50 protein-coding genes and 2 pseudogenes (2 of these 52 only partly in view) are annotated in these 56,911 nt (G+C 62.5%); 25 read left to right on the forward strand and 27 right to left on the reverse strand.

The window, feature by feature from the left end; genetic code table 11:
* The 6 genes from WBP07_RS28660 to WBP07_RS28685 form a co-directional block, all read right to left on the reverse strand.
* Positions 1-520, reverse strand: partial view of a TSUP family transporter gene (locus WBP07_RS28660; RefSeq protein ID WP_395396635.1) — the 5' portion only. It extends 257 nt beyond the left edge of the window; only the first 520 of its 777 coding nucleotides appear in the window; the start codon lies at positions 518-520; its stop codon lies beyond the left edge, outside the window.
* 209 nt (positions 521-729) lie between these two features.
* Complete coding sequence (locus WBP07_RS28665; RefSeq protein ID WP_395396636.1) at positions 730-1,689, reverse strand: Dyp-type peroxidase; 960 nt, start codon at positions 1,687-1,689, stop codon at positions 730-732.
* Positions 1,690-1,779: 90 nt separating this feature from the next.
* Entirely contained in the window at positions 1,780-2,202 is a 423-nt protein-coding gene (locus WBP07_RS28670) for a DUF1810 family protein (protein WP_395396637.1), read from the reverse strand.
* 24 nt (positions 2,203-2,226) lie between these two features.
* Positions 2,227-2,511 (reverse strand): GNAT family N-acetyltransferase, encoded by a 285-nt coding sequence (locus WBP07_RS28675; protein WP_395396638.1) that lies wholly within the window; start codon positions 2,509-2,511, stop codon positions 2,227-2,229.
* Positions 2,492-3,232, reverse strand: a complete 741-nt coding sequence (locus tag WBP07_RS28680; RefSeq protein ID WP_395396639.1) for an FMN-dependent NADH-azoreductase — start codon at positions 3,230-3,232, stop codon at positions 2,492-2,494. Before WBP07_RS28680 ends, WBP07_RS28675 begins: the two co-directional genes overlap by 20 nt.
* 3 nt (positions 3,233-3,235) lie before the next feature.
* On the reverse strand, positions 3,236-4,705 hold the full coding sequence (locus tag WBP07_RS28685; RefSeq protein ID WP_395396640.1) for a PLP-dependent aminotransferase family protein: 1,470 nt from the start codon (positions 4,703-4,705) through the stop codon (positions 3,236-3,238).
* 220 nt (positions 4,706-4,925) lie between these two features.
* Between WBP07_RS28685 and WBP07_RS28690 the strand changes: the two genes are divergently transcribed.
* The 6 genes from WBP07_RS28690 (at position 4,926) to WBP07_RS28715 (ending at position 11,143) form a co-directional block, all read left to right on the forward strand.
* Entirely contained in the window at positions 4,926-6,941 is a 2,016-nt protein-coding gene (locus WBP07_RS28690; protein WP_395396641.1) for a ferritin-like domain-containing protein, read from the forward strand.
* A gap of 26 nt (positions 6,942-6,967) precedes the next feature.
* The gene (locus WBP07_RS28695) at positions 6,968-7,717 is read left to right on the forward strand and encodes a glucose 1-dehydrogenase (RefSeq protein ID WP_395396642.1); all 750 of its coding nucleotides are present in this window, start codon (positions 6,968-6,970) and stop codon (positions 7,715-7,717) included.
* 99 nt (positions 7,718-7,816) lie between these two features.
* On the forward strand, positions 7,817-8,341 hold the full coding sequence (locus WBP07_RS28700; protein ID WP_395396643.1) for an RrF2 family transcriptional regulator: 525 nt from the start codon (positions 7,817-7,819) through the stop codon (positions 8,339-8,341).
* Complete coding sequence (locus WBP07_RS28705) at positions 8,341-8,988, forward strand: response regulator transcription factor (protein WP_395398264.1); 648 nt, start codon at positions 8,341-8,343, stop codon at positions 8,986-8,988. Before WBP07_RS28700 ends, WBP07_RS28705 begins: the two co-directional genes overlap by 1 nt.
* 81 nt (positions 8,989-9,069) lie before the next feature.
* Positions 9,070-9,477 carry a response regulator transcription factor gene (locus WBP07_RS28710; RefSeq protein WP_395396644.1) on the forward strand — a complete coding sequence of 136 codons (408 nt, stop codon included), beginning with the start codon at positions 9,070-9,072 and terminating at the stop codon, positions 9,475-9,477.
* Position 9,478: 1 nt separating this feature from the next.
* Positions 9,479-11,143 carry an ATP-binding protein gene (locus WBP07_RS28715; RefSeq protein WP_395396645.1) on the forward strand — a complete coding sequence of 555 codons (1,665 nt, stop codon included), beginning with the start codon at positions 9,479-9,481 and terminating at the stop codon, positions 11,141-11,143.
* Positions 11,144-11,268: 125 nt separating this feature from the next.
* Here WBP07_RS28715 and WBP07_RS28720 read toward each other — a convergent pair whose 3' ends face one another.
* Complete coding sequence (locus tag WBP07_RS28720; protein ID WP_395396646.1) at positions 11,269-12,087, reverse strand: sensor histidine kinase; 819 nt, start codon at positions 12,085-12,087, stop codon at positions 11,269-11,271.
* A 418-nt stretch (positions 12,088-12,505) separates the two neighbouring features.
* On the opposite strand from WBP07_RS28720, the gene WBP07_RS28725 reads away from it, so the two are divergent.
* From WBP07_RS28725 to WBP07_RS28755, 7 genes are all read left to right on the forward strand, one after another.
* A complete protein-coding gene (locus tag WBP07_RS28725) occupies positions 12,506-13,267 on the forward strand; it encodes an SDR family oxidoreductase (RefSeq protein WP_395396647.1) in 762 nt (253 codons plus the stop codon).
* Between the two features lie 74 nt (positions 13,268-13,341).
* Positions 13,342-13,758: a hypothetical protein gene (locus WBP07_RS28730; RefSeq protein ID WP_395396648.1), complete on the forward strand. Its 417-nt coding sequence runs from the start codon at positions 13,342-13,344 to the stop codon at positions 13,756-13,758.
* Positions 13,755-14,213, forward strand: coding sequence for a carboxymuconolactone decarboxylase family protein (locus tag WBP07_RS28735; RefSeq protein ID WP_395396649.1), 459 nt, complete (start codon positions 13,755-13,757; stop codon positions 14,211-14,213). The genes WBP07_RS28730 and WBP07_RS28735 overlap by 4 nt, the downstream gene beginning before the upstream one ends.
* Positions 14,214-14,316: 103 nt before the next feature.
* Positions 14,317-14,928, forward strand: coding sequence for a glutathione binding-like protein (locus WBP07_RS28740; RefSeq protein WP_395396650.1), 612 nt, complete (start codon positions 14,317-14,319; stop codon positions 14,926-14,928).
* Between the two features lie 49 nt (positions 14,929-14,977).
* Positions 14,978-16,159, forward strand: coding sequence for an alpha/beta fold hydrolase (locus tag WBP07_RS28745; protein ID WP_395396651.1), 1,182 nt, complete (start codon positions 14,978-14,980; stop codon positions 16,157-16,159).
* A 118-nt stretch (positions 16,160-16,277) separates the two neighbouring features.
* Complete coding sequence (locus tag WBP07_RS28750; protein ID WP_395396652.1) at positions 16,278-17,030, forward strand: SDR family oxidoreductase; 753 nt, start codon at positions 16,278-16,280, stop codon at positions 17,028-17,030.
* Positions 17,031-17,230: 200 nt separating this feature from the next.
* A complete protein-coding gene (locus tag WBP07_RS28755; RefSeq protein ID WP_395398265.1) occupies positions 17,231-18,061 on the forward strand; it encodes an alpha/beta fold hydrolase in 831 nt (276 codons plus the stop codon).
* 396 nt (positions 18,062-18,457) lie between these two features.
* Here the strand turns inward: WBP07_RS28755 and WBP07_RS28760 are convergent, their stop codons facing one another.
* Positions 18,458-19,048 carry an OsmC family protein gene (locus WBP07_RS28760; RefSeq protein ID WP_395396653.1) on the reverse strand — a complete coding sequence of 197 codons (591 nt, stop codon included), beginning with the start codon at positions 19,046-19,048 and terminating at the stop codon, positions 18,458-18,460.
* 27 nt (positions 19,049-19,075) lie between these two features.
* Positions 19,076-19,981, reverse strand: a complete 906-nt coding sequence (locus tag WBP07_RS28765; protein ID WP_395396654.1) for a hypothetical protein — start codon at positions 19,979-19,981, stop codon at positions 19,076-19,078.
* A gap of 329 nt (positions 19,982-20,310) precedes the next feature.
* On the opposite strand from WBP07_RS28765, the gene WBP07_RS28770 reads away from it, so the two are divergent.
* The 3 genes from WBP07_RS28770 (at position 20,311) to WBP07_RS28780 (ending at position 25,507) form a co-directional block, all read left to right on the forward strand.
* The gene (locus WBP07_RS28770) at positions 20,311-21,909 is read left to right on the forward strand and encodes an alpha/beta fold hydrolase (protein ID WP_395396655.1); all 1,599 of its coding nucleotides are present in this window, start codon (positions 20,311-20,313) and stop codon (positions 21,907-21,909) included.
* A gap of 205 nt (positions 21,910-22,114) precedes the next feature.
* Complete coding sequence (gene chrA / locus WBP07_RS28775; protein WP_395396656.1) at positions 22,115-23,434, forward strand: chromate efflux transporter; 1,320 nt, start codon at positions 22,115-22,117, stop codon at positions 23,432-23,434.
* A 612-nt stretch (positions 23,435-24,046) separates the two neighbouring features.
* Positions 24,047-25,507 carry a hypothetical protein gene (locus WBP07_RS28780; protein ID WP_395396657.1) on the forward strand — a complete coding sequence of 487 codons (1,461 nt, stop codon included), beginning with the start codon at positions 24,047-24,049 and terminating at the stop codon, positions 25,505-25,507.
* Positions 25,508-25,626: 119 nt separating this feature from the next.
* On the opposite strand, the gene WBP07_RS28785 is transcribed toward WBP07_RS28780, so the two are convergent.
* The 5 genes from WBP07_RS28785 to WBP07_RS28805 form a co-directional block, all read right to left on the reverse strand.
* Positions 25,627-26,556 (reverse strand): response regulator, encoded by a 930-nt coding sequence (locus WBP07_RS28785; RefSeq protein ID WP_395396658.1) that lies wholly within the window; start codon positions 26,554-26,556, stop codon positions 25,627-25,629.
* Complete coding sequence (locus tag WBP07_RS28790) at positions 26,540-27,946, reverse strand: hybrid sensor histidine kinase/response regulator (RefSeq protein WP_395396659.1); 1,407 nt, start codon at positions 27,944-27,946, stop codon at positions 26,540-26,542. The genes WBP07_RS28785 and WBP07_RS28790 overlap by 17 nt, the downstream gene beginning before the upstream one ends.
* Positions 27,947-28,263: 317 nt before the next feature.
* Entirely contained in the window at positions 28,264-28,605 is a 342-nt protein-coding gene (locus tag WBP07_RS28795; protein WP_395396660.1) for a 2Fe-2S iron-sulfur cluster-binding protein, read from the reverse strand.
* On the reverse strand, positions 28,602-29,135 hold the full coding sequence (locus tag WBP07_RS28800; protein ID WP_395398266.1) for a CopG family ribbon-helix-helix protein: 534 nt from the start codon (positions 29,133-29,135) through the stop codon (positions 28,602-28,604). Before WBP07_RS28800 ends, WBP07_RS28795 begins: the two co-directional genes overlap by 4 nt.
* Positions 29,136-29,476: 341 nt before the next feature.
* The gene (locus tag WBP07_RS28805) at positions 29,477-31,957 is read right to left on the reverse strand and encodes a TonB-dependent receptor (RefSeq protein ID WP_395396661.1); all 2,481 of its coding nucleotides are present in this window, start codon (positions 31,955-31,957) and stop codon (positions 29,477-29,479) included.
* A 325-nt stretch (positions 31,958-32,282) separates the two neighbouring features.
* Here WBP07_RS28805 and WBP07_RS28810 point away from each other — a divergent pair, with 325 nt between their 5' ends.
* Positions 32,283-33,284, forward strand: a complete 1,002-nt coding sequence (locus WBP07_RS28810; protein ID WP_395396662.1) for a sterol desaturase family protein — start codon at positions 32,283-32,285, stop codon at positions 33,282-33,284.
* Positions 33,285-33,342: 58 nt separating this feature from the next.
* Positions 33,343-34,023: a hypothetical protein gene (locus WBP07_RS28815; RefSeq protein ID WP_395396663.1), complete on the forward strand. Its 681-nt coding sequence runs from the start codon at positions 33,343-33,345 to the stop codon at positions 34,021-34,023.
* A 571-nt stretch (positions 34,024-34,594) separates the two neighbouring features.
* On the opposite strand, the gene WBP07_RS28820 is transcribed toward WBP07_RS28815, so the two are convergent.
* The gene (locus WBP07_RS28820; RefSeq protein ID WP_395396664.1) at positions 34,595-35,356 is read right to left on the reverse strand and encodes an MBL fold metallo-hydrolase; all 762 of its coding nucleotides are present in this window, start codon (positions 35,354-35,356) and stop codon (positions 34,595-34,597) included.
* Positions 35,357-35,544: 188 nt separating this feature from the next.
* Positions 35,545-36,600 (reverse strand): hypothetical protein, encoded by a 1,056-nt coding sequence (locus WBP07_RS28825; RefSeq protein WP_395396665.1) that lies wholly within the window; start codon positions 36,598-36,600, stop codon positions 35,545-35,547.
* A gap of 331 nt (positions 36,601-36,931) precedes the next feature.
* Here WBP07_RS28825 and WBP07_RS28830 point away from each other — a divergent pair, with 331 nt between their 5' ends.
* A complete protein-coding gene (locus tag WBP07_RS28830; RefSeq protein WP_395396666.1) occupies positions 36,932-37,270 on the forward strand; it encodes a UrcA family protein in 339 nt (112 codons plus the stop codon).
* A 429-nt stretch (positions 37,271-37,699) separates the two neighbouring features.
* A complete protein-coding gene (locus WBP07_RS28835; protein ID WP_395396667.1) occupies positions 37,700-38,635 on the forward strand; it encodes an alpha/beta hydrolase in 936 nt (311 codons plus the stop codon).
* Between the two features lie 510 nt (positions 38,636-39,145).
* Here WBP07_RS28835 and WBP07_RS28840 read toward each other — a convergent pair.
* Positions 39,146-41,620: an AMP-binding protein gene (locus tag WBP07_RS28840; protein ID WP_395396668.1), complete on the reverse strand. Its 2,475-nt coding sequence runs from the start codon at positions 41,618-41,620 to the stop codon at positions 39,146-39,148.
* A gap of 897 nt (positions 41,621-42,517) precedes the next feature.
* On the opposite strand from WBP07_RS28840, the pseudogene WBP07_RS28845 reads away from it, so the two are divergent.
* A pseudogene (locus tag WBP07_RS28845) lies at positions 42,518-42,838 on the forward strand (IS5 family transposase); the annotation flags it as partial.
* 247 nt (positions 42,839-43,085) lie between these two features.
* Here WBP07_RS28845 and WBP07_RS28850 read toward each other — a convergent pair.
* Entirely contained in the window at positions 43,086-44,111 is a 1,026-nt protein-coding gene (locus WBP07_RS28850; protein ID WP_395396669.1) for an IS110 family transposase, read from the reverse strand.
* Positions 44,112-44,184: 73 nt separating this feature from the next.
* On the opposite strand from WBP07_RS28850, the pseudogene WBP07_RS28855 reads away from it, so the two are divergent.
* Positions 44,185-44,634 (forward strand): annotated as a pseudogene (locus WBP07_RS28855) (IS5 family transposase); the annotation flags it as partial.
* Between the two features lie 312 nt (positions 44,635-44,946).
* Here WBP07_RS28855 and WBP07_RS28860 read toward each other — a convergent pair.
* The 3 genes from WBP07_RS28860 to WBP07_RS28870 all read right to left on the reverse strand — a co-directional run bounded on the left by WBP07_RS28860 (position 44,947) and on the right by WBP07_RS28870 (position 47,674).
* Positions 44,947-45,177 (reverse strand): hypothetical protein, encoded by a 231-nt coding sequence (locus WBP07_RS28860; protein ID WP_395396670.1) that lies wholly within the window; start codon positions 45,175-45,177, stop codon positions 44,947-44,949.
* A gap of 276 nt (positions 45,178-45,453) precedes the next feature.
* Positions 45,454-46,299 carry a hypothetical protein gene (locus tag WBP07_RS28865; RefSeq protein WP_395396671.1) on the reverse strand — a complete coding sequence of 282 codons (846 nt, stop codon included), beginning with the start codon at positions 46,297-46,299 and terminating at the stop codon, positions 45,454-45,456.
* Positions 46,300-46,429: 130 nt separating this feature from the next.
* A complete protein-coding gene (locus WBP07_RS28870; RefSeq protein ID WP_395396672.1) occupies positions 46,430-47,674 on the reverse strand; it encodes a S8 family serine peptidase in 1,245 nt (414 codons plus the stop codon).
* 104 nt (positions 47,675-47,778) lie between these two features.
* Between WBP07_RS28870 and WBP07_RS28875 the strand changes: the two genes are divergently transcribed.
* Entirely contained in the window at positions 47,779-48,276 is a 498-nt protein-coding gene (locus tag WBP07_RS28875) for an RNA polymerase sigma factor (RefSeq protein ID WP_395396673.1), read from the forward strand.
* On the forward strand, positions 48,273-49,061 hold the full coding sequence (locus tag WBP07_RS28880) for a hypothetical protein (protein ID WP_395396674.1): 789 nt from the start codon (positions 48,273-48,275) through the stop codon (positions 49,059-49,061). Before WBP07_RS28875 ends, WBP07_RS28880 begins: the two co-directional genes overlap by 4 nt.
* A gap of 55 nt (positions 49,062-49,116) precedes the next feature.
* Here WBP07_RS28880 and WBP07_RS28885 read toward each other — a convergent pair whose 3' ends face one another.
* Genes WBP07_RS28885 through WBP07_RS28905 form a run of 5 tightly spaced genes read right to left on the reverse strand, consistent with a single transcriptional unit; the run spans position 49,117 to position 55,366 of the window.
* Complete coding sequence (locus WBP07_RS28885; protein ID WP_395396675.1) at positions 49,117-49,515, reverse strand: DoxX family protein; 399 nt, start codon at positions 49,513-49,515, stop codon at positions 49,117-49,119.
* Positions 49,516-49,572: 57 nt separating this feature from the next.
* Positions 49,573-51,009 carry an efflux transporter outer membrane subunit gene (locus WBP07_RS28890; protein ID WP_395396676.1) on the reverse strand — a complete coding sequence of 479 codons (1,437 nt, stop codon included), beginning with the start codon at positions 51,007-51,009 and terminating at the stop codon, positions 49,573-49,575.
* The gene (locus WBP07_RS28895) at positions 51,002-54,085 is read right to left on the reverse strand and encodes an efflux RND transporter permease subunit (RefSeq protein ID WP_395396677.1); all 3,084 of its coding nucleotides are present in this window, start codon (positions 54,083-54,085) and stop codon (positions 51,002-51,004) included. Before WBP07_RS28895 ends, WBP07_RS28890 begins: the two co-directional genes overlap by 8 nt.
* Position 54,086: 1 nt before the next feature.
* Positions 54,087-55,211, reverse strand: a complete 1,125-nt coding sequence (locus WBP07_RS28900) for an efflux RND transporter periplasmic adaptor subunit (protein ID WP_395396678.1) — start codon at positions 55,209-55,211, stop codon at positions 54,087-54,089.
* Positions 55,211-55,366 (reverse strand): hypothetical protein, encoded by a 156-nt coding sequence (locus WBP07_RS28905; protein WP_395396679.1) that lies wholly within the window; start codon positions 55,364-55,366, stop codon positions 55,211-55,213. Before WBP07_RS28905 ends, WBP07_RS28900 begins: the two co-directional genes overlap by 1 nt.
* A 191-nt stretch (positions 55,367-55,557) precedes the next feature.
* Here WBP07_RS28905 and soxR point away from each other — a divergent pair, with 191 nt between their 5' ends.
* Positions 55,558-56,010 (forward strand): redox-sensitive transcriptional activator SoxR, encoded by a 453-nt coding sequence (gene soxR / locus WBP07_RS28910; RefSeq protein WP_132266394.1) that lies wholly within the window; start codon positions 55,558-55,560, stop codon positions 56,008-56,010.
* 28 nt (positions 56,011-56,038) lie between these two features.
* Here soxR and WBP07_RS28915 read toward each other — a convergent pair whose 3' ends face one another.
* Positions 56,039-56,911: the 3' portion of a DUF2264 domain-containing protein gene (locus WBP07_RS28915; RefSeq protein WP_395396680.1), read on the reverse strand. The gene runs 420 nt beyond the window's last position; only the last 873 of its 1,293 coding nucleotides appear in the window; its start codon lies beyond the right edge, outside the window; it ends in the stop codon at positions 56,039-56,041.

Genomic DNA, 56,911 nt, shown 5'->3' on the forward strand with positions numbered 1-56,911 from the left:
CGCGGACGAGACCGAGACCACCGAGTGCAACAAGCGCGGTTGTCAGAAACGATCCGGTTCCAGGACCAAAGAAGCCGTCATAGAAACCAATCACCGAGCAAACGACCGTCATCCCCACATGACCCAATCTGGCGTGACGATCCTCGTCGCTCATTTTGGGTGCCAGCAGGAAATAGAAGCCCATCGCAATCAGTAGAACCGGGACGAAAGCTGCCAGAAAACTCGGATTGACGTGCTGGACAGCGGTGGCGCCTAGGACAGAGCCAGCGAAGGCACACGCCGCCGGGATCGCGAATGCTCTCATGTCGATCCGGCCAGCGCGTAGGAAGGTCAGTACCGCAGATCCTGTGCCAATCGTGCTTTGCAGCTTATTGGTTGCCAAGGCCGCCACAGGAGGCACCCCCGCAGCCATCAACGCTGGAATCGTGAGAAGACCGCCTCCACCCGCCAAGGCGTCGATACTTCCCGCCATAAGCGCGATGAGAACCAAGAACGAAAAGGCTTCGGCAGTCAGGTGCATGCGGCTCCGTTAGTCGCCTCAGCCGCGTCAAGCAAACTGGGAATATACGAAGGCTGGTCCAATATGGGGTGCTGGCTGAAGCGCAGACCACAGCTGTTGGGCCCGGCGTTTTTCGGCGACACGCACGGCCTTCACTCAGCGCAGCGATCGGGGAATATCTTGGCTTCAGTTTACGGCCTAAATCACCGACCGCGCGCCAGCGCGTTCCTTCAGTTTCCGCAGAGCCGTGTTAGGACGCGCCGGGAAGGGGCAAAAAACGTCGTACCTGTCTTCGGCGTCGAAAAGTCCAGGAGGCGGTCGTAGCTGCCGGGCGGATCACCGATAAACATCCGCTCGAGCATTTTCTCGATGACCCACAGCCGCCGCGAATATCCAATGAAATATGTGCCGAATTCGCCGCGTGCAGGGCTGCCAAACGGCATGTTGTCTCGCAAGATATCGTGCTCTATGCCCTGTTCATCGACAATTGTTGCCAGCGATTTATGCGATTTGCGCGGAGCATCATCATCGTCGATTTCGACATTGTCGACAATGGTTCGACCGATGATGGTTTGCTGTTCGGTGGGGCCGATCGCGCCCCACGCCTTTAAGTCGTGCAAGTATTTCTGTACGACAACGTAGCTCCCGCCCGCGAAATCGGGATCTTCGTTGCCGACAAGCGCTGCTTCGGGAATGTCGCTTCCTACCGGATTTGCTGTGCCATCGACAAAACCCAATAGATCGCGGGCATCGAAGTAACGAAAACCCGAAACCGCGTCGATTACGTTCACAGCGTCATCCAACGCGGACAGCAGCAGCCGTTCAAACTCGAAGCAAAGGTCAATGCGCTCAGCCCGGATGTGGAACAGGATGTCTCCTGGCGTTGCAGGCGCGTGATGGACGGGCCCGTCGACCGGCTTGAACGGGCGCAGTTCGGCAGGCAGCGTGTCGTTCGACAATCGGCGCCACAGGTCGTGCCCGAAACCGACGACGCAGGAGAGGCGTCCGGACAGGTCACGGAATCCCACTGTTTTGATGAGATCGTCAATGGAGGCCACAGTCTCGCGTATCGTGGTGAGCGCGGCATCACCGTTTTTCGCAGCGACGACGAGGAAAACGGCCGATTGCGATAGCGGTGCTTCTACGCTTTGTGCGTCGATGGGCACACGGTCCCATGTTTGTTCGCTCATTCGCTGCCTCGCATTGTTATGGTGACGGTCGTAGCTTTGAATAGCAGACTGAAGGCGAACGTCACGGCGCCATGTTGAGCAGTTCCGCTGTTAGCGCGCCGTCTGAAGCCGAACCATAGTGGGCTCATCGGCTCTTCCGTCGAACCAGACCGCCAGACAGGAGCGAAACAGGGACTCGCTTGTCGCCTCTGAAAAGAGTGTAAGCGACGCGCGGAGCTTCATGGCATCGGCGGGCTCGAAGACCTCGCCCACGGCGCATGTGACGCTATGCGAAAGCGCCTCGACGCATTGGCGATAGCGATCTCCAAGGACCGGAAAATCTAGGTAGGCCGAAGCCTCATCCAGTGAGCGGAGCACGAAGCGAGGGTCAGAGTCAGCGCCCAAGTCGAGACGAGGGAAGATGACATCCATATAGGGAGCGCACATCGACTTTCGCCGAAGCATGGCAATGGCGGCTTCGAAAACCCGGGATTGGGGCTCGAGGAAGCGCTGTAGGTTGTATTCGTCGATCATGGGCAGCCTTCCTGTTTCCGGCAATCAACCGACAACGATACCCGCGTATTCGGGATGATGGCGGAAGAACATCTGGAGGAATGGGCAGCGGAGCACTACCTGGCGGCAGGTTTCCTCTACGATTTCGAAGGTGCCTTGGGCAAGGTGGGAACCGACCCCACGACCGGAGAATTCTGAGGGAACCTGAGTATGGAGCAGCACAAGCCGTCCAGCGCCATCGACGCGATAATTGATGATCGCCATCTCTCCGTCAGCAAGTGAAAGCTCGAACCGAAGCTCTCGGACGTTTTCATGTACTTTGCCCAGCATGGATTCTCTCCGCTTGTTCAGTTCCCTGAGCATAGGACGAGGCGGGCTGGTCGACAGGACCAAGGTCAGGCGAAACCTCTGTACCGTTGGCGTTGGTGGCCCAGCACTCCGCCAAATCAGCGAGTGCTTTTCGCGTCGAGCTAAGGGCGGCAGACCGGTCCGCTGGAGCCGCGAATTGCAGGGGCTGCGCGTCCACGAAATCGGGCGTGGCGACGCCGATGAAGCCGAAGGCCGCGCGCAAGGCGGGGGTAAGAGCATCCATGGGTTCGAGCGGTGAGCCGCGGCTGAGATCGGCGCCCCTGGTTGTCAGGAATAACGTCGGCCTGCCGAACAGCAGGCCTTCGAAGCTGCCATCGTCCAGCGCGCGGTACGTGAGTCCGGCCCGGACAATGTTGTCGATGAATGCCTTGAAGGTGGATGGCATCGACCAGTTGTGCATCGGCATCGCGAAGAGCAGAGCGTCGGCGCTAAGCAATCGGGCGCACAACCCATCGGAACAGGCTAGTTCCGCTGCCATTTCTGGCGTGCGCCGTTCCAGCGGCGTGTAAGTCGCTGCCGCAAAGAGGCCGGTCACGTGCGGCGGCGTTTCCACCGCGAGATCCAGATGGTCGACCGATAATGCGGGCAGGCGGGAGCGGAGCTGTTCTACGAAGTAGCGGCTCAGTTCGCGGGAGTTGGAGCGGTTGCCTTTGGGGCTGGCATCTACGTGCAGAAGTTTCATGATTTATGCCTCCACAAGATCGGATCGGCGCATGTTCCCGGTGGAAGCGCCGCCAAGTAGTTTCTCAAGCGTGTCGCAGGCGCGCTCCAGGACATTGCCGCGCAAATTGGTCACGCAGAGCAGCAGCCCGGGCGCGGCCTTGCTGCGGTCATGATGAAAGACGGACAGGGGGGCAGGAGCGATGCCGTGACGGAATGCCTCCCGGCTCAACACGACATCGTCCACGTCTTTGGGCACCGGCATTACCATTGCAAGGCCGGCGAACGATTTCGGCATGGCGTACCCGTTCAGGCGCGCGCAAAGGCCGTTGCGACGATCCCTGTAGAGCGCTTTCATCTGCCGCAAATGACGTAGAAAATGGCCGTCTGCGAGGAAGTTGGCGACAGCGAGCTGGGTGGTGAGATTGGGGGCAGGATTGAGGCAGGCCGCCACTTCGCCGAAACGCTGGGCAAGGGGCAACGGCGCCACGACGAAGCCGAGGCCGAGGGCAGGACTGAGCGTCTTTCCGAACGTGCCGACGTGGATCACCCGTTCCGATGTGTCGCCTGCCATCAAGGCTGGCGCCGCGCGCCGATCGAGCTGCAATTCGCTGAGATAGTCGTCCTCGACGATCCAGCCGCCGTGTCGCTCCGCCCAGGCAATCAGTTCTTTGCGGCGTTCGGCCGACATGGTGACTCCGGTCGGCGCCTGCTGGCCGGGCGTGACGATCGCGATGGCCGCATCGGGCGCCATCGCGATACCGCGGGCAACGTCCAGACCCTCGGCATCCACGGGAACGGGTACGATTTCAAGGCCGGCGAATTCCAGCGCCATGCGGGCGATCGGATAGCCGGGGTCCTCCATCCAAGCGCGCTGGCCCTGCAATTGCAGAACCAGCAGTGTAAGGCACAGACCGTTCTTGTAGCCGCTGGTAAGGATCACCTGATCGGGATGGCAATGGATGCCGCGCGTTATGGCAAGATTGGCCGCAATCTGGGCCCGCAGTTCGGGGCGGCCGCGGGGATCGGGAGCGGCGACCGGGGCGGAGGCATCTTCCCTGACGGCCCGCGTTCTGAGCCGTGCCCAGAGCTTGGCCGGGAAGGCATCCTGAGCGGGTACGCCCATCTGGAAAGGCAGGGGACGTTCGGAGAAACTGCGCGTGATCTCGCTGAGCGGCGCGGCGATGCTTATGGCCTCGGCGTTCGGTGTTGGCGGAACGATTGAAGTGCGCGGCTGGGCGACACGGGTGCCTGCTGCACCACATGGAACCACGAGGAATTCGTCCTCCAGGCTCTCGTAAGCCGCTTTCACGGTGCCACGCGAGACACCTAGCTGCGCCGCGAGATCGAGCCATGAGGGAAGCCGCGCCCCCGGTTCGAGCTGACCGTCGAGTATGGCCATACGCAATGTCGCAGTGATCTGGGTGGTCAGCGGTACGGGCCGCGATCGGTCGATGGCGAACGCAAGCGTCGCCGGATGGTTTGATGCATCCACGTCAGCACCTCATGGATCTGGATTGTCTCGGAACAGGCTTCGCAGGCTATGTGTAGGCTCGCGCACTGTCGAGCCGAGTATGCCCTATCCCAAGGTCTAGGGTGCGCTGCTCCATGGTTGATTTGGTACAGGCGGATTGTTCGATCTTGCGCCTGCATGCCCCTCCGTTTTGGTCATTACCGTTCATGCTTCCAATCGGCAGCATCGGCATCGAACAGACATGCAGGAAATTCAGAGCGCCCCACCGGCGAGCCGCGAAAAGCTCATGCACGCCCTCTACGAGGCTGCCGAGCTCGAACAGAACCTTATGTGCACCTACCTCTACGCGGCGTTCAGCCTTAAGGACGGTGAAGGCGAGGGGCTTTCGGCGCAGGAGGCGGAGGCCGTGACGCGGTGGCGGCGCACCATTCTGGACGTCGCGATCGACGAAATGAACCACCTCGTGGCGGTGTGGAACATTACGGCGGCGCTGGGCGGGGCGCCGCAGTTCGGCCGCACGAACTTTCCGCTCTCGCCAGGCTATCTGCCGGCGGGGATCTCCGTGAAGCTGGCGCCTTTCAGCGATGAGGTCATCCAGCACTTCATTCACCTCGAACGGCCGCAGACTTCGGACGAGCAGGACGGCGCCGGCTTCGAGACCGAGGGGCCGAGCCGGACGCCGGTGCCGCCCCGGCTCACCCCCGCAGGCTACGACTATGCGACGATCGGCATTTTCTACGAGACGCTGGAAAACGAGCTTCGCCGGCTGGTCGACGAAATCGGGGAGGCGCAGGTCTTTTGCGGCGATCCGGCGCTTCAGTTGACCTCGGCCCAGATTGTGATGGCGGGCGATCCGGTCACGGGGCTGGAAAGCGCGCTGGCGGCGCTGAAACGCATCGTCGAGGAGGGGGAGGGGGCGCCGGAGCACCTTGACGGGTCCCATTTCCAGCGCTTCATCGCAGTGCGCGAGGAATTGCGCGATTTGACCGCAGACAACCCCGCCTTTGCCCCGGCGTGGCCCTGTGCCGTCAATCCGGTGCTGCGCAAGCCGCCGCGTCCGGAAGGGCGTGTCTGGTTGGAGGATGCCGAGGCCGTCGCGACGGTGGACCTCGCCAACGCCATCTATGCCCTGGCATTGCGGGTGCTGGCCGGAACCTACCTGATTCCGGCGCAGGATCCCGAAAAGGCGCTCTATGCCGGGTGCGCTATCGGGCTGATGCACGGCATCGCCCACGTGGCTGAGCGTGCAGCACGGCTTCCGGCAGGGGCTTCCCATCCGGGCGTGAATGCCGGGATTACGTTCACGGCGCTTCGAAACGCCGCCGCGCTTCCGCATGGGCCCTCTGCTCGCCGGTTCTACGTTGAGCGCGTGGAAGAGCTGGCGACCGTGGCGAGCGGTCTCGATCAAGACGATCCGCATTGCCGCAGCGCCTCGGCTTTGCTGGGCAAGATCGTCCAGCGTCTTCAGCCGCCCCCCCCTCCGTCGGGTTCCCCCCCACCGAGTTGGCCGCCCTCGAGTCCTCCTCCAACGAGTCCTCTTCCACCGAGTACTCCCGCAATCGCGGCGGCTCCTCCTTCGCCATCGATTGTCGCGCCTCCATCATCGGTGAGCGGCGCGCCGCAGCCCGGGATCTCGGTGACCGAAGGCAAAGCCATTTCGGTCAGCTTCGAAGGGCGCCGCTGCATCCATTCGCGCATGTGCGTGACCCGAGCGCCCGACAGCTTCCTTGCCGATCGCGGCGGGGACTGGATTTTTCCTGACGCCACGGATGCGGAAGTGGTCAGCGCGGTAATCCGCGAATGCCCGTCGGGCGCGCTCCAGTACAGCCGCAACGATGGTCACAACGAACCGGCGCCGCAGGTAAACCTGATCGCCGTCCGCGAAAACGGTCCGTATGCGGTGCGCGGACAGCTTGCCATCGATGGCGCGCCCGATGGTTTCCGCGCGGCGCTTTGCCGGTGCGGAGCATCGCGCCGCAAGCCCTGGTGCGACAGGTCCCACGTGGCCTCCGGCTTCCAGGCCTCGGGAGAGCCCGAAACGCGTGAAAGCGAGGCGCTGGCCGTTCGCGATGGGCCGCTCGCGATCGATCCGGAAACCGATGGTCCGCTGCATATCACCGGCAATCTGGAAGTGGTCAGCGGCACAGGCCGGCTGGTTTCGCGCGTGACCGAAACCCGGCTGTGCCGGTGCGGTGGCAGCAGCAGCAAGCCGTTCTGTGACGGCACGCATCGCAAGATCGGCTTCCACAGCGATTGACGCTAGGATCGAAGGAGAATTCGGACATGAGCAGGCTGCAAGGCAAAGTCGCCGTCGTTACCGGCGGCAGCAGCGGCATTGGCCTCGCCACGGGGCGGCTTTTCGCGGAGCATGGCGCCCGCGTGGTGATTACCGGTCGTCGTCACGATGCGCTGGAAGCGGCGCTGGGCGAGATCGGCGAGGCGGCCGTGGCTATTCAGGGGGACGTCGCCGATTTGGCGCACCACGACGACGTGGCGCATATCGTGCGCCAGCAATTCGGCGGGGCGGACATCTATGTCGCGAATGCCGGCGTCAACACGATCACGGCTTCGCAGGACGTAACCGTTGCCGAGTTCGATCAGCAATTCGGCATCAACGTCCGGGGCACATTCTTCGGCGTGCAGAGGATGGCGCCGCTGCTGCGATATGGCGGCTCCTTGATCGTGGTGGGCTCTCTCGCCAGCGAGCGCGTGTTGGAAGGCCACGCGGTCTATGCGGGGACCAAGGCGGCGCTGGGGGCTTTCGCCCGCAGCTGGGCGCTGGAACTGAGCGGCCGGGGCGTGCGGGTCAACATGCTGAGCCCCGGGCCTACCGACACCGCCATCATCGAAAAGCTGGGTGTCCCCGAGTCGGAACTGGATGGCTTCATCGACCGGATCTCGGCGGGAATCCCCCTTGGTCGGCTGGGCTTGCCCGAGGAACTGGCCGAGGCGGCGCTGTTCCTCGCTTCGGGTGAGAGCAGCTTCGTCACCGGCGTCAATCTTCGCGTGGATGGTGGCATGGCGCTTCTCTGAGAGAGCGTTCGAAAATGCGCCGAAGGCGCATCTGCGGCGCCGGGCAGGTGCCGCTCTAAACACTTGCGCGCCATAACGTAGACTCATAATATCCACGTTATGGTGCATATAACCGTCAGCGTGGAATACGGCATGCACTCGCTCCTCTGGCTGGTCGGGGAGAGCGATCGCCCGCGCAGCGGCCGTGACCTTGCGGCATTCCAGGGCATTCCCCCCGCCTATCTACTCAAGATACTGGCAAAGCTGGAAAAAGCTGGAATCGTCCGCGCTTTCGAAGGCGCCCGGGGCGGGTTCCGGCTTGGGCGACCGGCCGAAGAGATAACTTTGCTTGACGTCGTCGATGCGATCGAGGGGCGAAAGCCGCTTTTCGATTGCCAGGAAGTTCGCGGGCGCTGCGCACTTTTCCAGCCGGAGACTCCCGCCTGGGCGGGCCATGGCGTCTGTTCCATCCACGCGGCGATGCTGCAGGCGGAAAAGGCGATGCGCAATTCTCTGGCGGCGCAGACGCTTGCGCAGATCGCCTCGTCCGTCGCGCAAAAGGCGCCCGGGACGTTTTCGGCTTCCGTCAGCGACTGGTTCGAGAACCGCAAGTCGCCAGCCCATCGCGCAGGAGAGGGCACGTGATGGACATCGCAATCGCGGCGGAACAACCGCTCGTCATCGTTGTCGATGATGATGAGGAAATCCGCATGGCGATCGCCGAACTCATGCTCTCGATCGGGCTTGAGGCGGCCTGCTATGCCTCCACGCGCGAACTTCTGGCTGAGCCGCTACCCGAACGGCCGTGTTGCCTCGTCCTCGACGTGCGGATGCCGGGCTCCAGCGGCCTCGATCTTCAGCATCATCTGGTCGCGGCGGGCAATGCCAAGCCGATCGTGTTCCTGACCGGGCATGGCGATATCCCGATGACAGTTCAGGCCATGAAGGCCGGGGCCGTCGATTTCCTGACCAAGCCGGTGCGCGACCAGACGCTGATCGATGCGGTCACTGCCGGCATCGAGCGCGATATCGCCCAGAGCGCGGAGCGGGAGAAGGTGCGCCGGCATGTGGATCGTTTCAAAAGCCTGACGCGGCGCGAGCAGCAGGTGCTCGGCGAAGTCGCTCGGGGCCGCCTTAATAAGCAGATCGCCTACGATTTGGGTATCAGCGAGATCACGGTGAAACTCCACCGCGGCAATGTGATGAGGAAAATGGAGGCCGCCTCGCTCGGCGAACTCATCCGGGCCTGGGAAACCCTGCCGTGCGAACTGCGGGAAGCGCCACAAACCTAGACGTTGGTATAGTTATAAACGCGCCAGTTTTGGCGGCACATCGGGCTGAAGAAACAACAGGCCAGAAGACAGGGGTCTCGTTTGGCATCCGCCCCAACAGTTGCGATTATCGACGATGACGAGGACGTCCGCGATGCCTTGTGCGAACTGCTTGAAGTGATGGGCTTTATCTGCCTCGGTTTCGATGGTGGAAGCGCTTTCCTCTCCGAATTTTCTTCGGGCCGGTTCGACTGCGTCATTACCGATATCCGTATGCCGGAGATCAGCGGGCTGGATGTCATCGACAGACTGCGCCGGATTGATTCGCGAACGCCGGTCATCGTCCTGACCTCCGCCATGGACGAATACAGCCGGCAGCGCGCGGAGGCGTCGGGGGCCTGCGCCTATCTCATGAAGCCGGTTGACGATGCGATGATGCTGAAGGCGCTGCAGAGTGCGCTCGCCGGTTCCGCGTTTGGCGATACCGACCCTCATTCGGATGCCGGATGACATGCAGCATGGGCCTCAATCCCCGGAGCGGCCCGATCTTGCTGCCGTAAGCGACATTCATGGCGCGGACCTGCCGTGTTTTCGCATCGATATCGGCGGCCTGCGGCCCTACCTTGCCAATTGGCAGGCGCAACTGCCGGCATTGCCGGGGGAAATGGATTCGCTGCTTTCAAGAACGCGGATCGTCGATCTCAACGAAGCTGCGGTTCACCTGATCTTCCCGTACTCCGCGCGTGGCGGAATTACGGACAGTTCGCTTGCGGATGTCTGGCCGCGCGAAAGCCAGTCGGATCTGGCGGACTTGATCTTGGCGGTGGCCCTGTGCGCGCCGAAGGCCGGCAGGGAAGAGCGCGAAGTCCATTCGCTGGTGCTGGAGCGTCCATCGCTTGCGGTCTGGCGGGATGAAGGCGGGCAGGACGAGTTGTTCTTCTCCGTCTCCGGTCAACTGAAAAAAGACCGTACCTACTACCAGTTGTGGACGAGCGAGGCGCGATTTCGCAGGCTGATCCATTACCTTCCGGTCGCGTTGCTGCAGGTCGACGCCACTGCCATGGAGCCGATCTGGAAGCGGCTGAGGGCCGAGGGCGTGACCGACCTGTTCGCCTATCTCGACGCCCATCCCGAACTGGTGGAGTTCTCCTGCGGCGCCGTGCATGTGACGGATGCGAACCACCACGCCACGACCCTGTTCGGGCTGGACGACCCGGAACTGCTGCTGACTTCGGTGGAGTATCTTTTCGCCCATGCCCACGACACCGCGCGACGGGTGATGAATTCGCACTTCAAGGGCGATCGATCGCATACCGAGATCACCCGTATCGCGCGGTACGATGGAGAGCTGCGCGATGTGCGTATCTCGGTGACGTATCCCACGGCGCCGGAACTGCTCGATATCACGATGATCAGTCTGGAGGACGTGACCACGCGGCTGCAGACCGAGGCGCAGCTCCGCCAGATCCAGGCCGATTTCACGCATGCCGCGCGGATCTACACGCTTGGCGAGTTGACGACATCGATCGCGCATGAGGTGAACCAGCCTCTTGCGGCGATCGTCACGAATGCCGATGCCAGTTTGCGTTGGCTGGGGCGCGCCGCGCCCGACCTGACCAAGATACAGCACCTGACTTCGCGGATTGCGGCGAACGCCCGGCGGGCCGGCGACATTATCCAACGGATCCGGGGAATGGCCGCGAAACGGCGCCCGGAACGGGTGCTTCTCGATCTCAACGCCATCGTCGAAGAGGCGTTGCTGTTCGTCCGCCATGACATCGAGAACCGATCGATTACGCTCAGCACGACGCTGGCAACGGTTTCTCCACGGGTGTTGGGCGACCGCATCGAACTCCAACAGGTCCTGGTCAACCTCCTCCTGAACAGTGCGCAGGCCCTGGAGAACGGCGAACATCTTGGTGGACGCCACATCATCGTGGTCACCCGCACGAACCAGGACGGGACGGCCGTGGTCGTGATCTGCGACAATGGGCCGGGTATCCCGCCGGAACATTTCGAACGGATCTTCGACGGCTTTTTCTCCACCAAGGACGGTGGCATGGGAATAGGCCTGTCGATTTGCGAATCCATCATCGCGGCCCATCAGGGACGTATCGAGATATCGAACCGGGCCGATGGCGGCGCCAAGGTGGAAGTGACGATACCGGGTGTGTGAGGCCGGCAGACCAGACGGCTAGAGCAGTTTCCGACCCGATTGCATCGGATCAACTGCTCTAAGATTTTGGTTTGCCGCGTTTTCCGAGTCATCAGGTGATCCCACCTGATGACTCGGAAAACGCTCTAATAGGGCAGCGGATCGCTGGCGGGGAAGCTATCGGCAAGGGCCTGGTCCAGCCACTCGTCATCCCGCCGAAGCTCGGTCGTGGTGCGCTCCATCGGCAGGAGCAGGCGGATCGTGGTGCCCTCGCCAGGTGCGCTGTCGATGGTCAAGGTGCCACCAAGGTCCTGCGCGAAGCGGTGGACATTGACGAGGCCGAGGCCGGTTCCGTCCGTCTTGGTGGTGAAATAGGCATCGCACGCCTGTGCCTGGACTTCACTCGTCATTCCCGTGCCGCTGTCCGCTACTTCCAGCATGATGCCTTCCGCGGCCGCCCGCTTGGCCGCTATCACGATGAGGCCGTGTTCGGCGATGGCGCTGTCGGCGTTGAGGATGAGATCGACCAGCACGTTCTCCAGGCGGCATGGGTTGCACCGCAGGTTCGGAAGGTCCGGCGCCAGATGCAATGCCAGCGTCACGTGGTCCTTCACCAGCCATTGCAAGCGTCTTTGGCAGTTTTCGAGCATGGCTCCGAGGTCCACCAATTCGTCGGCGCGCGCATCGGGCGCCGCGAACTGAAGAAATGCCCTTACCATGCGGCCGATCTGGCTGACTCCCTCGGCCGCATCGTCGACCACGCTTGCAACTTCGTCGGGCTCCAGTTTCGCCGTCGATTTCAGGATATCGATCGTGCTGGTCAGCAATTGGACGCGGTTGCGCAGTTCGTGGGTCATGCCCCCGATCATGATCGGAAGAGCATGGGACCGCAGCGCAGCCTGTTCGCTGCGCAATTGCTGCATGGGCGGGATGCCCGTGTGATCGGGAACTGCGGATCGGGACATGGGCATCAGTAGCTCCGGGGGTGGATGAAGGGAAAAGTGAGGAGCCGGACAGGTGGGATGCTCGCCTGCCAATTCGTTGGCCGCAGGGTGAAATCGGAAAAACCCCTGCGTTCATCATCCCTGTCGCGTCCGATTGACACGGCTCCCCCAGGTGTGTGGCTTCGGGGGTTGGCGGATTTGCAGCGCCCGTTGTGGGGATGGCGATAGTCCATCGCCGGCTGCCGCTTCGGCCACGACGCCACAATGATCGCATGGAGCCGTCCGGGTTAAGTCCCGAGATAGCGGCAAGCGCCTGTACCAAACGGGGTTGGTACATCGTCATTTGCCTGTCTCGGTCCTGCCGGCGGTGGTCCCGGCCCCCTATCCCTTTGCTCGTCGGATCGACCGGCATTTGCACATGCAAGGAAAGGACAGCGCGATGAAGATCGTCGTCATCGGTGGAACGGGATTGATCGGTTCCAAGGTCGTGGCAAAGCTTGCGCAGGCGGGGCACGACGTGCTGGCCGCGGCGCCCAACACGGGCGTCAACACCTTGACTGGGGAAGGTCTGGCCGAAGCGCTGGTCGGCTGCGAGGTCGTCGTCGATCTCGCGAACTCGCCCTCGTTCGAGGATCAGGCCGCCATGGATTTCTTCAGGACGGCCGCTGCCAACCTGATGCCGGCGGAAGCTGCGGCGGGGGTGAAGCATCACATCGCCCTTTCGGTGGTAGGAACCGACCGGCTTCAGGATAGCGGCTATTTCCGCGCCAAGCTGGTGCAGGAGGTGGCGATCCGCGAAAGCGGCATTCCCTTCACCATCGTTCATGCCACGCAGTTCATGGAATTCCTGCGCGGCATCGCACAGTCGGCGATCGTCGACGATTCCGTCCACCTGTCCCATGCCTGGATCCAGCCCATGGCAGCCGACGACGTTGCCGCCGCCGTTGCTGCGGTTGCGCTCGACAAGCCGGTGGGTGGCATGGTGGAGATCGCCGGGCCGGAGAAGTTCCACCTCGACGAGATCGTGGCGCGCGTGCTGGCCTTCGACAAGGATCCCCACCCCGTCGTCACCGATCCCGAGGCCCGGTACTACGGCATTCGCCTGAACGACAATTCGCTGCTGCCTGCCGCGGGCGCCCGGCTGGGCGCGACGACGTTCGACTGGTGGCTGGCCAACGTACCGCCGCCGCCCAAGCGGTGATCGTTCCCTGGGACGTGCCGGCGCGTGCCGGTGCTTCCGGCCCAATTTCCGCAACGAAAGACACCGCCATGCTCATGAGAAGCTGCGTGATCCTTGCCCTGCTGCTCGGCGTGCTGGCGCTCGCGAACGGGGCCTTCATGCTCTACGCGCCCTCCGCCTGGTACTTCGCCGTCCCCGGCGTCACGACCACCGGTCCCTTCAACCAGCATTTCATCCGGGACATCGGGCTGGTGTTCCTGTTCCTGGGAGCGGCGTTCCTGATCGGTGCCGCACGGCCGCAATATCGCGTCGTCTGCTGGGGCGGCTCCACGGTCTGGCTGCTGGGCCACGCGCTGTTTCACTACTGGGAAGTGGCAGTGGGCATCTGCGGCCCTTCCGCCATCTTGCGCGATTTTCCGGCCGTCAGCCTGCCGGCCCTGCTCGGCCTGGCGATCACCACCTGCGCCGCCCTCAACCCCACCAAGACCGCAACTGAAGGAGAGTATCGATGACACCGCGTATGAACATCTTCCAGGCCGCACCCGATGCCATGAAGGGCATGATGGCCGTGGAAAAGTCGATCGAGGATTCCGGCCTCGAGCACGGCCTGCTCGAACTGGTGAAGCTGCGCGCATCGCAGATCAACGGCTGCGCCTTCTGCATCCACATGCATGCCAAGGATGCGGTCAAGAACGGCGAGAGCGACATGCGCATCCATCTGCTGGATGCATGGCGCGATTCCCCGCTGTTTTCCGAGCGCGAGCGTGCGGCACTCAACTGGACGGAATCGCTCACCAAAATCGCCAAGACCCACGCCCCCGATGATGCCTACGAGATGCTCAAGGCCCAGTTCGACGATAAGGAAATCGCGTACCTGACCGTCTCGATCGCGGCGATCAACTTCTGGAACAAGGTCCAGATCGGCCTGCGCGCGGTGCACCCGGTAGAGACGCCGGTCGCGGCCTGACGACTTCGCCTTGCCGGGTCCGGAAAATCGCGTCGGGATCCGGGAAGTTGGCCGGAGTGCTGCCGCTGGCGGTGCTCCGGCCATCGTATTTGGGAGATACACCATGAAGCTCTATTATTGCCCCTGGGCCTGCAGCCTTGCCGCCCATATCGTCCTTACCGAAGTGGGAGAGCCGTTCGACAGCGAGAGCGTCGATCTCAAGAAGAAGGTCACGGCCAGCGGCGGCGATTTCAATCAGGTCACACCCAAGGGATACGTTCCGGCGCTGGTGCTGAACGATGGTGAGGTCGTTACCGAGAACGTCGCCGTGCTCTACTACCTCTCGACGCTCTACCCCGCTTACGGTTTCGACCATGCGCTGGGCAGAACGCGCCTGCTGGAAGTGCTGTCCTTGGTGGCGACCGAAATCCACAAGGGTTTCAAGCCCTTCTGGCATGGGGGCAGCGAGGAGGAGAAGGCCGCCGCCAGCGTGCGACTTACCGCGCTGTTTCGCCAGATCGAAGCGGGCATGGAGGGCGACTACCTCTTCGACGCGCGCCCCACGGTGGCCGATCTCTACGTTTTCGTCATGACCCTGTGGGCCGCGCGCTTCGGTGTCGACATTCCCGAACGGCTGGTCGCCTTGCGTCGGCGCATTGGGGAGCGTGAAGGCGTGAAGGCAACGCTGCGCGCGGAAGGCATGGTAATGCCGAAGGACATGCGCGAGGAAAGCTGATCGCGGCGGCGAGTCGCTTGCAGCCGCTTTCTTCTTGCCCGGAAATGGAATGCCCATGTCGACACGCACATTCGAGTTTACCTCCCGCTCCGGCCTCCGTCTGGCGGGCCGGTTGGAAGTGCCCTCGGTTGCCGTGCGGGGGTGGGCGATCTTCGCGCATTGCTTTGCATGCGGCAAGGACAGCCACGCCGCCGTGAGGATCGCCCGTCGTCTTGCCGACGCTGGCATTGGCGTGCTCCGTTTCGATTTCACCGGCCTCGGCGGCAGTGCCGGTGATTTCGAGGGCGACTTCGAACCCGCTGATCAGGGGCGGGACGTTCAGGACTTGCTCGATGCGGCGGCGGCGATGGCGGTGCAGAATATGACGCCGTCGCTTCTGGTCGGGCATAGCCTCGGCGGTTCCGCCGTCCTCGCGGCGGCCGCATCGCTGCCGATGGTCGAGGCCGTCGCGACGATTGCAGCTCCCTTCGACATCTCGCGGATATCGGTGGATGGAGGCACTGTCTCCATCGAAGACAAAGCCTTCTACGTCGGTCGTCATCTTGCCGAGGAGCTGCGACGGCAGGAAGGGGGCAAAGGGATCGCGCAACTTGGCAGGCCGCTTCTGCTGCTTCATTCCCCGACCGACGGGGTCGTGCCGGTGGCGAGCGCGACACGGATCTATCTCTCGGCGCAGCACCCCAAGAGTTTCGTCGCTCTCGACGGGGCCGACCATCTGTTGACGCAGGAGAAAGACGCCGAATTTGCCGCCGACATGATTGCCACCTGGGCGGGGCGCTACCTGAAGACGGTGCCCGCCGATATCGCACCTCATTTCGACGCCGAAGCAAGCGAGACGGGCCTGGGCCAGTTTCAACTGGCGATGCGCGCGGGTCAAGCACAATTCCTTGCCGACGAACCTGTCGATGTCGGCGGCATGGGGAGCGGCGCCACGCCCTACAACCTGCTGTCCGCCGCGCTCGCGGCCTGCACGACGATGACCTTGCGGCTCTACGCCGCGCGGAAGAATTGGCCGGTCCGTCATATCCACACGCTGGTGAAGCACCATAAGTCGGGGCAGGGCGACCGGCCTGACACTTTTTCGCGCAGGATCGATGTGACCGGCGATGTGACCGCGGCACAGCTTGAAGAATTGCAGCAGGTGGCGGAGCGCTGCCCTGTACACCGTACTCTGGAAGCCGGATCCCGGTTCGACGTGCCAGAAGTGGAGTTACTCGCCGGGCAAAACTGAGCGCTAAATCGGTCATGCCTGATAATGGTGCACGAATTGCGGTATATCTTGGGTCTGTCTGACTGATTTGAGGAAGACCATTACTTTCAGAGACGAAAACCTCTGAAGGAATGGTTCGATGAAGATCGCAGTCATTGGCGGAACCGGGCTCATCGGCGAAAAGCTTACCGGGCGCCTGATAGCCGCGGGGCACGATGTTGCCGTAATCGCCCGCTCTCGAGGCGTCGATGTATCGACGGGCATCGGTCTGGAAGATGCTCTGGCCGGCGCAAACGTCGTCTTCGACGTGTCCAATCCGGGCTACGAGGACGCCGCGGCAATGGAAGCCTTCTTCGCGGCCGCTGGATCGAGGCTGATGCCGCTGGAGCGCGAGATCGGGGTCGGTCACCATATCCTGCTTTCTGCGGTCGGTGCAGATGCTCTTGAAGGCGGCTATTTCCGGGCGAAGCGGACGCAGGAACGCGCGGTGCAGGATGGCGGTGTGCCCTTCACGATCCTTCGCGCCACGCCGTTTTTCGAGTTCATTTACAATATCGTGGATGCCGGAGGGCAGGGCGATGCAGTGCGCCTGCCCCCAGTCCACATGCAGCCGGTCGCCGCCGACGATGTGGCCAATGCCCTGTCCCGCATGGTCTTCGCGCCTGCGACCGATCACGTCGTCGAGATTGCGGGCCCGGATCGTCGTACCTTGCCTGACCTCGCGGCGATGATCTTGACGGCTAACGAGGACGGCCGGCGGATCGTCGTGGATCAAGATGCGCCCTATTTCGGCGCTCATTTCGAAAGCGAGCCGCTCACAGGCGGGGATCATCCGCGATTTGCACCGACAAGCTTCGAAGACTGGCTGCGCCACTGGATCGCAATGGCCTGACGCGCACCCTGACGACCTGCCCCATCAATACAGGGAGATTTTCGATGATTTTTCCCACCGGCGACGGCGGTCCCGCGCCGCTCTGCGCCAGCCGCCGCCGCGTACTCGGCGGGATGGCCGCCACCGGCCTCGTCCTGAGCGGCGGGTCATTGCTGGCCGGAACCAGCCCCGCTCAACCCATCGACCATGGAGAGACCACGATGACCAACTTTACCACGCGTGACGGCACCCGCATCTTCTACAAGGACTGGGGGCCGAAGAATGCCCAGCCGATCTTCTTTCACCACGGCTGGCCGCTCAGCGCTGACGATTGGGACGCCCAGATGCTGTTCTTCCTGGATCAGGGCTACCGCGTGATCGCGCATGACCGGCGCGGTCACGGCCGCTCCGAACAGACGGACCAGAGGCACGACATGGACACCTACTCCGCAGACGTCGCCGAACTGGTCGAAGCGCTGAACCTCAGGAACGCCGTGCATATCGGTCACTCGACCGGGGGCGGCGAAGCCGCGCGCTATGTCGCCCGCGCTCGCCCTGGAAGAGTTGCGAAAGCCGTCCTCGTCGGCGCAGTGCCGCCGCTGATGCTCCAGACGCCGGCCAATCCCGGAGGCGCACCCCGCTCCGCATTCGACGAGCTACGCCGCCAACTTGCCACGAACCGTGCGCAGTTCTTCGTCGATTTTCCCAGCGGCCCGTTCTATGGCTTCAATCGCCGGATGGGCGGCGTGGTGCAATGCGTCGTCCAGAACTGGTGGCGCCAGGCCATGATGGGCGCTGCGAAAGCGCAATACGATTGCATCAAGGCGTTCTCCGAAACCGATTTCACCGAAGATCTCAAAGCGATCGCGGTGCCCACGCTGGTCATGCACGGCGATGACGACCAGATCGTCCCGATCGCAGACTCGGCGGAACTTTCGGTAAAGCTGCTCAAGCGCGGGGAACTCAAAGTGTACAAGGGGCTGCCGCATGGCATGTTGACGACCGATGCCGGGCGACTCAATCCCGACATTCTCGAATTCATCCGTCGCTGACGCATATCGGCGAGGGCATCGAATGTAGGGTACCCCCTCATTCGACGCCCTCGCCATTGCATGGGGCGAAGGTGCGTATCGAGGCCAATGATCTACCCCCCTTGCCGAGCCGCTTGAGATGTGCAGCTTTCTGCCATTTCCCGATCTCCTATGGGCGGAGGATCATAGGGATTGCAGCTATTGCTGCGGATCGGGACAAACCCGCAGACGCGTGGAAGAGGCCACGGAGATTCTCGACCCAAAGTAAGCTCTTCAGGAACGGCGGGGGCGTGTGATCTCAGTCGGCATGTAGCCGCTCGAAGCAAAGGTATGCCCTCGACCGCAGCGACCACCAATTCGTCAATTGGCAGGGAGTGGCCGTGTCCCGCTACTTGAGCGGAGCACGGCCGTGCGCTTTCAAGAAACGGACGCCTTGCTATCGACATCGATGACTTCGATGCGGCCATTCATGCAAATCGGTTGCGCGAGGTTGAAGAAATTCGGGGAGGTTTTCATGACCGCCTCGTGGATGTCCCGGAACTGCTCCACGCTGCCATTCCCCGCGAGGCGAACGGTGTAGTCGAGTTGCCGGTATCCTGGAGGCACCGCATCGTTGAGCCCGAGGAAGCCGCGCAGGTCCAATTGTCCCGAGGTTTCGATCACCAGCATATCCAGCTCTATGCCACGCACAGCCGCTTGCGCCACGTAGCCCACGGTCATGCAGGCATTGAGCGCGGACATCAGGAGTTCCTGGGGATTGGGTGCGCTGTTCGTTCCCAGCAGTTCCTCCGGCTCGTCCGCCACGATCTTGAACCGGCGGTCGATCCGCTTGCCCGCCATTTCGTAGGCTTCGACCAGGGATTCGCTTCGCGTACGTCCAGTCCAGCGGGTCTTGACGCAAAAACCGACACGGCCTTGCTCCGGGTCCGCCTGAATGGCGGCGGCAACGTCACTCAGGGCGGTGAGGTCGATACCGTTGACGATGGTATTCCTGACGGCATTTTCCATGGTGTTTCCCTTCTATTGATTGAGTTTTCAGCAGTAAGCGGGGGCGATTTCGTCCAACCGATCCATGAAATCGGGCGAGAGCCTGGCAAGCGTCTGGCGAAATCGTGGATGGGCCATGCCCGATCCCAGGAAGGTCCAACGCGATGCCTGATACTGTTGCCGGGTGAGATCGTCGCGAGCGGCAGGGGGCAGCGCTCCGACCCGCCCTTCCAGCACGGCGATGTTCATTTTCGACTGCTCGGCGAGCCCGCAGTCGAGGAAGCGGACGATATCGAGATAGCCGGAGAAGCCGGCCTCGATCTCGTCAGCGTCGAGGTTCTCGGCCAAGGCCTCCACCATCAGAGTATCGATCCGTGCGTGCTGCGCTTCCTCCATCCAGTGATGGCGCAGCAGGCTCCTGAATCGCGCTTCGATCTCACGGTCGCCGCGCACGGATTCGAGGTAATGGGCCTGCGTCATCCATTCGATGTGCAGGATGGCGAGGGCCACCGAGAGCGGCCGATGCGCGAGGACGGCGCGCCCGATGTCCTCGGCCGGCCCGATCACCGGGCAGTGCTCGCCAAAGCCGCGCCTGAAGGTTGCCGCAAAGCGCCGAAACAGGTGGATATGCTTCGCTTCCTCTCCTGCGAACTGCAGAAGCGCGCGGACGCGGTGGTCGTCGCCATTCAGCAGTGGGCGGGCATGATCGAGCACGAAGGGAAGGATGAACTCTTCCACCAGCCCGAAAAGGGCCAGATATTCGTGTCCTCGTATCTGGTTGAGCACCAGGCACTCGCCGGAAGCGAGGCCGGAATGTGCTGTTCGGGCCAGCGCTTCGGGCAGGAACGGACGGCTGAAGTCAAGCTCGGCATCGGGCGGCAGCACGTCGTCGAGCTGCCAGGTTGCCCGCTGCGACGATGCGAGCACATCGTCGTATGAGAACGTTCGGTCCATGGGGATTGCCTCCGGTAATGGGCCGCGCCTGAGGTCAGGCCAGCGCGATCGGGCCAACGGCCGTGCTGATGGCGAAGCTGGACGTCAGCGCTGCGAGCACCGCGAGGGCGAAGCAATGTGCGAATGCATGGAGAGAATTGTTCATGGGTATGTGCCTTTCACTCTGATCCTGCTGCCCTTGATTGGGCCGGTGGGATCCTTGTCGGCCCCCTGCGTGGGAACCGGCGTGGAAGGCTGCGTGGAAATTGGCGTTTGAAGCCGCATCTGGTAATTTACCACGGCAAGGTGGCGCGGGTGGGGCGATCGGCAGCGCGACCGATGGAGGGTGGATGAAGGAGCGGATTGCCCTTGATCTCGTCGGTTCCCTGGCGCTCAGGCGCGAGGGGCAAACGGTATCGCTTCCTTCTTCACGCAAGACGCGGGCTTTGCTGGCATATCTGGCCGTCGCCAACAGGCCGGTCCGGCGCGAACACTTGTGTTCGCTGCTGTGGGAGGTTCCCGACGATCCTCGGGGGGCGCTGCGTTGGAGCCTCTCCAAGCTGCGTCCGCTGGTTGACGATGTCCATCGTGTCCGGCTGATCACGGAAGGGGAGAATGTGTCGCTGGACGGCTCCGATATCGAGGGGGATTGGTTCCGCCTGCGCGATTTGGCCGGCGCAGACGTCCGCACGATCAAGGCCGAGTTGCTGGAGGCCTGTATCCCGCCAGAAGGAGAATTCCTTGAAGGCGCCGAGATCCGCGCCAGTGAGGCGTTCCAGGCGTGGCTCGTTGCGATGCGCGAGGATACGCGGCGCTGGCAGGTGACGATCCTGCGCGAACTGGTCGGCCGGTTTGCGGAGCAGGACGAGAAGCGTGCGCAGGCCCTTGCGCTTGCGCGTCGCTGGTGTGAGCTTGACCCTTACGACGCGATTGCCCGTACAGCCGTGATCGACCTGCTGCGTTCAAGCGGGCGCGTGCAAGAGGCCGAGCAGCAACGCGGAGCGGCGGTGAGAGCGCTGGATGCGGCCGAGATCGCCATTCCCAACGGACTTCGCGGCCCGATCGGACCGGTAGCCGCAACGACTGCCGTCGCGCCCAGCGAAGAGCTGTATCAACAAGTGCGTTTCTGCACGGCAAGGGATGGCACCGGCCTCGCCTATTCGAGCGTCGGCAGCGGGCCCCCTCTGGTAAAGACGGCCAACTGGCTCAACCATCTCGAACACGATTTCGACAGTCCGGTGTGGAGTCACTGGATCCGGAATCTGGCGCAATATCGCACCTTGTTCCGCTATGACGAGCGGGGCAACGGACTGTCCGACTGGAATGTCCGCGATATCGGCTTCGAGGCTTTCGTCGACGATCTTTCCAGCGTGGTGGATGCGGCCGGGTTGGAGCGCTTCGATCTGTTCGGGGTGTCGCAAGGGTGCAGCGTGGCGATCGCCTATGCGGTTCGCCACCCGGAGCGGGTTCGCAAGCTGGTACTCTATGGAGGCTATTCGCTGGGATGGGAATTGCGTGACACGCCGGAAGAGGTGGCGATGCGCCGGGCCATGATCACCTTGACCGGGACTGGTTGGGGCCGGAACAATGCCGCGTTTCGGCAAATGTTCACCTCGCTGTTCTTTCCCGACATGCCGCCGCCGGCGGCTGACTGGTTCAACGAGCTGCAGAGGATTTCCGCCTCGCCCGAGAATGCCGTCCGGCTTCAAGAGGCATTCGGCAAGATCGATGTCCGAGACCTGGTGCCGAAGGTGGCAAGACCCACGCTGGTGCTTCACGCGGATAAGGATGCGGTCATTCCGTTTTCGTCAGGAAGAGGACTGGCCGCGGCCATTCCGGATTCCCAATTTGTACAGCTCGATACCCGAAACCATCTGGTTCTGGAGGAAGAGCCGGCTTGGCCGCGAGCGGCTAGTGCGATCAGGGCCTTTCTGGAAGCCGATTTCTAGACAGACAATGCAGTTTCCGACCAAATCGTCGCCATTCCGTCTGGCCGCAGGATAATCCGCTATCGACAATCGCGGACATTGCGTGCGCCGGTCGTTACAGATACACACCGGTTGCACCGGGACCAAGCAACCTCCCGGACAGGCCTTACGCCCAAGTGTTGCCTTCTGACTCCGCTGCGGCGGGGCGAGGGGGGTATTGGACACAATGGTCGACAGCAGTTTGCATCACCCTTCATTTTCAGAGCTAACGCGCGTTTCGGCGCGGATCGGTTGCCTCAGCTTCGGAGGGCCAGCCGGGCAAATCGCACTGATGCACCGCGAGCTGGTCGACGAGCGGCGCTGGGTCGAGGAGGATGATTACCTCCAGGCCCTGAACTTGTGCCACTTGTTGCCCGGGCCTGAAGCGCAGCAACTCGCCACCTGGATTGGCTGGAAGCTTCATGGTTGGAAGGGCGGTATTGTCGCGGGCGCGCTGTTCGTTGTCCCTGGCGCTCTGGTTATGCTGGGTCTGTCGATCCTATACGCATTTGCGGCCAATCTCGCGTGGTTCACGGCGCTGTTCCTGGGGATTAAGGCGGCGGTGCTGGCGATCATTGTCCAAGCTTTGATGCGGATCGCGGGAAGGGCCCTCAAGACGTCGTTCCAGCGAGTGCTGGCGATCGCAGCCTTCACGGCGCTGTTCCTGTTCAATGCTCCATTTCCGGCGGTGGTGCTGACAGCCCTGACAGTTGGTGCGTGGGTTGGGGCAAAACGTCCGGACTGGCTCGCATTCAAGCAGAGCAGCCCACGAAACAGCAATCCGAGTCCGTGGGCGGCCAGCTTGAAGGCAGTGCTGATCTGGGCCGTGATCTGGGCTGCACCGATGGTGGCGATCTTCGTGTTTCTCGGGCGCGATCACGTATTGTGGCACATTGGCGTATTCTTCTCGCAACTCGCGGTGGTCACTTTCGGCGGGGCCTACGCGGTACTGGCCTACATGGCGCAGCAGGCGGTGAACGGTTTCGGCTGGCTTGCGGCGGGTGAGATGGCTGATGGCCTCGGCTTGGCCGAGAGCACACCGGGCCCGCTGATCATGGTGACCCAGTTCGTGGGCTACCTTGCAGCCTTCCGCGCGCCAGCGCCGTTCAGCCCGGTTGTCGCCGGAGTGCTCGGTGCCGCGCTCACCACATGGGTAACGTTCGCGCCGTGCTTCCTGTGGATCTTCGCTTTTGCGCCCTGGATGGACCGCTTGCAGCGTTCGCCTGCACTCAAGGGCGGGTTGGCGGGGGTGACGGCAGCGGTCGTGGGGGTGATTGCGAACCTTGCATTATGGTTTGCGCTGCATGTGCTGTTTGCAGTCGTCGATGTGGTCGCAGTCGGGCCAGTGCGGCTGCAGGCGCCGGAGTGGACGGCCTTCGATTGGCGGGCAGCATTGATCGCGGCGGTTGCGGCCGTACTCATCTTCCGGCTGAAGTCGGGAATAGTCCCCACGTTGGCTGTGGCAGCCACCATGGGACTGATCATCGGAACGCTTGTTTCAGGTTAGAATGATTGTCGGCGCGACGGAGACAAGCGGACTGACGGCACTGAGCAGTCCCATGGTACCAACGATCCGAACGCTATTCACCTACCGAATTCGCTCCCCGCACGGCGGTTGCATGCGGCGATAGCGCCGGCCGGCATAGTGGTCGGCATCCGACCTCATTAGATTGCTAACTCTATGAAACCTTAACGCAGGCGACAAATTCCGTCCTCGAATCTTTATGCGAAGCTGCATAACTGATGTGCCTCCTCAAGGAGGTGCGAGGTATGGTTCGGTGGCACGAGACGCTCGGTGCGCAACTTGGTCTACGGGCAAGTGGCGTAGCCATTCTCTCGCTCACGTGGTTGATCGGTACCAGGTTGTATCGCCAGGTCCATTCACTACCGGCCCATCCGGCAAGCATCGCCGAACTCGGGTTATGCCTTGTGTTGGTCGTTCTGCTCGTCTGCGGCAACGCTCTGCTTTTCGTCGGCCCTGGCCTCTGGAAACAGGTCCCGCTGCCGGGACGGTGGAGCGCTGCACTCGTCGAGCCGCGGCAGTTCGAGGTGTTTCACCAGCCGGGCCGCTCGTCCTCCGGAGGATTTCCTCAATCCGAACGGGACAAAGCGATCCAAGATGACGGAGAAAGCCCTCAACTTCGTGATACCCACCTATCGCCTTCGCGACGTGGGTGACACTGTCGAAGCCTATGACGAGAATTTCCGGCGCAGCGGACAGACCGCTCCTATCATCGTCTTCGACGATTCCTCTCTGGCCAATCACGACAAGTACTATGGCGCGCTGGAACGGGTGCGTACGCATAACGACGTCTTTTACGTAGGGCCGGCGGAGAAGGAGCAATTCGTCTCCTACATATGCAAGCGGCTGCGGGACAAGAAGCTCGACGTGCTGGTGCGTAACTTGTTTCGCCCCAGCTATGGCGGCAACCGCAACTTTACGCTGATGTACACGCTGGGCGATCACATGGTCAGCGCCGACGACGACATGCGACCCTATGCCCTGATCGAGGACAGCCCGGAATCGCTGGCGGAAACCGAGATCAGCCGCGGTAAGACCATCCCGCGGGGGACTAATGGACATTGCCAGAAGTCCTATGACATCCTGCAATCCTTTCGCGACGTGTTAGGCCGGACGGTGGCCGAGGTTCCGCCCAACTACACGCTGGGCGACGTACTGCTGGACACCTCGATGGACCTCGAAACCAACACCTCGCTGGGACTGGCGCGCGAAAACGCGTTGTTCATGCAGGATGGCAAGGTGGCGCGGAATGCGGTGGTCAAGATGGCGCAGACCTTCCGTACGGGCACCAACGATATCGACGCCGCCGATTACATCGACATGTTCCTGGAGGACAACGACCGCGCCGACGCCGAAGCGCTCAACGACCTCTATGTTCTGGTCAACTTCCGGCCCTGCGTGACGAACAGCAATTGGCGGATGGACTGCGGAGTCGCCGGCTATGACAATTCCACGGGCCTGCCGCCGTTCTTCCCCACGCGTCTGCGGTTCGAGGACTATATCTACCGCCTGTGGATCCAACAGCCGGGCATTGCCGCAGCGCACGTCGATTCAGCGCAGATCCATATGAAGAACAACTACATGCGCGAGCCGCTTGCGTCGGAACTGTTCAACGAATCCATCTGTACGCTGCTGAAAAAGAAGATCCGGGCATCGATGCGGAAACTGGGCGATATCAGCATATCCTTCGATTACGAGGGCTCCGTATCGCTGGAGGACAGCCAGGAGATTCTGCACGGCGCGCAAAGCCTGCACAGCCGCGTGGTGGAAGCCCAGACGCGTGCGCGTTCGGAGGAGCGGCAACAGGCCTTGCGGCTGTTCGCCTCTAACCTTGCGCGCACGTTCTATGATTTTGAGCCGGACTTCTTCCAGCAGAACGTCAGCCGTATGGTGGATGACGAAGTGGGCCTGATCCGCTCCTCGTTGGAGATTTGGCCGACGCTGCTGGAGATCGTGTACTTCCGCAAGCAATGCCATTCCCTACCACTGCGCCGGGTTCGTCATCAGGCACCTGTCGTGCGCAAGCGACCCGAGCAGATGGTATTAGCCGAAGCCTGATCGGCCCATAGTCATGCGTCCTCGTTTCGGGATTTGTGAAAGCGCGACCGAGCGAGGATGCGCGGCGTTGCGGCTTCGGCGATCCGGGCCGGACTTCGGCCTGCTATGAGTTCCAGAAGCTAGTCCGCCAGCGTGGTGACCGCTATCGCTGTTGCTGAGGCGCGGTTTTCTACCCCCATCTTCTCGAATATCTGTTCGAGATGCTTGTTCACTGTGCGTGGGCTAATTGCCAGAATTTCGCTCACTTCGCGGTTCTGCTTGCCGCGGCTGATCCAGAGAAGAACTTCGGCTTCCCGTGCGGTCAGCCCGAGCCGGGCCGCCAGTATGCGTTCCTCCTCGCCTTCGCGACGTTCTGCGAGGCGGAAGAGCCAATGATGGGCGGAGGTGCGCCGCAGAAGGGTGATCTCCAGCGTGCTTGAACCGCTTTTGACCGGTACGCAGGTTCCCGAGGTTGGATCCATCTCCTGCAACTGCTGGATGGCCAGCCGCAGGGGAGCGGGCAATGCGCGCGAAATCGCCGGCCATTCGGGGAATAGCCGCTCCAGGATCTCGCGCGCCATCGGCGTCAGCCAGAGGGGGCGGCCCGAAGCGTCGACCGAGAGAGCTGGGCGGCCACTTGTGTCCAACGCCACCTGGCTTGCATGGGTGACGCGTGCGTTCGCGAGATGGATGTGAATGCGGGCGAGGAGTTCCTCGACCACGATCGGCTTTCTGACGTAATCGATGGCGCCGACCTTGAGCGCGCGTACGACGTCATCGGTGTCGGTCAAACCTGTCATGAAGATGATCGGCAGTTGCTGAAAGGCGGAGTTCGCCTTGATCCGGCGCGTCGTCTCGAACCCGTCCATCTTCGGCATCAAGGCGTCCATCAGGATCAGGTCAGGGGAGGTGTGTTGCAGCAAGGTGATCGCGGCCAAGCCGTCTCTGGCAACGAGCGGGGTCATGTGGGCGAGAGAAAGGGTGGTCGTCAGAAATCGCAAGGAATCGGGAGTGTCGTCGACCACGAGGATGGTCGGCTTTCTCTCCTGGCCGTCATTGTGATCGAACATTTTCGATCTTTTCTATGATGGAGCCGAAGTCGAAGTTGTCCAGATCCTCCCGCAACGTCGCGGCAAACGAACCGGCAGCCGGCCCGGTATTCTCGAAATCGCCAAGCTGCCTCTCGAATTCGAGCACGTGCCCGATTTGCGCAAGCCGCCTCAGTCGCTCCAGATAAGGTGCGGCTTCCAGGGGAAGGGCGGACGCTGGCACTTCCTCGGCACGGGCCGGATCCGGCCCCGAATGGTTCCACTGCAGGCCGAGTTCCTGTTGTATCGTTGCAAGCAGGGCGTCGAAAGCGATCGGCTTGGCAACGAACGCGTCGCAGACGCGATCATCCAGATAGCGCGTGTCCGGACCGGCCGTGTTGGCGGATACCATGACGATCTTCAGCGGCGTGCCGTGAGCACGGCGCAATCGCAAGGCGGTTTCCCAGCCGCTGATGCCGGGCATCTCGACATCGAGCAGGACGAGATCGGGCGCATATCGACTGGCAAGATCGATGCCCTCCATGCCGTTTTTCGCGGCATGGACGGTGAAATCCAGCGATTGCAGCAAGGATTGCATGGCCGCGCGCTGCTCGGGATCGTCCTCGATGATCAGCACGGCGCGGCGCGTACCTCGATAGCTCTCGATCCGGGCGCTGGCTTCCTTGCCCGAGGCAAGGGCCACAGGTGACAGCATCAACTTCAATCGGAAACGGCTGCCTGCGCCCACGGTGCTCGTCGCCGTTATATCGCCGCCCAGAACATGCGCGAGGACGCGGGTGATCGTCAGTCCCAGTCCGATGCCGGGCTGGGACTGTACACCGGTTGAACTGCCGCGTTCGAAAGGCTCGAACACGCGCTCCATGTCCTCCGTTTCGATCCCGATGCCTGTATCGATCACGTCGATGGTCGCGACTTCGCTGCGATAGTTGACTGCGACCTCGACGCTGCCGGCCTCGGTATATTTGATCGCATTGGAAACGAGATTGATCAGCACTTGCTTGAGCCGGCTCTGGTCCGTCTTGACCAGCCTTGGCAGGTTATCGCTGACGTGCAGCGTCAGGCTGAGACCCTTGCCGATGGCCTGGGCCCGGAACATGGAAACGATCTGGCCAAGCACGGCGCGTATATCGACCACGCCCGATCGGATTTTCAGCACGCCGCTTTCGATCCGGGATATTTCGAGCAGGCTCTCCGCCAGATTGGTCAGGTGGTCCACCGATCGCCGGATTGCGGCGCCGGCTTCCGCTCCCGTCACCGCATCGCCGCGCTCAAGCAATTGCGCGTAGCCGTAGATGGCATTCAATGGCGAACGGATTTCGTGGCTGACCGCCACCAGGTAGCGGGACTTGGCCTCATTGGCGGCTTCAGCCGCGGCCTTGGCGCGCTGAAGCTCTGCGATGGCAGGATCCACTGCAGCATTTTGGGGGGCTGCAGCCGATTTGGGATTCGCCACGTCGGCGTTCTGCGGCGGAGAGACGGACCTCGGCTCATCCTTGTTCGGACGGCCTTCCGGGTGGCGGTTTCGGTCGTCTCGCCTCACCATCAGCACGCTCATAATGGCCCGGGTTGAGCGATAGGGGGCTGCCAGCCGGCTGGCAGCACCATGCTTGCAGCATCGTCCATTGCCAGCGCTCCGGCAGACATGCCTTCCACGCTGTCACCGTCTTGAGGTATTCGGCTGGCCTTGACGATCATGGTTTCCCCCCGATTCATTTTGCGAGCAAACGCTCACTCCTGAGGTGCGATGGACACGCGCATGCCGTTCATTTCGCTCGACGCCTGGACCTGGCATGAAAGGCGGGAGCCCTCAATGCGATGCGCTGCACCTTCCAGCACATCGAATTCATCTTCCGCCATCGCCGGCAGCAGGGAAGCGAAGTCGGGATCGATATGGACGTGACAACTGGCGCAGGAGCAGGAGCCGCCGCAAAATGCTGGAATATCGTCAATCCCGGAGCCCCGGATGATTTCCATCAGCGAATTGCCGATCTCGCCCTCGATTTCCCGATCGCTGCCCGAAAGATCGGTGACATGGATGCGCACTTTGTCGATCTGCAGAGTCATTGTCATCCTCGTGTTTCTTCGATTGCTGGGTGCTTGCCTGCCGTGCTCGGCAGATGAGGCGCGTTCGTGAAATCCGGCCCTCTGCCCGATGAACCGCGTGCCGGTCCAAACAGCGGAGGCAGAAGTGCCATTGTCGTGGTAAGCCGAAGCTGCTGCACGCCCCGAACTTTGCGGATGGCATCGCTCAATTCGCGCAGCCGTTTGGCTGGACCCTGGACGATCAGGACCTCCATCGACTGTTCGTCTTCCAGGAAGACGTGCTGGGAGGAGATCACTTCCTTGAGAAAATGGGACTGCGTTCGGGCAAGCTCGCGACGGACCCGTTCCGTGTCTCCCCTGAAAACGATTGTAACCGTGCCCGACAGCATTTCGTCCGGCCGCATAGCCATGCCGTGCTGGGCAAGCTCATTGCGGATCAACTCCGCGATCCAATGCGATCGCGATGGCAGGCCAAGCTCTGCCACAATCGTATTGAGCTGACGGAAAAGCCGGCCAGGCAGTCTCATGCTGAGACGTGCAAGGCTGGCGCGCGACATGTTTTTCACAGTTGCTATCGATATGGAATATTACGAATCATGTCAATCATAATACTGTCAGGGAGGAGCTTAAGGAGAGTCAGGTGTCCGGATTGAAGACGCGGCCCTGCGGCCGACCGGATGGCATCGCGCGGCGTTCGAAGGGTTTGCTCCGCCGAACCGACAAGAGCGCCGCCCCGTCAGGTGGACAGGACGGCGCTCGTGCCGGTTCGGCGGCCGGTGCTCTCGCAATGAAAATGGCGCCGTAAGAATGGGGGCGTGATCCGACGGGTCCGATCACGCCCTTGAACATTACCGCGTTATCGGTTCACGTGTGGTCTCTGCAGCAGCGCTGGACGGCCTCAGAAATGCCCGCGCAGTTCGGCGCCGATCGTTCGCGGCTGGATCACGCCGTAGCCATAGGAACGGATCAGAACGCCGTCGTTGCTACGGGCCAAGGTATAGTCGTTGGAGACGCTGGAGACGGCGTACTTGTCAAAGACGTTGTTGACGAAGAGGGACACTTCCAACTTCGGCGTCTTGTAGGTGACCGAGGCGCGGCTGGTGGAATAGCCGGGAATTGCCTCGCCATAGCCGCGAAGGCCCGTGGTGGAATAGGTATTGCTGCGCGCCGCCGTGCTCCACATGAGATCCAGCTCGGTCTCGTCGGTCATTGGCACGGTATAGGCGGCGGTAATCGATCCCGCATGCTTGGACGTGCCGGGCAGGCGGTCGCCGGCAAAGGCATCGCCTGCACCGTCAATGTCGAAGCCGTTGCTGATGCCGCCGATCAGGCCCGGCGCGTCCTTGGTAAGCTTCGCGTCGAGATAGGTGTAGTTGCCCGACAGGTTGAACTTGCCGAGATTGAGCGAAAGCGTCGTCTCCACGCCGCGACTGCGTGCGCCGCCGGCATTGGCAGTGATGCCCACTGCGCCGTTCGCGGTCTGGCTGCCCAGCTGCAGGTTCGTCCAATCGATGTTGTAGAGGTCTACCGTGCCCTGCAGCATCTTGTCGAACAAGTTGAAACGGATGCCGACTTCGTAGTTTCTGGTCTTGTCCGGTCCATAGGACAATTCGTTCGGCAGCGCGCAGACGTTCTGTCCGGCGGGGAGCGGGATGATGCAGGGCGCCACGCGGTTGACGCCGCCGATACGGTAGCCGGTGGAATAGGTCGCATAGGCGAACAGTTCGGGGCTGAATTCGTAGGAGGCGTTGAGCTTGTAGACAAAACCGTCATCGTCGGTCGAGCCTGTGCGAATGCGCGCGGGATCGAACTGGATCAGCGGATAGGGCGTGCGGCGGCGCCCGCCCGAGGTGAGCGGCGTGTCGGTCGCTCCCGAAATATAGGACTTGTACTTGTAGTAGCGCAGGCCACCGGTGACCTGGAATTTCGGGGTGACATGCCAGGTCACCTCGCCGAATGCGGCCGCTTCCTTGGTGTAGGTATCGGTGAAGGAGATGTACTCCAGCCCGTCCGGTCGGTAGATGCCGGCCCATTCGGGATAGCCCGGAATGCGTTCCGCGCTGAACGTGTAGCTCTTGTAATGGTTGTAGAAGCCACCGATCAGCCAGTCGATCGGCCCGCCATGGGTTGAGACCAGGCGGAGTTCCTGGTTGAACTGCTTGGGCTTGCTGTTCGACGTGGTGGTGCCGGCAAAGGCGGGAAATAGCTCGTAATCGTAGTCGAGATCGAGAAGCAGGTCGGTGACATCGCTCTGGCTGTAGAGATCCTGCACGGAGTAGGCAGTGGCGGAAACCAGCTGCGCAATATCGCCGATGTCGGCTTCGATCTCGGCCGCGAACATGTCGACCTTGCGGGTGGCTGGTTGCGGGACACGGCCGCCGTTTTCATATTTGCCGGTGCCAAGCACGCCGCGGCAATCGGCATAGACGCATTGGCCGTCCGGGAAGGGGACGCCGTTGGCGTTCAGCGTGTAGGTTGCGCCATAGCCGCCGTTGACCTGCGTACCATGCGTCTTCGTCTGCTGGCGGATATAGCTGAAGGTTGGGCGTAGCCAGCCGAAGTCGAAGCCCAGCTGTGCACGTATGGAATAGGTCTGCTCGTCGTTCAGATCCTTGCCGCGGTACAGATTGGCGGCCACTGCCGCAGGGTCGGTGAAGTCCGGTTGCGGCAGCGACACGCCGAGCTGGCGGACGAGATAGGGCGAATCGATGAAGCCGGGATCACGATAGTAGCCGCCGGTTACGCGCAGGGCGACCTTGTCGCGCACGATGGGCAGGTTGACGGTGGCGTCGAAGACCGAACCCACGCCGCTGGAATGGGCGACATCGTAGACTCGGGCATGCGCTTCCATCTCGAAATTGGAGAAGTTCGGTCGGTTGGGGATGTAGCGGATCGCGCCCGCCAGCGTGCCAAGGCCGTAAAGCGTGCCCTGCGGCCCAAGAAGCGTTTCGACGCGATTGATGTCGAGGAACTTGAAATCGACATAGAGCGGGATCTCGCCGAGATAGACGCCCACCGCCGTGCTGCGGTTGGAGCCCCCCGGCCCGCCCGACGTGATCCCGCGCATGACGATGCTGTTGGCGGTGCGCGGGCCGGTGTCCGGCACGGTCAGGCCGGGCGTATAGAGACCGATATCGCCGACATCGTCGAGCCGCTTGGTCTCAAGCGAGTTGCCATCGAGAGCCGAGATGTTGATCGGCGCGGTCTGCAGCGAGACCGCGCGCCTTGTGGCCGTGACTTCGATCTCGTTCAGGCCCTGGGCCTGTTCGTCCGACGCATCGGGTGCCGTCTGCTGTTGTGCATGCACCGGCGCTGCAATGACGCCTGCCAGGAAGGTTGCCGAAAGCAGCTGCAGCCGCGTTCGCATACGCTTGCTCATGTATTCCCCCTATTCGCTTGACCCATCTGCCCAAGGTCCGCCCCCGCCAATGCGCCGGCACGAGGCTTCGCGGCACGTGCTCGATTTCACATCGGAGCGTTCAGGCTATGGAGCCCGGTTGCCGGGCAATATGTGTCGTTTGACGTAGGGTCCGGATCTCGGGGTGCAAGGCAATGCTTTGGTGCGCCTGGCTGGCACTCGGACGGCGGAATTCGGGGGCCTAGGCGCCGCCTACGTCAAACGACGTAAGGCAAGGGCGGGGGCTCTGCGCTACAAGGGCAGCCAAGAATTTTGCGGACTTCAACCAATTTTCGCGGGGATTGCCATGAGCGAGATCATCGCTGCCGAGAAGCCGTCCTACATGGTCAGCGCTCCCATAACCCGTGGTCTCGACAATCTGGGCCGGGTTGAGGGCGGGCCTGCCAAGCGGCTATTCTTTACCCACTTCCAGCCGGCATTCCTGCTGGTTGTGATCGCGTTCTACTATTACGCGCCGGAAGCATGGATCAAGCCGTCCGTAACCCTGTGGATCGGTTACGGCGTCAAGGTCATGATGCTTTCGATGGAGTGGATTTCGCCGCGCTACAAGAGCTGGCAACACACCTGGAAGGAACTGGCCTGCGACACCTTCTATGTCGCGATGGGCGCGATGTTCGTCCGTGTGGTGTTCGGCCCGATCAACAGCGACGCGATCATCACCTGGTTCCAGGATTCGTTCGACCTTGCTAAGTTCGCCTGGTTCATGGGGCTGCCGCTGCTGGTGCAGGCCTTCATGATCTCCTTCATCGGCGACTATTTCCAATACTGGATGCATCGCGGGATGCACAACTGGTACCCGCTGTGGCTGGCCCATGCGCCGCACCACTTCGTCACGCAGCTGAACGTCCAGAAGGGCAGCGTCGGCAATCCGATCGAAATCTTCCTGATCGGCCTGGGCATCGGCGGTCTGTTCGACTTCCTGCCGCGCGCCGCCTTGCTGGCTGGGGCCTTCGGCATGGCGGTCAGCAGCTATCAGCACTGCAACATCCGCTTCAACACACCCCGGTGGTGGTTCAAGATCTTCAACACCACCGAGCATCACAGCCTGCACCACGCGCAGGACTACGAAGCCACCCGCAGCAACTACTCCGGCACATGGATCTTCATCGATCGCCTGCACGGCACCTGCCTTGACGGTGAAGCCGAACTGCTGGGCCAGGAAGGCGGGCGCCGGATGTCGATCTGGGAAACGATGCACTACACCCTTTCCGAGCCATACAAGCTGCTCAGCCAGAAATGGGCGGCGCGGGCGGGTCGAGGGCAGATGACTGCCGTTCCGGCGGAATGAAAAAAGGGTGCCATGCCCTCGCGGGGGCTCCATCTCCCGATAAGCTAAGGAAGAACCTGTGAAGCTGTCCTACATCGATTGGATATGGCGGGTGAAGGGCCGGCTGACGATCCAGCCGAACTGCTCCGCCGCGCAGGCTTTTGACCGATTGGGGGACTTGTTCGAAGAAAAGAACACGACCTGCCGGGTCGAGGGCGACACGCTGGTCTTCACCAAGAAGAACGCGCTTCCGCAGGACAAGATGTCCGTATTCGACAGGGGAACGCTGCAGGTTAGCCATGGTGTGCTGTGTTATAGCATGACGAGTCGCGCGCTTCTGGCATGCTTTCTGGCGCCCCTGTTCTTCTACGCGCTGGGATATACCGGCGTCGCCGTGGACAAGTGGCGCAATCCGCCCGAATTGGCCAAGGCCAAGGCGGAGGCTGCAAAGAAGCGCTCCCTGGTGAAGCCTGAAGACGTGCCCATGAATCCGGTCGATACCTTCCTGCACGCCCCCACGCCCGAAAAGAAGAAGGACGGCGAGGAAATCGGGAAGCGCAACCGCAAGCCCTCCATGACCACGGCCTATACCTACATGGGTATCTTCTTTGCGCTGTGGGTTGCCGGTCGCATCCTCGAACACAAGCTCATTCATGCCCGCTTTCGCAAGAGGCTGGCTGGCGATGACGCGATTGAGGCTAATGCGTCGATGCATGAACGTGGCTTCGCTGCCGACAATTCCGTGCGGAACGCGCGATAGCGGCCAAGTTCCCTGGCGAGGAGCGTCTCGTAAGTGGCTCCGGGTTTCGGCAACGTGTCCAGTGAAACCGTAAGCTGCCGCCAGATTACGTTACTCGGTTTCCGTGCGACTGCGGTGGTGAAAGGCGCAAGCGATCCTTTATGGTCGCCAACCCGCGCCAGAACGCAGCCGATCGTATCCAAGCTGAATGCGTCGTCCGGGCCGACCGCCAGTGCGGCGCGGGCAGCGGCCGGTGTCGCCGTCCTTTCGTCCCGAGGCCCGGCAATCGGGCGAATTGTGTCAGGCGCCGCGGCGACGGATCCTGGCCGGCGGCATGCTGCATTCGCGGGAGCGCGCGATACGCGGCCCTCTTCGCCTTCGGCGGAGCGTTGCTAGCCGTCCGGGCAGATCGGGGCGCTGGCGGCGCTCTGCGGAGGCCAAGGCAGCCGCCTGCGCCACATTGCCCCCTCAAGCGCTGCGGTCGTAGCGGCGATGCGCGCCTTATGGTTCATTCAACCGGGACGTCCGGTGTAGCCCCGGCATGGGTGGGTACACGAGGATGGGCATCATGCCCGACATGTGACCTCGGGGTTCACGGGGCGTGCCGGGGTGTGAGTGGGTAGACAATGAAGTCTGCATGGCGATCGATCGAGGGAGGCGATGAGGCTTTAGCAAGAGCCTGTTGAAGCTCCACGATGACTGCCGGAGAAAGGGGCAGTGGGTGCTCGGATGGATGGCTCGATGCCCGCATCGGATAATCCTGCCCCGGCGTGCTCGTCATTTCGATATGCGCGCCCAGCAGTGCGCGGATGCGATGCGTTTCGGCGAATGCCGCTAGCCGGTCAGCGCTGGCACGGAATTCGGCAAGGCGATCCGCAGGCACGTAGAGGCGCCCGGGATAGAGCATGTCACCGGAGAAGAGCAGTTGGGTCCTGGCGTCATAGACCATCATATGTGCCGGCTCATGCCCCGGCGTCGGAATGATCTGGAGCATGCGGCCACCCAGATCGTAGCGACCGATGCTGTTCGGCCATTCGCTCACGCCAAAGAAGCGCGCGACCTCCTCCGGCTTGAGGCCGACAAGGACCGTGCCCGGTCGATCGGCGAATTCGGCATCGCCTGCATGGTGATCGCCGTGGCCGTGCGAGTGCGCGACAACCAGCTGAATAGGGCGGCCCTGATGACGTTGCTGCCAATCGGCAATCAGACGATCGACGGTGGGACGAATATGCAGGCCGCCGGCTCCCGTATCGAGCAGCAGCGCGCGCTCTCGGCCGAAAAGCAGGTAAAGGAAGGGTGCTTCGAAATTCGTGGTGACCGACTGGCGGATCACTGCCGTGTCCGCATCGATCATCTGGACCTGAACTTCGGGTTCACCCTGCGTTGTACCATCTATCCACGCCGCGAAATGGGGCGCCTCGAAAGTCGCTGGCGCTGCCCCAAGCAGAAAGAACGCGGCGGCGGGCAGCAGGGCAAGGCGCCAGGCTCGTCCACCAAGTGAGGAGCGAGATGTTCTGCCGCTCGCCGAGCTATCCGGCAATCTCACTTTCGGCCTTTGTCTGAGCTGCAATCGGCGGGCAGCTTGGCAAGCGGGATGCGCGATACGGTGCCCGAACGCAGATTGGTAAGCCACACCGCGCCGTGGCCGACATTCAGGGAATCTCCTCCATCGCCTTTCCACTGGCAGAGCGGTTTGCCAGTGCGCGCGTCGCTTGCGGTGAGCGGTGTGCGCATCATGGTGGTCCAGACCCGCCCGTCGGAAAAGGCAACGTCGCCGCCGTGACCCGGTGTCTCCAGCGGCTGTGGTGCCGAGGCTTCCCGGCGCTTCGTGTCTATCCTGCTGAGCGAGCCGTCACCCTGGTTCAACGTCCACACCGCGCCGGCCCCAGCGGCCGTGAAGCGTGGGTTCGGGCCTACCTTGACAGTGGCCACCACCGAATTCGTGCTGGGATCGACCACCGAGACGTCGCTGCCATCCACGTGCGTTACCCATACCAAGCCGTCGCTGAATACCGGATTGTAGGAACCGGCGGGCAGCGGGATGACATGGATCACTTCGCCGGTTTCGGGATCGATGCGTGCCAGCGACCCAGCCTTGTCGGTAACCAGCCACAGGCTGCCCGCCCCGATGGCAAGGCTGCCTTCTCCCGCAGGAGGACCGACGGTAAACACGCCCGCCAGCCGCTTTGTCTTCTGATCCACTTTGGCGAGTTGCGGCGTTACTCCGCATAACGGGATCCAGATATTGTGCCGGTCGGCGGACAGTCCGGCGCAAGGCCGCCCAGGCAGCGCAATGGTGACGACAGCATTCGTTCGGGGATCGATCTCGTTGACGGCATTCGGCCTCGTGCTGCCGACCCAGACCTTGTTGCCCGTGATCGTAACCCAGTCGGCCGTCGTGCCGACCTTGATGGTTGCGTCGATGGGCAGTTCCGACATGGTGCGAATGACAGGACCCTCCGCCGTACCCTGCGAGGCGGCATCGTCGGCAGCATGAACCGGCGAGACCGAAAGGCCTGCCGTGCAGACCAGGGCGAGGGTGAGAGCGGCTCTGCGGCCCGAGTTCGTCATGCGTAGCTGGATACGGGGCCTGCTCAAGACGTTTGCTCCTTGATTACGGTGTTCGGCGAGGGGCAGATCCATGCCGGGCGGCGACGGGGTGTTTCCCGCATCCGGGCGATGCGGCACGGCGACGCTGACGGTATGCCGCATCGCCCGGGATGGATGTTCATGACAGGGGGTGTCGCGGATGGCGCGAAATAGCCCTATACGCCGTTTGACGTAGGCCATTCACCCACGACTTCGAGCGAAGCCGGAATCGAGGCTGCTGAACCGTTTCGCGATGCCGTGTCGTTGTCATCCGGCCGCCGAAAAGCTATGCAATTGTCAGGGTCGACGCAGAGCGACCGCATATTTGCAGGAGACGAGAATGTTGAAGGCAACTTTGGCGGTTCTGGCCGCCTGCACGATTTCTTCCGCCGTATACGCCGCCGAACCGGAAAATCCGCTCGCCAAGAGCAGCGTGATGCTGAAGCTCGACGGACTGGATCTGTCGACCGTGCAAGGCCAGCGCACGCTGGACCTGCGTATGGCGCAGGCGGCTCGCGCAGTTTGCGGGGACCGGCTGGCGACGATTCACCTCGCGCTCGCCGCGCAGAGCCGCGCATGCCAGGCTGAGGTCAAGGCTGACATTCGGTCGCGGATCGAGCAGCAGATGGCGGACGCCGGAAATGTTCGTCCGGCTTCGTACAATTTCGCTCTACGGTAACCGTTGACCTGCGGATACTTCAATCCCGATGAATAGCCCGTCTTCATCTCGGTTGCCACTAACGGTTTCCACGATCCAGTGTGATCCATGATGTAGACGCGCCGAAACGCTGACATTGAGAGCTGCCCTCGCAAAGGGGGCAGCTCTCTTGTTTTGTGCGCTGAATTGTCAAGCAACTGGGCTGCAATCACCCATCAATAGGGTGTGTCGGGTACGTCTAAATGGGCCGGATTAACGGCAAGAATCGCGGTCGCATCGACGACAACGGATTATATCGAGGATCGCATCCTTTAGCTCTTCTCGGCGACAATTTCTGCGGTCGCGTGCGAAGCATAGGAACCGGCTATGGCAATGCAAAATCTCGCTATTTGACCGCTCCCGACCGTGCATGCCAACCGACTGCACACATAAGCCGGGGAGAGGAAACAGATGACTGGCAAGATCGGCCTTTTGACGCTTGCAGGCGCAAGCCTCGTTCTTTCATCGGGCTTGCATGCGCAGCCGGCGGACTATCCCGCTCCGGCGCCGGCCAGTGCGCCGGCTGAACCGGGCGCCATTCCGCTTTACGGTAGCAAGACGCCCGGTTCAGCCGACACGGAAGTCTGGGCCCGCTATTTCGGGAAGGACTACGCGGTTCGCAACGTCACTCGTCCGACGCTGACGCCCGTGCTTCCCGATCCGGGCAAGGCCACCGGAGCGGCGGTGATCGTTGCACCGGGTGGTGCGTTCATGGCGCTCTCCATGTCTCACGAGGGCTGGGACGTTGCCAAAGCACTTGCCGACCGAGGCATTGCGGCCTTCGTTCTCAAGTACCGCCTCCTGCCGACGCCGAAGGACGAGCAGGAAGCGGGTAAATACGTCTGGAAGAAGATGATGGAGGGCCTGCCGGATCCGGCCAAGATGCCGGTTCTCAGCAATCCTCAGGCAACCGAAGACGGCCTCGCCGCGCTGAAGTTGGTGCGGGATAACGCCGCCAAGTGGAATGTGGATCCATCACGCGTCGGCATGATCGGCTTTTCTGCAGGCGCCATGACGTCGTTACAGACCGTGTTGGCAGCAAAGCCGGCGGAGCGTCCTGCGTTCTTCGGCTATATTTACGGGCCCCAGGCGAAGATAGATGTACCCGCCGATGCCTCGCCAATGTTCGATGCCATCGCGCTGGACGATCCCTTGTTCCCGTCCATGGGCTTCCCGATTGCCCAGGCATGGCAAGCCGCAAAGCGGCCCGTCGAAATTCACGGGTATCAGCAGGGCAGCCACGGTTTCGGACTCGGCAAGCCGAACACCACGACGATGCTGGTGATGGACGAGTTCACGGCCTGGCTCGCCATGCAGGGCTTCCTCTCTTCCAAACAGGAGAAATAAGGAAAAGCATGGGTCGGCACGGTTGGGCCGGCCCACCACATAGCCAGCTATTGCCGCCAATCAACACGCCGCAGAAATGGCGGGTGTTCAGCGGCGATCGTTTTGGGTTGCGGCCGCGGTGCCCAGTCGCACCGCAATGCAATCGACAAAGACTGGGACGCGTGCAGGCATTGGAGGCCTCTACGAACACCGCGTGGATCTCGTCACGGTCAAGCGGGTTCAATGCCTCCAGCAACCGGATCGGCTTTCCGCTTGCGAGTGATCGCGGGCCATGAATGATCCTACCCGTGCAACACCGACGCCGAGCAACGCCAACTGGGTAAGAGCTGCCATCGGCGATGAGGGAATTGCGCGCGGCCGCCTCCGGAGCGGTGCCGCGCTCGCCCACGGGCGGCTGACATTCGCAACGTTGCGCGGGCAAGGGAGCATGCCCAGGATGTGATCCGCTCAGCCTTGCAGGAAGAACTGGCGGGATCGTGCTCCTTGGAACCGCCTGATCCCGCACTCCGATTATCCGTGCAGCAGCGCGTCCTGAGGAATGCCTGCAGCGTTCGCCTTGCCGTGACGTGTGCTCAGGAATGCGCGCACCTTGCGTTCGATCCAGTGGTAGACGTGTGCGAAGACAATGCCGAATGCGATCGCGGCGTAAAAGGCAATCCACGGCCTCGGGCCATGAAACAGCCGGATAACTATGGATCTGACCTGGGCATGGCTGAGGTACATGAACATCGACGATCCTGCGACCTCCGATATCAGGGACTTCACTATCGAAGGCACTCTGATCGCGGAGCCAAATAGCAGTATCGCCGATGCACCGATTATGTACGCGCTGGCGGAAGTGTAGTGGTGGTGCATCAGAACTGCGATGCTGACGACCAGCAGTGCGTAAATTCGGCTTTGCGTATCACGCGCGCTTGCCATCAGCATGCCGGCAGCGACTGTCCAGAGATACCAGATCGGCGTGCGATGGAAGAGGTAATTGGTATCCCAGACCCGTTCGACCATCCAGCTGATCACCGTGGCGATTGCGACAAAGATGGTGCAGAAAAGCATGGGATTTTTCCCAAGAGCTTCCCGCGCCCTTGAAAACGATAGCATCCCCGCCACCACCAGCAGCAGTTGGATGTATATTTCCGCGAAATAATAATATGCGATGTGATATTGGCGCGGATCGAACCAGTTGGAGATCAGCAAAAGCGGCTTTGGCTCGAACGTTCTGGCCCAAGTCTGCATGAAAGCGATCACCAGGATGGTGGGAATGGCCACATCGAAAACAGTTCCGAATATAGTGCTGATTTTACCGGTTCTGCTGATCGTTGGCCATTGGAAGCGGATGACGCTGTAGCCGCAGAGCATGAACAGGAAATACGCAGCGCCCCAATTCTTGCTGTAGATGAACGTATCGAGATGCTCGGCAACTATGCAGATCATGAAGAACGCACGCGTGAGCGTGGCGGGGTCCAGCCTGGGCCACCGTCCTCTCTCACTGGTCGCCGCGGTTGTTTCCAGTTGATCGATCGTCAGCGCTTCCCAGCCGTCAGGCAGCGGACCGAACCGGCTTTCGAATTCGAGCGAGAACTGGATATAGTTGAGGGAGTCCCCTCCCATGCTCTCAAAGCTGTCCTGCGGACCAATGCGCCGCCCGGGGAAGAATTGCCGGAAGAAGGCGTGCACGTCGCGTGCCTCTGCCGGAACTCCTTGCTCCACGCCGGGAGCGGGTGCGGCGGCCTTGGCCTCCTCGAGATATTCTTCAGCCAGTAGGCGGCGCAGTGGCTTGCCTGTGGCGGTGCGCGGAATCGCCGATACGACCTTGGCGTGCAAGGCATCTCCGGCAGCGATTCCAAGCTCTTTCAGGGCCTCCGCCGCTCCGGAGCGAAGTTGATCCGCGGTAATGTCAGACGCCTCTGCCGCGACCAGCACGCCTTCTCCGCGGAGCGCATCGGGCACCTTGGTGGCGGCAATCCTGCCGCCTAGCCCCAAAATCTGCCCAATGCGTGCTTCAAGCGTGTCCGGGTTGATCTTCACGCCGCCGATATTGATGAGATCGTCGGCCCTGCCGTCGTAATAGAGGTAGCCGTCTTCGATGTGCCCCAGGTCATTGGTTTCCAGCCAGCCGTCGGCATTGCATAGGCCCTGTAGCGCGTCAGCATCGGCATCCACCCGCCAACGGGCCACATGCGGGCCGCGAATGAGGATGCGCCCTTCTGGCGATATGGCGACCTCTGTCTGGCCAACGGCCTTGCCTACCGATTCCAAAACGTCATCCGGGACATTCGAGATTTGCAGGAACGTGCTGCGCGAGGCTTCGGTAAGGCCGTAGTGCTGAACGATTCGCGCATTGGGGAAAAGCTCGCGGATTCCGCGCTTTTCGGCGGCGGACATGTACTGTGATCCGATTTCCAGCCAGCGCAGATTGGCGCCGGCATCCCCGATCACCGCCTTCGTCTGCGTCTGCAACAGGATACGCAGCAGCGTGGGGACCGCCGACAGCGCGTTGACTTCGCCAGACTTGAGCATTCGGGAAAGTTCAAGCGGATCGAAGCCCCGCGATGGCAGATAGGATCGACCGCCTACCGCGCTGACAGCGCGAATGCGCGCGATGCCGAAACTGTAGGTGACGGGAACGCCAACATATTCGCGTACGGCAGCCGTAAGCCCCATCTGGTCGATTATTCGCTCTGCCGCATCCGCAAGATTGGCATAGCTTAAGACAATGCCTTTGGGCTTGCCTTCCGTACCAGAAGTGTAAGTGACCTGGGCTGGTAGATCTGCGTGGATCAGGGGGTGGTGTGCCGTAAACCAGCCGCCGCCTTCATCGGGAACGATACAGCGTTCGATGTCTATCCCGGTCAATGAACCGATGGCAGATTCATCGGAAATATTGATGAGCGGCTGCAGAGATTCGTTAAGTGAAAATACATTTTCAATATAGTGGAGGGAATTTCGCGCGACGAGGGCGACGAATTTCAATTCCTGGTGTTGCACGATGGAGCCCTCGTGTTGATCTTCGCGCGGAACATTTCAATGGGCAGGTCAAGAGACAGCCATGTAAGCTGGCGCATGGCATGCGATGTTCTGAAATAAATCCGCTCGCGATTTCAGGCAAGTAGTGAGAAAAACCAACCGAGAAGCTTGGTCGGGATAGAAGCTCATTGATTGATTGAGAGGGGTTCGCGCAGCTTCGGTTCAGGACCTTCAAGCAACCCCGGATGAAATGTCTTTGTGGCTTTTGATGGCAAACTCCAGCCATCTGCTCGGAAACTAGCTTTGCTTAACGGCGAGCGGCGTCTGGGACTTGCAAGACGAGGATGGTGTGTCTGCGCGTCGAAGCGCATGATGACCGAATTGCAGCGGGCGACGCGCAGGGGCTGTACAGAATTCGTCTTCGTCCTGAAAGCCACTGCTCCCCAGGGAGGACCTATTGGCCAGGATCATCCACGTCTTCAAGGATGAAGCAGCGATCATTTAGGTCGTGAACTCATAAATGGCCGGGGTGGTGGTCGATAAGTGCTGTTGGCGCTATCGTGGTTCTCATGAGATCGATTGTCCTTCTGATCCCGTTGGTGGCCATGGGCTGTAATCGCGTCCCGAACGCCTTTGAAGTTCGAGCCGCCGGAGCGGTATCAGCAGAGCTTACCCTTTGCGGCCAATCTACCGAGCTTACGCAGACGGGGGAGAAGTTTGCTGGCTCAGTTTCGATTCGCTGCGAAGGAGACGGCGTCATCAAGGTCAGCTTTGCAAACCAGCAGGCCGTGAACTGCACGGTTGGCTATGTGACGCCCGGGGCGGTTCAGAGCTTTAAGTTCAAAGTCGAGAACGGTCGATGCGGGTCGACCGACACATAGTCTGTTCGGGCAACTGGAAATGTGATTCAGGCTCTTGATGAGCCGATATGACCTAACCGACTTCGAGTGGCGAGTGATCGAGCCGCTCCTGCCCACCAAGCCCAGGGGCGTGCCGCGTGTCGATGACCGCCGCGTGCTGAACGGTATCTTCTGGGTGCTGCGCTCCGGGTCACCGTGGCGCGACCTGCCCGAACGCTATGGGCCCCGCACCACCTGCTACAACCGCTTCGTGCGATGGCGAAAGGCGGGCGTCTGGGATCGAATGATGGATGCCATCACCGCTGCGCATGATGGCGATATCCAGATGATCGACAGCACTTCCGTTCGCGCCCATCAACAGGCCGCAACGGCAAAACGTATGGCTCGCCCCGTCCACAAGCGGTTTGTGTCTGACGATCTGAGCAATCTGCGAAAACGTATCCGGCCTTTCAGCATATGCTGTTAGCCAAGATGGAGATCCGCGCGTCCTGGTCCTCATAAAGGGGCCGGCATCGAGTGCCATTTTTGCCGTAGGGTTTCAGGACACCGGTCGACTGTCAGGCCATCTTTCACTTACCTCCCGCAGACATCATCCGGCCGGTGCGCGCCGCATCGGCTGACCTGGTTCACGCCGCTTGTGCGACTGGCTCGTAGGTACGTTCGTGACGCAGTAGCGCCCAGACGATTCGCGCCATCTTCGCCGCCAGCGCCACCACTACAGTGTTGGGGTGAGAGCGCGAGAGCAGGCCCCGCAGCCAAGCGCCGAGCCGCGTATCGCTCTTGCTTATTGTCGGCAGCGACGATCGGGCACCCTGGATTAGGTTCTTGCGCAGATAACGGCTCCCGCGTTTGGTGATACCGAGCAGCCGAGGTTTACCCCCGGTGGTCGCCTGCCGTGGTACCAACCCTAGCCAAGCGGCAAGATCCCGACCACGGCTGAAGGTGTGGGCGTCTCCGACCGCCGCGACTAGCGCGGTCGCGTTGAGTGCACCAATACCGGGGATAGTGAGCAGCCGCCGCATCCGCTCATCCGAGCGAGCAGCCTCGGTGAACTCGGCATCGAAATCTGCAATTCGCTCGTCGAGGGCAATCCAGCGAAGACGCATATCGCGAACGAGCCGGTGAATGCGAGGACTAAGCACTGGTTCTTCGCCATCCAGCATCTCACCGAGCCGGGCGGCAAGCTTTGCGCGCCCTTGCGGAACGATATGGCCGCGTTCGAGGAGAAGACTTCTGATCTGGTTCATCAGCGAAGTACGGTCACCGACGAGCTGGTCACGAATGCGGTGCAACGTCTGCATGTCGAGTTGCTCCTCCGTCTTCAACTCCACAAACCGCATCGTCGGGCGTGTCGCCGCTTCCGCGATCGCCTCAGCATCGCGATCGTCGTTCTTTTGCGCCTTGACGTAAGGACGGACATATTCCGGCGACATCAACCGCACGGCATGGCCTTGTTGTGCCAGCACCCGGCCCATGTGATGAGCGCCGCAGCAAGCCTCCATCGCCACTACGCAGGCCGGCAACTTCGCCGCATAGGTGATGAGCGTCTCGCGCCGCATCCGGCGTCGCGCAACAACCTTGCCGGTCGCATCCAACCCCACCACACTGCAGCTATTCTTGCCCAGATCAATCCCGAGAACCGATATGTACATGGCCCTTCCTCCTTCCTCGAACGACTTGCTGTCGTAAAACAACAACGCTCAGCTAAGGGGCGAGCCATCCATAAAGGGGGATCGAGATCATTGTCTCGGTCGTTCCCGAGGCGGGCTTACGACCAAAATCCACGCGGTCGTCGATGGGCAAGGCCTCCCGATCCGACTGAGGCTCACCGCTGGGCAAAGCCATGACGGCCAAGCTGCTGACGGCCTGCTCGACCATGTTGGCACCGGAACAATAGTGCTGGCCGATAAGGCATACGATGCTGATAGCATCCGGGCGTCTCTTCGCAAGAAGGGCGCGTTTGCCAATATCCCACCCAAATCCAACCGCCGGTCAAGACCATACTTCAGCACTTGGCTCTACCGGGAGCGGAACCTGATCGAACGCTTCTTCTCCAAGCTGAAGCACTTCCAACGCATTGCCACTCGCTACGACAAACTGGCCGAAAATTTCCTCGCTATGGTCCAACTCGCCTCAATGCGGCTGTGGCTGCGGGTTTATGAGTCTACGGCCTAGATGCTCGGCGTCCAGGGCAGCGGTGACCTTGTGATCCTGGCAGGCCCCCATCTTTTAAAGATTGCGCCTAACCTCGCACCTCGCGATCCTCGAAGGGGCTGGACTGGTCGAAAGTGGAAAGCGCGGCCAATATGTCTTCTATCGGCTGGTTCCCAACAATCTCACTAACACCTTGCATGGCTTTGTGCAGGAAATCTGTCCGGTTTCCCGTCCGCTGAAGGCCGAGAGCGTGGAGCTTGCCCGACGCAAGCGAAAGCCTACTGACGATACCTAGCCTCTAAGTTTTGTCAGCGGCCGCATCCCATCGGATGCTTAACCGGCCGTCACAATGGAATATTCAAGTCGGACATCGTCGAGCAGTCGCTCGATCGCAGCGCGTTGCGCATCGGTGCCACTAAGCCTGACATCCCAATTGCAATGGGCATGCGTCTTCGTGTCGCGCACGATGATCTTGCCAAGCGCCCGCCGCCATGTCTGCGAAGTGCCGCCTCTTTCCCGGATGAGGCGGGCGATAAGCAGGTGTTCGAGGTCGGATGCCGTCATACCCACCGCTTAGCCATTGCTGGCGGTGAATCAAGCAGAGCTTCTCACGCAACTTTGATGGATCAACGGCAGGTTTCGAGGCTCTGCCGCAGCGCGGCAATGTCTGCTCTGCCGGCCGGTTGAGGGAGTTGCATGCGTGATGATATGGAAGCCCGCGGAAGCCAGGTTTGGCTTGCGCGGGCTTCGTCCCGTCGTTCCTGCCCAGACAGAGTGGAACGCAATTTGCGCTTTCCATTTGTCGCGGTCGTTAAGGCGGCGACATCTGTGGTTTTCGGTTCAGCTACCGCTTGCCGAAGCGCTCAGGCTGACTGAGCCGCCGCTGGCCGAACTCGAGTTCGAGGCTGCGCCCGAGGCTGTGGCGCTGTGCTTTCCGGCGGAAGCCGTGCCCGAGCCGTTGCCCGAACCTTGTGCATTGGTAGTCGAAGCCTTGTCCTGCACCGCCGAAGCCGCGTTGGATGTGCGGCTCCCCACTGCATCGCGGGCCGATCCGGCGGTCCCTACAAGGCCCGATGTAGCACCGCTGGCATCAGGCAACATCGGGGCGGCGAGATTACCGCTGGATGCGCCGTTTCCGGAGGTCGAACCGTTGGCGTTCGTGCCCGAAGCAGTATGGCTGGCCGCGCCCGAGGCCTTGCCGCTGCCTGAAGCTGCCGTATTGCCCGCGATCGAACTCAGTGTGCCCGGCGCCGAACCGGCCCGCGACGTCGCGCCCGAAACCGCCGAGCCGGCAAGGCCGCTGGCCGTGCCGCGTGCATTGGAAACGGCATCACTGACAGCCGTAGTATTGGGGGCCGAAGTACTGGTGGACGCATCGGGCGCGGAAACTGCAGGCGCCGTCACCTTCTTGCTGGCGCGACCGTTGCCGGTGCCCGAAGCCGATGCCGTGGCCGAACGGGCGCTGCGGGTGACGCTCATGTCACCGGCAGCACTGCCCATTCCATCCAGCGTGCTGCGGACCGACCCGATGCCGCCGCCGAACGAGCCGCCCAGCGCGCCGCCCAGACTGCCGCCAAGGCCGCCGCCGCCCAGAAGCTGGGCCTGTGCCGCGCCGGGAGTCATGGCGACAGCGACAGCCGCCAGAGCCGCGCCGAGGTTTGCCTTGTTGAGAGTGATGCTCTTCATCGTTCCGGTTCCTTTCCTCTACTCGTCCTGTCCGCCGCGGCGCCGAAGCGCCTTGCGGTGGGTCTGAGAGAGAAACGGATGGCCTTTCCGGTTTCATCCGTGGGCACCCGGGAAAAATTTGGAGACGCGATTATCCGCCCGTTCGGCAGATCATGCAGAGCACCCCGCGCCCGGTCCGCCGTGAAGGCGACAGCGCCTCCCCGTCGGTGGCCTGCAGGACTGCCGCAGCGCCTCTGCCGGTCCCCGACCGCGCAGCAATGCGCGCGGCGGCGAGCGGAGCTGCGAAGGACGTTCCGCGCAGGCCGATGCGCCCCTTGCCCGGCACTTGCGCGGTCATGTCCGCGCCCGGCGCCGCATAGTCGAGATGCGCCGCCTTGCCCGCCTCGATCAGCACGCGCCCGCGCCCGTCGACGCCGGTCACCGCAACGACGCCGGGATAGGAAGCAGGATAGGCCGGGGGCGCCGCCGCGCCGTCATTGCCCACGGCGGCAACTACTATGATGCCCTTTGCCCGGGCCGCCGCTACCGAACGGGCCAGGAGCGGATTGGCAGGCCCGACCAGACTGATCGAGACCACCGGCACCCGCTGCGCGGCCATCCAGCCAAGTGCACGGGCAATTGCAAGCGCATTGCCGCCCGCCGGATCGGTGCCATAGACGTCCGCGCCATAAATGCGCGCCGTGCCCGCACCCTTGAGCAGCGAGGCAATGGCCGAGGCATGGTCGCTCGCTTTCGGTGCGCCCGTTGCAAAGGCGCCTTGTGCCGTCAGCCGGTCCGAACCGGCAATGCAGCCATCGATCACGCCCACCGTGCCGCCCTTGGGCAGCGCGCTCGCTGCGATGGGGCTCGCGCCGGTCTTTGCCGAGGCAGCGCCCGACGGAAAGTGCAACTGGTCCGCCGTGATCTCGCGGCCCGGCAGCGTGCGGCGCAAGTCTGCAATGGCGCGGGCGAGCGGCTCGCCTCTCGGGGTCGCAAGGCGGGCATAGGCAATGCCCAGCTCTGCGATCTCGCCTTGTTCGATCAGCCCAAAACCCTTGTCCGCCGCCTGCGCGAGGCTCTGGGTATCGGGATCGAGCAGCAGCAGCTCCCCGGCGCGCGCGGGATCGTGGCGTTCGTCCCAATCCACGCTGCCACGCCGGGCCGCGACGAAATCGCGCAGCCGTCCAAGCCGGTCCTGCGCCAGTTGGCGGGCATCGCCGACGATCGTGGAGACGCCTGAGAGGGAATGGTCGACCACGTCTTCCGTGGCGTCCGACACTGCAGTCCGCGTGCGATCGATCGCGCCCAGCGGATCGAGCCCGCCCGGTAGGCCCAGCTGCGCCCCGGCGGGAGTAGCCAGCGTGGCCAGTATCAGCGCGGCCAACCCTGCGCACATTTCGGACCTTCGACCCATTCCTTGTCCTCACAGCAAAAATCGATGGCGCTCAAGGATGAAACGGTGCCATCGGGACGTTTCATCCTCACGGAAACGATATTTCGATGAGCACGCACGGCTTCTGCAACGAATTGATGGCATTGCTGCCACGCTTGCGGCGCTTCGCACGGGGCCTGACACAGAACGCGGCGGATGCCGACGACTTGTGCCAGGCCACCGTCGAGCGTGCCCTGGTGGCGCGCGGCCAGTGGCAGGAAGGCACGCGGCTTGACGCCTGGGTGTACCGGATCATGCGCAACCAGTGGATCGACGAGACTAGAGCCCGCAGCCGCCGTGCACAGACCTTCGTACACGAGGACGAAGGCACCCATGTGGGCGTTGCCGGTGACCGCGATGCGGAAAACCGCGTCGAACTCGGCAATGTCGACCGGGCGCTGGCCCGTCTGCCCGCCGAGCAACGCGAGGCCGTGGTGCTCGTGCTGGTCGAAGGCTTCGCCTACAAGGAAGCGGCAGAGATCATCGGCATTCCGCAGGGCACCCTGACCTCCCGCCTCGGCCGCGGCCGCGAGGCTCTTTTGAAGGAACTTGGAGAAACCGCATGAGCGTGACCCCCGAAGAGCTCATGGCACTGGCCGACGGCGAATTGTCTCCCGAAGACGCCGCGCGCGTGGAGGCGGCAATCGCCGCCGATCCCGCGCTGACCAATCGGCTGGATGCGGAGCGTGCGCTGCGCGATACCCTCAGCGGCCATCTCGATCCGGTGGCGCGCGAGCCCGTGCCCGATACGCTGACCCATCTGATCGTCCGAGCGGCCGCCGAGGATGGCCTGACGGATAAAAACCGGACTACACGCGCCCAGGTCGTCGATCTCGCCGCCGCCCGCATCCGGCGAGAGGAAGGCGAAAAGGCGCGCAAGCGCGCAGCGAAAGGGCCGCGCGTGCCGCTCTTTGCCGATCGCCGCATGGCCTTTGCGATCGCGGCTTCGCTTGTGCTGGGGCTGATGCTTGGCAGCCAGTTGCACAGCGAGGGGCCAGTCACGCAGACGAGCGCCGGCCTTGTAGCCTCAGGCTCGCTGGCGCGAACGCTGGACCGTCAGCTGGCTTCGGCCGGTGAGACCGGCGGTACACGCATTCTTGCCAGTTTCCGGGGGAAGGGCGGCGACTATTGCCGCGTCTTCGCCGGAGCTGCCACCTCCGGCATCGCCTGCCGGCAGGAAGGCACCTGGCTGCTCGAACGCACTATGCCTGGAGCTGGCGCACAATCGAGCGAATACCGGCAGGCCGGTTCGGCGCAAGGCGATATGATGGCCGCAGCACAGGATATGATGAGTGGCGATCCCCTTGATGAAACCGCAGAACGGGCGGCAATCGCAAGAGGGTGGCGTTGACATATTCGCGAGGCACCCCCGCGGAAGCGTGCCCATCACGCCAAACGCCCGGAGATCATCCCGCTTTGCTGCGCCACGCCGCGGTCATAAGGCCGCCGATCAGGGAAACGTGTTCAAGCACGATATAGAATTCCTGCGTCCGCAGCGGTTCGTCCATCGTCCAGAACGGATGCGCAATCGGAATTGTCAAAGCCAGGAAAACGCCCAGCATGCCGGCGCCAAGCCAGGTCCAGCGGTCACTCAGGACAAGCAAGGACCCTCCCAGCTGCACGGCGGTCACGGCGAAGGCGAATGCTTCTGCGGGCATGAGGCCCACGGCACGCATTTCCGCAACTTTCGCCGGGAAGTCGAGCAGTCCGGCTAGGCCGGCACTCCAGAACACGAACGTCAGGACAAGCCGCGCGAAAAGGCCGAACCAGCGTTTCTGCACGAGCGCAGTGATTGCATGAGGCATACGAATGTCTTTCAATGAGTGGGCAGCGCGCCCCGGCGTTGATGGGTGGGCGCGCGCTTACGACGCGGGCTGCGCGGGTGCGGAGCCTTGCCGCCATCCGCCGCCCAAAGCCTTGAACAGATCCACGCGGTCGGAAGACACTTGGGTAAGGGCCGCCACATGGGCGGATCGGGCGTCGAGAAGGGCGGTCTGCGTCACGAGCATGTCGAGCAGCGATATCGAACCTGCGCGGTAGCGTTGATCGGCAAGGATCCAGGCCCTTTCGGCGCTGGTTTCCGCGTCGGCCAGCGCTTCCAGACGGCGCTGGCCCTGGGCAACGCGCGTGAGGGCCTGCTCCACTTCCTTGAGCGCGGTGAGCACGCGGCCGTCGAACGTGGCGAGAGCGACATCGCCCTGCGCTTTCGCCTGTCGCACGCGCGTGCGGGCGACCGCGATGTTTGGGAAGCTCCAGGTGACGAGCGGGCCGAGCGAGAACGACAGGGAATCGCTGCCCTTCACCGTCTCGCTACGCAGGAAGCCGCCAAAGCCGCCGAGACTGATTTTCGGATAGAGGTCCGCCGTCGCCACGCCGATGCGGGCGGTGTCGGCGGCGAGCCGGCGTTCCGCCTCGCGCAAGTCGGGACGCCGCCGCAGAAGCGCAGCACCGTCTCCGACCGGCAGCGCCTGGACCGGCGATGGCGGGCGGGAGCAGGCTTGCGCTGCCTGCGGGATGGAATCGGGTGTGGACCCCAGAAACGCCGCCAGTTCGAACAGCGCCACTTGCCGCGCGGCTTCGCGTTCGGGAATAGCCGCACGTGCGGTGGCCGCCGCGCTGGCGGCGCGTTCGACATCGAAACGCGCCGCCGATCCGGCTTTCTCCTGCGCGGTCACGAGAGCGAGGTTGCGGGCCGCGACGGAGGCGGAATCGCGGGCTACGTCCACCGCATAAGCATTGGCGCACCCATTGAGGTAGGCGCGGGTCGTTTCCGCGGCCACCAGCACGCGAACGCCGTCGCGTGCCGCCTCTACAGCTTCCGCATCGGCGCGCGCGGCTTCGATGGAGCGGCTGACGCGGCCGAACAAGTCGGCTTCCCAACTTATCGATGCCGAGGCATTGCCCGACCATTGGGCATCGGCGAACTGGGCGGAGCCACCCTGGCTGCCGCCAACCTGGACGGAGTCCCCATAGCCGCCGCCCGCCGAGAGCGAAGTGGAGGGCAGGCGCCCGGCGCGCGCTTCGGAGAGTACCGCGCGCGCTTTCGCCAGGTTCGCAGAGGCTACGCGAAGGTCGGTGTTCGCGGCGAAAGCGCGCGCGACGAGGTCGTCCAGCGCGGGGTCGTTGTAGAGATGCCACCAATCGTCTGGTAGCGGCGATGCCGGGTCTATGCCCTCGGTACGGGTGACGAATGCCTGTTCTGCCGAGGCGGGGGAGGCGGGCCGATGATAGTCCGGCCCCGCGGCGCAGGCGGCAGTGAACAGGGCGCCAAGGGCGCTGGCGATCTGTCGCTTACGCATGGGCCGGTTCTCCGTCTGAAGGCGCGTGGTGCGATGTGGCCTGCGCCTTGGCGCGGTGGTCGCCGGCGAGGAGGGTGTAGATTGTCGGCAGCACGAAGAGGGTGAACAGCGTGCCGATCAGCATGCCCATGACCACCACGATACCGATCGCGAAGCGACTGGCCGCGCCTGCGCCTCCCGCGAAGAGCAGGGGGACGAGCCCGGCGACCATCGCCGCGGTGGTCATCAGGATCGGCCTCATGCGCACGGCAGCGGCGTGGGCGATCGCCTCGGCCCGGTTCCAGCCGTGGGTGTGCTGCATCTCGTTGGCGAAGGAAACCATCAGGATACCGTGCTTGGAAATCAGCCCGATCAGAGTGACGAGGCCGATCTGCGTGTAGATGTTGAGCGTCGTGAACCCGAGGTAGAGCGGCACCAGCGCGCCCGAGACCGCGAGCGGCACCGTAACGAGGATGACCAGCGGATCGCGGAAGCTTTCGAACTGGGCGGCCAGCACCAGGAAGATCACGACGAGGGCGAAGGCGAAGGAGACTGTGAGCTGATTCCCCTCGTGCACGTATTGGCGGCTGTTCGAGAGCCAGTCGACCGTGGTGCCCGGCGGCAGCGGCTGTGCTTTCAGGAAGTCCACCGCCTGCCCCATCGTCACCCCCGGCATGAGCACGGCGGAGATCGTTGCGGAGTTCATCTGGTTGAACTGGGGCAGCTTGTTGGGCTGTGGATTGATGGTGATGTTGGCGACGGTGGAAAGCGGCACGAGGCTGTCCGATCCGGTCTTCACGTAAAAGGCGCCGAGATTGTCGGGCGTCAGGCGCCGATCTTGCGGGACCTGGGTGATCACGTCGTAGGATCGGTCGTGCCAGTTGAAGCGGTTCACATAGTTCTCGCCCACCATGAGCGCGAGGGTGTCTGCGATCTCGGCCATGCTCACGCCCAGTTCGCCGGCCTTGGCGCGGTCGATGGACACGTGGGCCTCCTGGCTGTCGAAGGCGAGATCGGCATCGACGAAGGCGAAGAGCTTGCTGCCCCAGGCGGCACCCTTGATGGCCTCCAGCGTGCGGTAGATTTCGGGAAAGTCGTCCGCCGAGCGGATGACCATCTGCACCGGCAATCCGCCGCTGCCAGCTGGAAGCGGACTGTCCTGGAAGGCCGTTGCATAGACCCCGGTCACGGCGGAAGTCGATCCGGCGATCTCTGCCTGGATCTGGTCGGCATTGCGGGTACGGTCCGCCCATTCCTTCATGATGATGCCGCCGAAGCCGACATTGGCGCCGCCGGTGCCACCGACGTCGAACCAGCTGTCGGCATATTCGGGCACTTTGTGGAACAGCGCTTCGACTTGCGCACTGTACCGCGCGGTGTAGTCGACATTGGCGTATTGCGGCGCCTTGGTCTGGACGAAGACGTAGCCCATGTCCTCCTGCGGCGCGAGTTCGCGCTTGGCACCCAGGAAGAAGACCACGCTGGCGCCCAGGATCAGCACTCCGGCCATCAGTACCGCGCCCCTCGTGGTCAAGGTGCGGCCGAGCAAGCGTACATAACGCCCGGTCAACCCGTGCATCACGCGTTCCAGGGCCTTTTCCAGACGGCCTTCGCCCATCCGGGCATGGAGCAGCCGGCTGCTCATCATCGGCGAGAGCGTCAAGGCGATCACGCCCGAGACGATGACCGAACCGGCCAGGGTGAAGGCGAATTCGCGGAACAGGGCCCCGGTCAGGCCGCCCATCAGGCCGATCGGGGCGTAGACGGCGGCCAGCGTGATGGTCATGGCGATGACCGGGCCGACGATCTCCCGCGCGCCGAGCAAGGCCGCTTCGATGGGACTTGCCCCTTCCTCGATATGGCGATGGATGTTTTCGACTACGACGATGGCGTCATCCACGACCAGGCCGATGGCGAGGACCATGGCCAGCAGCGTCAGCAGATTGAGTGAGAACCCGAAGGCCAGCATTAGTCCCGCAGTGCCCAGCAGAGACAGCGGAATGGTGACGACGGGAATGATCACCGCGCGGAACGTGCCCAGGAACAGGAAGATCACGACGATGACGATGGCCACCGCTTCGATGAGGGTGTGCGCCACTTCGTCGATCGAGGCTTCCACGAAGTGGGCGGTGTCGAACTGGTTGCGCACTTCCAGCCCCGGCGGGGCGACGCGCTGCATTTGCGGGAGCAGGGCCTTGACCCCTGCAACGATATCCAGCGGGTTGCCATCGGGCGTCGGCGCGATCGCGACGGTGACGGACTTGTGCCCGGCGGAAAGCGCCCGCGCATCGTAGTTCTGGGCGCCCAGCTCCACGGTGGCGACGTCGCCCAGGCGCACGAGGCCCCCGGCGTCTCCGCCCTTGATCACCATCTGACGGAAGGATTCGACATCGCGCAGGTCGGTTCCCGCGGTGATGTTGATGGCGGTGCTGGTGCCTTTGAGCTGGCCGGGCGCGGCCTGCACATTGTTGGCGCGCAGGGCGGCCGCGATGTCGCTTGCGGTAAGGCCGCGCCCGCTGAGCTTGGCGGGATCGACCCAGATGCGCATCGCCGGCGGGGCGCCGCCGCTGATCTCTGCCGAGGCGACGCCCGGCACGGAGGTGATCAGCGGCCGCGCCACGCGGTTCACAAAGTCTGCGATTTGCGAGGCAGAGAGCCGGTCGCTGGTGAACGCGATATATTGGATGGCGGAGGCGCCATCGGTGATCTTGGCGATCGCGGGATCGGTCACGCCTTCGGGCAGGCGGTATTTCACCTGCTGCACTTTGGCCAGAACCTCGGTCATCGCGCGATCGGCATCGGCGTTGAGCACCAGCTTGGCGGCAATGTGACTCTGGCCCTGCGTCGACGTGGAGGTAAGGTATTCGATGCCGCTGGCGGTGGCGATGGACTGGGCGATCGGCGTCGTCACGAAACCCTGCATGACGTCCTGCGTGGCGCCGGGCAGAGAGGTGTCGATGGTGATCGTCGCGCTTTCCATGCGCGGGTACTGGCGGATCTGGAGGGCGAAGACGGCGCTAAGGCCGACAAGCAGGATCAGCAGGCTGACGACGATCGCCAGGATTGGGCGGCGTATGAAGATGTCGGTGAAGCCCATGTCAGCGCCCCTCCTGCGAAACGAGCGTCGAGATTGTGACCTGCGCGCCGGGCTGCACACGAAGCTGGCCATCTGCGACGATCACGTCGCCGGGGCGAATGCCGTCCGTCACCACCACGGAATTGCCGACGCGTGCGCCGGTGCGGACCGGCACGACCTCGGCCGTGCCGCGCTTGCGGGCATCCTTGCCGCGCACCGCGATCACGCTGTCGCCTTGCGCGGAAGTCTGGATCGCGGTCGCCGGCAGCACCAGTGCGTTGGCACGGGGTGGCAGCGCCAGCGCGGCGTTCACGTACATTCCGGGACGCAGGGCGCGGTGAGGATTGGCGAGCAGGGCTTGCACCGTGACATTGCGGGTGTCCTTGCCGATCTGCGGCTCCACCGCGTTGACCCGGGCGGTGAAAGTGCGACCGGGAAAGGCATCGCTGGAGACGGCTACGCTGGAACCCGGCGCAAGGCGCGCTAATTGCTGTTGAGGCACTGCGAATTCGACATAGAGCTGGTCAAGCGCCGTCAGGGTGACGACCGGATCGCCGGGATTGAGATACTGCCCCAGGTTGACGCGGCGAAGGCCCAATTGGCCTGCAAACGGCGCACGAACCTGCTTCTGCACCAGCCGCGCATCGATCTGCCGGACGGCGGCAAGCCCCTGGTCGAGTTCGGCGCGGCGCTGTTCGAGCAACTCGCGCGGTTCCGCGCCGGTGGGCGCAAGCTGTTTGGAGCGCGCCAACTGAAGCTGGGAGAACCGCGCCTTGGCCGTCGCGGCCTGGCGGTCGGCCTGTTCAGGGCCGTCGAACAATTGCACGAGCAGGTCTCCTGCGGAAACCTGGCGCCCTGCCTCGAACCGGATCGCGGAGACGCGGCCGGCCACTTCGGGCGAGAGCGTCACTTCGCGCACGGCCGTCAGGGTGCCGACCGCATCGATCGCCTGCGGCACATCGCGCGGCGTGGCGACGACGGCGGCGACCGGCACGGCTTGCTGCGGCCATTCCTGGCCTCCGCCGTTTCGCTCGGCGCGCCAGAGGAACAGAGCGCCGAGCAGAGCCCCCAGTGCCACTGTGGTGATGGCGATCGTGCGCAGTTGGGCCGGGCGCGACCCGGCTTTGGTTTCTCCTTCCATCGCCATTACCGTGCGATGCCGCTGCCAGACGAGGAACGGATCCAATGCGAAGGCGAACTGCCGAAGTGCGGATCGAGCCGATCATCCGGCGACGGGGTTACTGCATTCTTTCTCGGCAACGGCCGGATCGCAGGATTCAAAGGCTCGTAGAACAGGATCATGTCGGCTCCTCGGATGGATTGTCCATCATTGGGGAGCTTGCGGTGAAGCAAGCCGACAGGTCTCTTACGACCTCAACCATAGTTGAGGTCAAGATCGAATTTTCCGATCGATAGATTGAGGGATTACGATTTTATCGGGTTGCTCCGCTCGAGGGGCGGGTTAGAAATCCTGAACTTTTGTTGAGGTAAAGATGACTCTTGAAGGCAGTCAGGCACTCACCGTTGGCGAAGTGGCGCAGCGCAGCGGCGTCCCGGTTTCCACGATCCATTTCTACGAGAGGAAAGGTCTTATCGAGGGGTGGCGTACCGAGGGAAACCAGCGGCGCTACGAACGGCGTATCCTGCGGCGCGTGGCGATCATCCGCATTGCCCAGCGTGCGGGGCTGCCGCTCTCGCTGATCAAGGAACACCTCGACCGCTTCGCCAAGACACCCATTACTTCGGCGCAATGGGGCACGCTGACCGCGGATTGGCGGGCCATGCTGGATGAGCGGATCACAGGGCTCATCCAGCTGCGCAATCAACTTGACAGCTGCATCGGCTGTGGCTGCCTCTCTTTGGTCGACTGCCCGCTTCGAAATCCCGGCGATAGCCTCGGCTTCCAAGGCCCGGGCGCAAGATTGCTGAGCGGCGCCGACCGATGATCGCCGCGAGGCGATAATTCCCGCAACTTTAGAAATCGACGTAATAGTCCTTCGGAAAGTCCATGCCGCCATAGGCTTTGCGCATGGTCCAGGGTTGCCCCTCGGCTTGCCAGTAGCTGTCACTGGCCGGCAGGCCGAGCGCCAGCAGACTCTCGGAGGCGATATACATGCTGCCGGCGTTCGAATAGACGTCGCCAAGCGTGGGCTGGTGCCGGGCGAAGCCGATCGTCAGGAAGCCTTGGGCATTGAAATTGCTGGGATCGGCGAAGATGCGACGCTGCGTTGCCAGTGTGGCGGCGCGCACCTGGCCTTCGGGCAGCTTGGCATGAAGCAGCTTCTTCCATGTGAGATAGGCCAGAGGCTGATGGACCGCTGTACGGTAGGTCAGCGATCGACCAACCGGCGGAAACGCGCCGTCCGGGCCGATCATGCGTTCCAGAGATTCCCCAAAGCGCTGCATCCGCTTGATCTGCGTGGTCAGCCGGTCTTCGGGATTCAGTTTGTTGAACTTGACCCCGGTGCGGACGAGTACGTCTAGTATCTGCGTCAGCATCGGGTGGATGACATAGCTGTTGTACATGTCGAAATGGAAATGTTCGCCATCGCTGTACCAGCCATCACCGACGTACCATTCGCCGAACTTGCGGATGGCAAGGTCGATCCGGATGGGGTCCCACTGCGCACCGACCGACAGCAAGAAGGCCTCGTTCATCGCGGCGAACAGCAGCCAGTTCGTATAAGGCGGGGTTACCCGGCGCAGGCCCTGGATTTCGGCGATGATCCGCGCCTTGGTGGCTGCGTCCAGTGGCTCCCACAGGATCTGCGGCGCACGCAGCAGCGCGCTGGTGAAATAGGCGGAGTCGACCAGCGGCTGGCCCTCCGCGTTCCACAGCAGGTAATC

It is taken from the genome of Novosphingobium oxfordense (genome assembly GCF_044029435.1).
Classification (GTDB): domain Bacteria; phylum Pseudomonadota; class Alphaproteobacteria; order Sphingomonadales; family Sphingomonadaceae; genus Novosphingobium.

What these genes read in the sequence shown, in the direction of transcription:
- WBP07_RS28665 (WP_395396636.1), bottom strand. Translation starts at nt 1,689, where the DNA reads ATGAGCGAACAAACATGGGACCGTGTGCCCATCGACGCACAAAGCGTA.
- WBP07_RS28670 (WP_395396637.1), bottom strand. Translation starts at nt 2,202, where the DNA reads ATGATCGACGAATACAACCTACAGCGCTTCCTCGAGCCCCAATCCCGG.
- WBP07_RS28675 (WP_395396638.1), bottom strand. Translation starts at nt 2,511, where the DNA reads ATGCTGGGCAAAGTACATGAAAACGTCCGAGAGCTTCGGTTCGAGCTT.
- WBP07_RS28680 (WP_395396639.1), bottom strand. Translation starts at nt 3,232, where the DNA reads ATGAAACTTCTGCACGTAGATGCCAGCCCCAAAGGCAACCGCTCCAAC.
- WBP07_RS28690 (WP_395396641.1), top strand. Translation starts at nt 4,926, where the DNA reads ATGCAGGAAATTCAGAGCGCCCCACCGGCGAGCCGCGAAAAGCTCATG.
- WBP07_RS28695 (WP_395396642.1), top strand. Translation starts at nt 6,968, where the DNA reads ATGAGCAGGCTGCAAGGCAAAGTCGCCGTCGTTACCGGCGGCAGCAGC.
- WBP07_RS28700 (WP_395396643.1), top strand. Translation starts at nt 7,817, where the DNA reads ATGGTGCATATAACCGTCAGCGTGGAATACGGCATGCACTCGCTCCTC.
- WBP07_RS28705 (WP_395398264.1), top strand. Translation starts at nt 8,341, where the DNA reads ATGGACATCGCAATCGCGGCGGAACAACCGCTCGTCATCGTTGTCGAT.
- WBP07_RS28715 (WP_395396645.1), top strand. Translation starts at nt 9,479, where the DNA reads ATGCAGCATGGGCCTCAATCCCCGGAGCGGCCCGATCTTGCTGCCGTA.
- WBP07_RS28720 (WP_395396646.1), bottom strand. Translation starts at nt 12,087, where the DNA reads ATGTCCCGATCCGCAGTTCCCGATCACACGGGCATCCCGCCCATGCAG.
- WBP07_RS28725 (WP_395396647.1), top strand. Translation starts at nt 12,506, where the DNA reads ATGAAGATCGTCGTCATCGGTGGAACGGGATTGATCGGTTCCAAGGTC.
- WBP07_RS28730 (WP_395396648.1), top strand. Translation starts at nt 13,342, where the DNA reads ATGAGAAGCTGCGTGATCCTTGCCCTGCTGCTCGGCGTGCTGGCGCTC.
- WBP07_RS28735 (WP_395396649.1), top strand. Translation starts at nt 13,755, where the DNA reads ATGACACCGCGTATGAACATCTTCCAGGCCGCACCCGATGCCATGAAG.
- WBP07_RS28740 (WP_395396650.1), top strand. Translation starts at nt 14,317, where the DNA reads ATGAAGCTCTATTATTGCCCCTGGGCCTGCAGCCTTGCCGCCCATATC.
- WBP07_RS28745 (WP_395396651.1), top strand. Translation starts at nt 14,978, where the DNA reads ATGCCCATGTCGACACGCACATTCGAGTTTACCTCCCGCTCCGGCCTC.
- WBP07_RS28750 (WP_395396652.1), top strand. Translation starts at nt 16,278, where the DNA reads ATGAAGATCGCAGTCATTGGCGGAACCGGGCTCATCGGCGAAAAGCTT.
- WBP07_RS28755 (WP_395398265.1), top strand. Translation starts at nt 17,231, where the DNA reads ATGACCAACTTTACCACGCGTGACGGCACCCGCATCTTCTACAAGGAC.
- WBP07_RS28760 (WP_395396653.1), bottom strand. Translation starts at nt 19,048, where the DNA reads ATGGAAAATGCCGTCAGGAATACCATCGTCAACGGTATCGACCTCACC.
- WBP07_RS28765 (WP_395396654.1), bottom strand. Translation starts at nt 19,981, where the DNA reads ATGGACCGAACGTTCTCATACGACGATGTGCTCGCATCGTCGCAGCGG.
- WBP07_RS28770 (WP_395396655.1), top strand. Translation starts at nt 20,311, where the DNA reads ATGAAGGAGCGGATTGCCCTTGATCTCGTCGGTTCCCTGGCGCTCAGG.
- chrA (WP_395396656.1), top strand. Translation starts at nt 22,115, where the DNA reads ATGGTCGACAGCAGTTTGCATCACCCTTCATTTTCAGAGCTAACGCGC.
- WBP07_RS28780 (WP_395396657.1), top strand. Translation starts at nt 24,047, where the DNA reads ATGACGGAGAAAGCCCTCAACTTCGTGATACCCACCTATCGCCTTCGC.
- WBP07_RS28785 (WP_395396658.1), bottom strand. Translation starts at nt 26,556, where the DNA reads ATGTTCGATCACAATGACGGCCAGGAGAGAAAGCCGACCATCCTCGTG.
- WBP07_RS28795 (WP_395396660.1), bottom strand. Translation starts at nt 28,605, where the DNA reads ATGACAATGACTCTGCAGATCGACAAAGTGCGCATCCATGTCACCGAT.
- WBP07_RS28800 (WP_395398266.1), bottom strand. Translation starts at nt 29,135, where the DNA reads ATGTCGCGCGCCAGCCTTGCACGTCTCAGCATGAGACTGCCTGGCCGG.
- WBP07_RS28805 (WP_395396661.1), bottom strand. Translation starts at nt 31,957, where the DNA reads ATGAGCAAGCGTATGCGAACGCGGCTGCAGCTGCTTTCGGCAACCTTC.
- WBP07_RS28810 (WP_395396662.1), top strand. Translation starts at nt 32,283, where the DNA reads ATGAGCGAGATCATCGCTGCCGAGAAGCCGTCCTACATGGTCAGCGCT.
- WBP07_RS28820 (WP_395396664.1), bottom strand. Translation starts at nt 35,356, where the DNA reads ATGATCGATGCGGACACGGCAGTGATCCGCCAGTCGGTCACCACGAAT.
- WBP07_RS28830 (WP_395396666.1), top strand. Translation starts at nt 36,932, where the DNA reads ATGTTGAAGGCAACTTTGGCGGTTCTGGCCGCCTGCACGATTTCTTCC.
- WBP07_RS28835 (WP_395396667.1), top strand. Translation starts at nt 37,700, where the DNA reads ATGACTGGCAAGATCGGCCTTTTGACGCTTGCAGGCGCAAGCCTCGTT.
- WBP07_RS28850 (WP_395396669.1), bottom strand. Translation starts at nt 44,111, where the DNA reads ATGTACATATCGGTTCTCGGGATTGATCTGGGCAAGAATAGCTGCAGT.
- WBP07_RS28860 (WP_395396670.1), bottom strand. Translation starts at nt 45,177, where the DNA reads ATGACGGCATCCGACCTCGAACACCTGCTTATCGCCCGCCTCATCCGG.
- WBP07_RS28865 (WP_395396671.1), bottom strand. Translation starts at nt 46,299, where the DNA reads ATGAAGAGCATCACTCTCAACAAGGCAAACCTCGGCGCGGCTCTGGCG.
- WBP07_RS28870 (WP_395396672.1), bottom strand. Translation starts at nt 47,674, where the DNA reads ATGTGCGCAGGGTTGGCCGCGCTGATACTGGCCACGCTGGCTACTCCC.
- WBP07_RS28875 (WP_395396673.1), top strand. Translation starts at nt 47,779, where the DNA reads ATGAGCACGCACGGCTTCTGCAACGAATTGATGGCATTGCTGCCACGC.
- WBP07_RS28880 (WP_395396674.1), top strand. Translation starts at nt 48,273, where the DNA reads ATGAGCGTGACCCCCGAAGAGCTCATGGCACTGGCCGACGGCGAATTG.
- WBP07_RS28885 (WP_395396675.1), bottom strand. Translation starts at nt 49,515, where the DNA reads ATGCCTCATGCAATCACTGCGCTCGTGCAGAAACGCTGGTTCGGCCTT.
- WBP07_RS28890 (WP_395396676.1), bottom strand. Translation starts at nt 51,009, where the DNA reads ATGCGTAAGCGACAGATCGCCAGCGCCCTTGGCGCCCTGTTCACTGCC.
- WBP07_RS28895 (WP_395396677.1), bottom strand. Translation starts at nt 54,085, where the DNA reads ATGGGCTTCACCGACATCTTCATACGCCGCCCAATCCTGGCGATCGTC.
- WBP07_RS28900 (WP_395396678.1), bottom strand. Translation starts at nt 55,211, where the DNA reads ATGGCGATGGAAGGAGAAACCAAAGCCGGGTCGCGCCCGGCCCAACTG.
- WBP07_RS28905 (WP_395396679.1), bottom strand. Translation starts at nt 55,366, where the DNA reads ATGATCCTGTTCTACGAGCCTTTGAATCCTGCGATCCGGCCGTTGCCG.
- soxR (WP_132266394.1), top strand. Translation starts at nt 55,558, where the DNA reads ATGACTCTTGAAGGCAGTCAGGCACTCACCGTTGGCGAAGTGGCGCAG.